Raw genomic sequence first — 57,224 nt, forward strand, 5'->3', positions numbered from 1 at the left:
CTCGAGGTGCTGGCATAGGTCAGGTGCCCGACACGGCTGCCGCGGCAGGCCTCGAGCATGTTGGTATAGGCGATAATGTTGCTCTCGACATAGGCGCGCGGGTTTTCCAGGCTGTAGCGCACGCCGGCCTGGGCGGCGAGATGGATCACCCGGTCGAAGGCATGGTCGGCAAAGCAGCCGTCGACCACGCCCCTGTCGGCGAGATCGCCGTGGATGAAATGATAGCCGGCATTGGTCTTGCGGCTCGCCTCGTCCAGGAGCCGCAGCCGCGCCCGCTTGATTTGCGGGTCGTAGTAATCGTTGATGCTGTCGATGCCGACAACCTCGTCACCGCGCTCCAGGAGCCGCCTGGCGACATGATAGCCTATGAAGCCGGCAGCGCCGGTGACCAATACCTTCATCAGAAACGCCCGTCCGTGACATGACTGGGGAACAGGCCCGAGTTCATCGCAGGCCAAGCTCCGGCCCCGGAGTGATCCGGGTCGGATGCTCTCAAAATCAGGAGCGCTTAAGCAGCGACCAGACGGCCGGCACGACGCTGGCCGCGAGCGAAACCTTGATGAGGTCGCCGACGATGAATGGCACCACGCCGAACTGCCAAGATTTTTCGGGACCAATGAGCAGCGCCAGCCAGGCGAAACCCATCGCCATCATCACCACTTCGGCAACCAGCATCGCGTTGAAAAGCTTGATCGGATGACGGTCCCAGCCACGATCGGCGGCCCAGCCGACAATCGCCGCCATGACCACGAAGCCGGCGAGATAGCCGCCGGTCGAGCCGAGCATGTAGGCAATGCCGATGCCTTTTTCAGGCGTGCCCTGGAAGACCGGGAACCCCATGGTGCCTTCTGCAATGTAGAGCAGCAGGGTGGCGAGGCCGAGCCGCATGCCGAAGGCGGCGGCGATCAGCAGGACGGCAAGCGTCTGCATCGAGATGTCGACAGGCCCGAGCATCACCTTGGTCTTGGCCGAAAGAGTTAGGAGCAGCGTCCCGGCGAGCGCCAGCAAAAACTGCGTTGCCAAGCGCGCGGCACCTTCCTGCGGCAAGGCCAGGAAAACAAGCGGGCGCGTCGTCATTGCGGTTGTCATGGTCTACCCCAATCCAATCTTGCCGCGAACCAGAAATCGCGGTCTTGCATTTTCGTATATTGCCTTGCGTGCTATGCGGCAATCGGTTTTGCCGTTCCGGGAACAATGCGCCGACATGGCTCTCAAATTCGATACCAGCTTCGACCCTGCTTACGGCCAAGGTGTAAGCGTGGCGCCCGACGTGCAACGCGTCACGGCCCCTAATCCCAGTCCCTTCACTTTCCATGGCACCAACAGCTACGTCGTGGGCCACGACATGCTGGCGGTGATCGATCCGGGGCCCGATGACGAGACGCATCTTCAGACCTTGCTCTACGTGATCGCGGGCCGGCCGGTGAGCCACATTTTCGTCAGCCACACGCATCGCGACCATTCTCCGCTGGCGGCCCGGTTGAAGGAGCGCACCGGCGCCCAAGTGCTGGCGGAGGGACCGCACCGGCCGGCGAGGCCCTTGCACATTGGCGAAACCAATGCGCTCGACGCCAGCGCCGACACCGCTTTCGTTCCCGACATCGCCTTGCCGGACGGCGAAGTGGTCAGCGGCGACGGCTGGGCGATCCGGACCGTCCTAACGCCCGGCCATACCGCCAACCACGCCGCATTCGCGCTGGAAGGCACCGGCATCCTGTTTTCAGCCGATCACGTCATGGGCTGGGCAACCTCGATCGTCGCGCCGCCGGACGGGGCAATGGCCGACTACATGGCATCGCTGGACAGGCTCATCGCGCGCGATGACAGCCTGCTTCTGCCTGGGCATGGCGGGGCGGTGACCAACCCGCGCGCTGTCATGCGCGGGTTGAAGACGCATCGCAAGATGCGCGAGCGTGCGATATTGGAGCGGGTCAGAGCCGGCGACCGGACCATTCCCGACATGGTCAAGGCAATCTATCGCGACACCGATCCCCGGCTGCATGGCGCCGCCGGACTGTCAGTGCTTGCACATCTCGAGGACCTGGTGGCGCGTGGTCTGGTCAGGACCGATGGTGCCCCGGCCATCAATGGTATCTTCACCCATGCCGCGTAGGACGCTCAGATATCGTCCGAACTTGGTCGATTGTTGTCTCGCCGGTTAATACCGCACCTATTTCTTCCTTTTTCGAAAAGGACGACTCGGGATTGTTCCCTTGCAAAGGCGCTTTTGACCTGGAATCCTTCTTTGCAGCCGTTCTCGAAAATTCACTTCTAGCATCCGCTGCCGTTCTGTTTTGCTCATGCGCGAAACATCCTGCGCGCTCATTTGACGGTGGACCGGTACCGGTAATGCAACAATGAACGCGATATCGTTGGCCGCCGGCACGGTTTCATCGTGATCGGGATTATAGGCCCGCTCATGAAGCGGCGGCCGGTGGTCAAAATGGATCCCGACAAAGATCGCATCAAGCGGTGTTCCGTCCGGGGCCTTCCCTCGTTGATTGACGATCACCTGGAGTTTCACGGCCAATGGGATTGACTTTCGCCAGCCTTTAGGCGGGCGCAAAACTTCATCGCGGGATGCGTTCGGCAGCTTAGTTGCCATTGGCCATCTCCACCGGCTGCTTCGATGCCGCTGTCTCGATGGCCTCGAACTGGCGTTTGAGATCCAGCCCAGCATTCTTGTCGTGGACAAAAAATTGCCGAAACGCGATGCGCTGCTGGTCCCGCCATGTGAGCAATTCGCCCAGTTTCTTGTCGTTGTAGGATCGAATAAATTCACTAACCCGGTCGTGGAAGGCGCTGATGGGAACAGCGGATAGACCGTAGCCGTCACACATATCGATCAGGATGGTGCCGCGCGGTTGCATGCGTTCCAGCAAACGCGACTTTTTGGCTTCGTCCGCGACCTCCGAAGGAGTCAAATCTGAAACCCTGGCGCGATCCAATTCGTCTTCGGAGTAGACGTTTGCCAGATCATCGGGCCAACCTGCCCTGAGAGCTGCTGCTTCCGCGCATTTGATGATCTGCCCGCGCGGGCGAGCCGGCCAAGGTGTGCGGGTATCAAGGTAAGTCTCGCCGTCATCGCGATGGCGGATAGGTGCGATTTCATCCCACCAAACCTGGCCCATAATGCGATGCCATCGCCCCTTCGCAAACCGAAACGGCGTGACGATACAATCCACAATCCCGTGCGGGTTGGAGCGAGGGTTCTTTGCTTCCTCGCTGAACGTCATTCGCGCCGCTCTCGAATCCGGTCGATATGTCCCGGTCCTATCAGCGATGGCTCGCAACCCGGCAATCGTCGTGACGATGACAAACTGACGCTTTTTCGAGCTCTGCTCATTCAGGACAAAGGCACAAATCTGCCGCCTGAAGGGATTGAGACCCAATGCCCGGCTTGTTTCGATGAACTGATCGAACTCACGCCGGCTCAACTTGCGATTCATGTCCCAGACAAGATCCAGCTGCGCAGGGGTAAGATCGTATTTTTGAAAGGTTGAAGTTGTTGGCGGAAACAGATCCGGCCGAGAAGGCATGTTCATTGTTCATGCCCCTCGAATTCGAACCGAAACTTCAGCATTCCCCAGCGAAGCGCCAGCGATGTCGGGAAACTCGCGATCGATCGCTTTTCGTTGTGCCCGCCTTTCGTCCTCCGAGCCGCATTCCTTCAGCAGATCAATGAGCGTCTTTCGTTCAAGGAGATGTTTTCGTATCGCCGCTTCATTGAGCTTTGGATCCTGAGGGACCCAGTACGCCGATGGAATGGCGCTTTCATCCGTGACGATGACCCGAGGATCAACGTCAAATGCGCGGACATGCGCCAGGGGGTGTCGATAGACCCTCCCCGGCAGTTCGGTAACAACGCTAGCCAACAGCGTTCGCAGTCGAGATACCCTGTCCTCCAGGCGTTTTCTTCGATCTGCCAGTTTCCTTTGGTAACTTTTTAGCCCCTCGCAGTCCGCCTGGTCGATCTGGATGATTTCAACCATCTTGCCGATAAAGCGATCGACATCCGTTTCTCCCTCGATCATTCCCTCAAGAAGATCACCGTCATCCTCTCCACAAATTTCCTTCAGGTGAGAAATTTGCGCGCGGAACTCCGATGCCATTACGACACTAATACGCTCGTTCATCGATACACCTCGCGCCTATCAGAAGTTATTTTTGACTTATTTGTTTTTACTTATCGATTAACGCTCGACGCGGATCAGCAGTCAACCAAACATAGCTATGCTCTTTGAGATATACGTTATGACATGCTTAATTTTTTTCCGGATGTTACTGCGAGGTATTCTCGCGATGGCAGTATCGTTGGACACATGGAGACGCAGGCGCTTATCGATGCGCCTCAGAACCGACCATCGAAACACGAACGAACTCGGGAACATGCAGGTAAATGGGAGGCAAAGGCGGTTGTTGAGACGCGTGTGTCCAGCTTCCCCAACCGCTGCTTCCGACAATCCGGCGGAGGTTCCCCGAGCTTGCGCAAACCAACAGCACCCGCCTCTGAGCGAGGTGGTCTTCCTTGTTGGCGGAACGCGCCGTGCATATGGCACATTGTCGATATGGCTTACGTCAACACGCAACGGATTTGGCGCTGCGATCCGCACCTACCGTCGACGCGCATAATTTGAATACAGACCAACCCGTGATCGCGCAGATCATTCAAGACGCACGTGACAGATCGATGTGTCTCGCAATTAAGCCAGTGCCGGCATAGTTAAATGATGAAATATTTCGGGTATTTCCTTTCGGGAAATCGAAATTTTTCTGGCATTGGTATTAGATGTGATTTTGACAGAGCGGCCTGATACTCTATTCCGTAGTCTTCATCTTCTTCGCTTTGCTCCGGCATCGCCCTCGACATTTTCGGACCATCGTAGGCGACTCCGAATATCCTGTGAACAATGCAATCTACATATCTTATTATGATTAGTCCGCATATTTCTTGGTATGGTTTTGATCCTGGTCCCGAACCTCGCACCTCCCAAAAAAAATCGCATTCAGATTCACGCTCGGTGAAATAGGCTCCGCCTTGAAGGTACTGCCCGCAAAATTGAAAGCTGCCGATCTGGCGCAACGTATCCAGAAGCTGCTGCCAGCTTTCTCGTTCCGGATGTAGCGCTTGGAACTTCGCCCGGCGGATGACCTTTCCGTTCGAGAGCTTCCATGTCTCATCCTCGCGAGCAATGGCCGAGAGGACCAGCTGCTTAAAGTCCGGCTGATTGGCGAGAATGTGCGCGGTCAAGTCTTTCGGGTGGACGCGCTGCATGATGACCAATATCGCGCCACCTTTGCTGTTCAGGCGGGTAGCGACATCAGAGTTATAGAATTTATTGACGGAAGCGCGGCGTTTTTCATTCTTGGCGTGGCTGGGCGACAGCGGGTCATCGACGATGATGAGATCGGCGCCGCGGCCGCTAAATTGATGCCCGATGGTGGCAAAGCGAATAGCACCGCCTTGTGGCAGCACAATGCCCGAGGCGGTCTGATCGAAGCGAACATGCGGGAATATGCCTCGATAGCGCGACGATGACATAAGTCGTCGCAACTTTGCGAGGAGCTCAATCCCAAGGCCTGGGTTACCCACTACGATGAGAATTTGCTTTTTCGGATCGTTGCCTAACAGGAATGCCGGCAACGCAATCGAACCGCAAAACGACTTCAGCGAACGTGGTGGTGCATTGAGAATGAGGCGCCCATGCTCACCTTTAGCAATGCCGGCAAGTTCGTCAGCCATGACGTCGATGTGCCAATTGGCCAGCCATTGGTCATTGTGGAGCTCGCGATACACGAACCCTGTGAACGATGGAAAGTGCGAACGATAAAGTTCCTTAATCAGCTCGGTCATGTCCATCGCCATCGCCTTCGTCCCTGTGTTGGAGTTCTGGTTCCAAGGATTCTGGTTCTATCGGTTTGGCGAATTGTCCTATGAAGGCTTGGAATGCGGCGTCGTCCTCGGCTGTCCTTACAAACGGATCTACTGGCGTCGATACATCAATGATTTTCACTAGCAGTGCACGAGCCTGATTTTTTCCTGCGATCGCATCGTTCACCAAACTGATGACAAGAGCTTCACGTTTCGTGATCTTGGTTTCTCGACCGTTTTCACGAACGATTATGAGCTTATCCAGCTCCATGGCCAGCAAGGTGCTCGCGTTCTTGACCTTCGGAGGCCGTCCCCTTGCATTGCCGGACTGGCCTTTCCTGAATCTGTACTTGACCGGTGGATTCTTGAACCCGACTTTCTTATCCATACTCAGACCTGCTTGTGTTTTTCGCGCTGTTTGCGAATCTGTGAAAGCGGCGTCATCTCGGGCAAGAGCTTTGGTTCAACACCAGTTCGGTCCTGGAACCTACGCATGGTCACATCGACAAATTTTGGTTCGATCTCAATCAGGCATGCACGACGGCCAATAAGCTCGGCCGCTATGAGCGTCGTGCCAGAGCCACCGAACGGATCGAGAACCAAACCGCCAGGATTTGTCGCATCTCGGATCGCATCGGCGATCATCATGAGAGGCTTTACCGTAGGGTGATCGGCAAGATCGCGTTTGCGCGTCTTGGAAAAGCTCGAAGCGCCCGCGTATTGCCAAACGTTCGATCGGTAGCGTCCCATGCGGCCAAGCTGCACGTTGTTGATATGAGCGGCGTCGCCATTCTTGAAAACCGCGATCAGCTCATGTTGGCTTCTGTAGTGCGAGCCAAGCCCAGCATTGGGCTTTATCCAGGCGATTATGTTGAGAAGCTTGGAATACACCTCCTCACCAATGCCGGTCAGCAGGCCGATCATCCGCCAGTCGCTAAACACGTAATGCAGCGAGCCGTTGCGAGAGTTCTGCCGCGCCAGCGACAGCCCGGTTGAAAGAAACTCTCGAAACTCGTTTCGGGACATCTCGCCCGAGGCCATCTCAAAGTCGGCGTGCTTGACTGATCCCTTGCCGCTTACGTTACCAGCGATGGGAACATTGAAAGGCGGATCGGCGACGACAGCATCGGCGAGCTCGGCACCCAGAACCGCGTGATAGCTGCCCACCTCACGAGCATCGCCGCAGACAATTCGGTGGATGCCCAGCGCCCAGATGTCTCCACCTTGCGTAACCGGATCACTGGGCGGAGCGGGCACCTCGTCGTCCTGGTCAGCGACGCTTAAAGAGGGCGTGACCAGGTTATCAATCTCAATGGCATCGAACCCGGTCAGAGAAAGATCGAAGTCTGTTGTAATCAGGCCTTTAAGCTCTTCGGCGAGCAACTCAACCGACCAAGCCGAATCCAGCGCCAGCTTATTATCGGCCAACCGGAGCGCGCGTTTCTGAACGTCGGACAGTCCCATTAGGCGGATCACGGGAATTCCCTGTAGGCGCAGCTGCTTGGCCGCAGCCACGCGACCGTGCCCGGCGATGATTTCGCCGTCCTCGTCAATCAGCGGCGGGTTGGTGAAGCCATACTCGGCGATGCTGGCAGCAATCCTGGCAACCTGCTTTTTGGAATGGATTCTCGCGTTGCGCGCATAGGGGCGCAGCGCGGTCACGTCCATCATTTCCATCTTGGTTACGCTGCCCGACATTGCCGCCTGCTCCACCACCACCACCAGAAATTCTATCCTAGATATCGGAACTTCATAAAAAAAATCCCGCATGTCAAGCATAATTCTCGCGACTTTTTTTAATTTTGAGAAGATTTTTGGCTATTATTAGATATAGGTTGACTAATAGCAGATTGCGATCCCAGTTATCGGCATCTTATACCGGTGGTAGATCTCACTGTAATTTCTGCATGGTCATTAAGTTTATTTTATCTTTGAAATTATTCCGAGAACATCGCCATTTGTCACTACGAGTTAGCGCGCATTGTTTCCGGTCAGTTTCCGCGAAATCGCGAAGGCAAATAGCCGCGGTGAATTATCGCGAATTGAACCCGGCCAGTTTGTGGCGAATAGCCATAGGTCAGGCGGGAACAAAAACGTTTGCGGAGATCTCGAGATTACGCGTGGCGCCGCGAAACAAAGTTCGGGCCGCGAGCTTCAAACCCCTGCCCTGCGCAGTCAAAAGCAACCTCGAAGTTTGAACCTCGTCTGCTGACAGGCGTTGAGCAGCCGTTAAAGTTTGAGCAATCGCGTTAGCAGCGGGAAAGCGGCCTGTTGTATTTTAGCAGAATGCAGCGACATAAAATGCAAGCCCGTTTCAAGACCTCCAGCCTGGCAGGGAGCCTGCCTCCGCGAACCGATGGCCTTGCCGATTATTCTCTTATTGGGCGGAGCTGCGGGTACCGGCGATTTGCCAACGAATTCTCCGCTAACGCCTATACGGCGGCTGAGCCGGGAGCCGCTTGCAAGGTCAATGGTAACATCTCGATCCAGGGCGGGGAGCGCATCTATCATGTGCCCGGTCAAAAAAACTATTCGCAAACTATCATCCGACCGGAATTCGGAGAGCGCTGGTTCAGAGGCGCAAGCACGACGGGCGGGTTGGCGAAGATCGAAGCGATGAGTCGAGCTAACAGCGATGAGGCCTACGTGTTGGTCATCTGCGATGAGGTTTTCGGAGCAATATCCGAAAAGTAAAGACGCTTCGAGTTCCTACGCGGTGATCCCGGCAAGAACGGCGTTCGCCGCAAGCTTCCGGTTGACGCATACTATTCGGGTCTGGGCATCGCCATCGAGTATCGGGAGCAACGGCACGCGAAAGCCGTGGCTCACTTCGACAAGCCAAATCGTCTGACGCTTAGCGGCTCCATCGCGGTGAGCAGAGACGTCTCTACGATCAACGCCGCCGTGACGTACTGCCGGCAAATGGAATCCGGCTGATCGAAATCGATTGTACCGATCTCACCTACAACAACAGAAACCGCCTTGTGCGTGACCGGGTTCGGGACCGCCAAGTGATCGAAGGGATGCTGTGACCACTCGAATTGCCGGTCGTTACGTGCCGCTTCCCCCAGCCCCAACATCTCGCCAGTGATCTGCATATCGGCGCCAAGGCTGTGCAGCCAGAGCTAATCGAAGCAAGCCAAAACTAGCCGAGCACAAGAGCTCGCAACCGTCACACCCAGCATCTGGCGCTCGTGGATTGGTTACCCTGCGCATCACTGTTATGCCGATTTCTATCCCTGATGGCTCAAAGAAAAGTCCCTGTTGAATTGAGCAGGGAATTTTTCTGATATCTTTCTCATGTTATTGGATAATTCCAAGCGGACACCGTCCAAAACAAGCGTTTCCTGGCCAAGATCCCTGTATATTGCGCTCAAACAGGGATAACGCCCACCGCGCTCTGACACCTGCCGCGTGAGCCTTACTCGGCTGGAGCCGCGCCAACCTGACCGGCGACTTCCTGGTCGAGTTCGGCAAGGAAGTCGATGATGCGTGCGGCATTGTCGCCAAGGTCGTGGCGGCCGTAACGCGAGGCGGAGCGCATGTCGACGATGACCGTGTCGCCGTCATCCGTGACGCGAATGGCGACGTCCGCGGGAAGGTCAATAACGAAACTCGAGGCGACGGCGGTGATGGTCACCTCCGTCTGTCCGGCGAGTTCGGGATAAGGCTCCGAAAGATCCCAGCCGCGCCGGTCGAGGACGGTTTCAACGGCATTGACGACGGTCTCGAACGGCAGGTCGTAGCTGCGTGCGGTAACCAATGGATAGCTGTCCGTCTGCAACGTCTGCTCACCTGGCGTTGATGGGGACATTGCGTTCATGTCCTTGGTCCGGTCGCTGACATCGAGCGCGGGCGGTTCATCGAAATCCGTCGAAATGTCCCGCAGCGGCGGATAGATCGTCGCCCAGTAGGCGGCAACGCCGTAGGGGGTGAGCACCAGCAGCGCCAGCAAGGCGCCGACGGTGAGATCACGGCCGCCAAGGTCACCAAAATTCCACAGCCTCGCAAAGGCCAGGCCAGCAAACAGCAGCGCCAGCGCCGCCAGCAAGGCAGCAATGCCCAGCACCCACAGGAAGACCGGCGTTTGGACGAGGCCGAAGCGATGGCCGACAAAGTTCGTCAGCAAAAGCACCGCCGAAAAGGCGCCCGTGCGCCGCGACCAGCCGGCAGCCTTCGACGTTTGCCGTTCGGGAATGCTAACCATTATTCTCTGCGCTGCCCCAACCCGGATGGAGGTTTAGTGCCTTTTTGCGGAAACACGCAACATCCTGTCAATCCGTCGGCAAGCGATAGTCCCTGAACTGCTGACGCAAGGTGATCTTCTGGATCTTGCCTGTGGCGGTATGCGGTATCTCGCCGACGAAAGCGACGTCGTCAGGCATCCACCATTTGGCCACCTTGCCATCCAAGAAATCGAGAATCCCGGCCTTGGTCGGTTCCTTGCCCGGCTTGGCAACGACGACCAGCAGGGGCCGCTCGCCCCATTTCGAATGCTTGACGCCGATGGCCGCCGCTTCAGCAACATCGGGGTGGCCGACGGCCAGATTCTCCAGGTCGATGGTCGAAATCCATTCGCCGCCGGACTTGATGACGTCCTTGGCACGGTCGGTGATCTGCATGTAGCCGCCGGCATCGATATGGGCGACGTCTCCAGTGTCGAACCAGCCGTCCACGTCGAACTGCTCCGCGCCCGCACCGCCATAATAGGCGCGGGCGACGGCCGGGCCGCGCACCTTCAGCCGGCCGAACGTTTTGCCGTCCCAAGGCTGCGGATTGTTCTCGTCGTCGGTCACCTTCATTTCGACGCCGAAGGGCGGGTAACCCTGCTTGCTCTGGACGTCGAGCCGAGCCTCGCCCTCGAGGCCGGCATAGTCCGGCTTCAAGGTGCACAGCGTGCCGAGCGGCGACATTTCGGTCATGCCCCAGGCATGGATGACCTGGACACCGTAATCGCCCTGGAATTTCGTCATGATCGCGCGCGGGCACGACGAGCCGCCGATCACGACCTTGCCCAGATGGGGAAGCGTCTTGCCTGTCTCCTCCAGATACTGCAGCAGCATCATCCACACGGTCGGCACGGCGGCGCTGAAGGTCACCTTTTCCTGATCGAGCAATTCATAGATCGAGGCGCCGTCCATCCTGCAGCCGGGCATGACCAGCTTGGCGCCGATCATCGGGCCGCTCTGGCCAAGACCCCAGGCATTGGCGTGGAACATCGGCACCACCGGCAGAATCGTGTCGCGCGACGACAGCCCCATCGCGTCGGGCATGGCCGCGATCATGGCGTGCAGCACGTTCGAGCGATGACTGTAGACGACGCCCTTGGGATCGCCTGTCGTGCCCGATGTGTAACACATGCCGGCGGCGGTGCCTTCGTCGAAGGTCTTCCAGGCGAAATCGCCATCGACCTCATCAAGCCAGTCCTCATAGGCGACGGCATTGGGCAAGGTCGTCTGCGGCATGTGTGCCTTGTCAGTCAGCAAGATCACCTTTTTCAGCGATTTGAGGGCACCGGCGATTTTTTCCAGCAAAGGTATAAAGGTCAGGTCGACGAAGACGGCCTTGTCTTCGGCGTGGTTCATGATCCAGACGATCTGTTCGGGAAACAGGCGCGGATTGAGCGTGTGATAGATCGCGCCGATGCCCAAGATGCCGTACCAGGCCTCGATATGGCGCGCGGTGTTCCAGGCCAGCGTGGCGATGCGGTCGCCCAACCCATAGCCGTCTCGCTCCAGCCGCTGGGCGACCTTGAGAGAACGGCGGTGGATGTCGGCATAGGTCGTGCGTACGATCGGCCCCTCGATCGAGCGCGACACGATCTCGCGCACGCCATGTTGCCGTTCAGCGTTGTCGATCAGCTTGTGGCACAGCAGCGGCCATTCCTGCATCAGTCCCAGCATGCCGGGTTCCTCCCTCACGCTTTTGGCGGTGCGCTTTTGATCGCATTGTGAAGCGAACCGGGGAATTGTCCAGCGTCCACAAGCGCAGCGGACGAAAGTCGGAGTTCGACATCCGCACGGCTTTTTTATTTCGTTTGGCGGCCCTGGGCGCCGGTCGAATGGCAGGAGCTTAAAATAGATTCCATCGGCGCAAACTCCTCGTGGTCGGACCAACCGCAGAAAGTGCCATAATCCGGCCATCGTCGGTGTTAAGCTTCGTTAACGGGCAAAGGGGTGCGATTGGCGACTGAAAGAGGTCCGCATGGACGCGCTCGACGATAAGGTTCTCGAGAGTACGCTTGCCGAAAGCCTGGCCGATCTGGTGCCGGACGAAAAGACTGTTTCCGAAGACGAGTTCGTCGAAGTTGTCGGGGGCGCCCTCGAAGCGGTCGGCGGCACACTGCTGTTCAAGATGTGCGTCCAGAACGAAGGCGAAGGCCAGCACGTCGCGGCGGCATCCGTCGGCGATGGCGGCAATCGCCAGTTCCTGCTGCTCACCTTGCCAACCGTCGGAGGGGCGCTGAAAGTCGAGACCATCTCAAGAAGCAGCAACCCGGTGGCGGGCATCGCGGCCGCCTATGCCGGGCTGATGGACGCCTTCAAAACCGCTGCCTGATTTTCCGCTGCCACGCGAAGGTCAGTCTTGCGCCACGCACGGGCGCTTGGCGTCTGTTTGTTTGTTACCGGGGGCCTTGTTCTATCCGGCCGCCCACCACACCTAAGGTCGGGGCAAGGAGAACCAGCATGGACAAGATCGCCAACCCGGCACCCGGATTCCAGCGCAATCCCGACAAGATCATCACGATAGAGCCCTATTCCGGGACCGTCACAATCCGCGCCGGCAGTACGGTCATTGCTTCTTCCGCCAAGGCGAAGGTGCTGACGGAGGCCCCCTACCCAGCCGCCTTCTATATTCCGTTCGCCGACATCGATTTCGACAAGCTCAGCCGAACGGATCACGCGACGCACTGCCCCTACAAGGGTGATGCCAGCTATTGGAGCGTGCTGCCGGCGGGCGAAGCGGGCAAGGACGCGATGTGGGCCTATCGGCAGCCCTTCGACGAGATGACCGCCATCCGCGACCACGGCGCGTTCTACGCCAGCAAGGTCAGCATCGAGGCCAAGCCGGACTGAACGCTTCGGCTTGAAGACACTCAGGGGGCATCGATATTCAGGTGATGCCGGCCCCTAGTCGGTGGTGCCGTGGTTGCCAGTTCCGTCGGCATCGTCGAGGCGCACGAAGGTCATGCCCTTGTCCTTGAGCGCCAGCAGGCCTTGAACCACGCCCTCGCCGGCGGCATGGGTCGGCTGATTGATGTGGGAGATGATGACATCACCGTCCTTGGCGGCGGCAATGCGCCTGGCCGTCTCCTTGGCGCCGAGCAGCGAGCCGCCGTCGCCATTGATCGAGAAGCCGGCAATCTTGAAGCCGAGCTTGCGGATCATCGCAATCGCCGAGGGACTGTATTCGGCTGTTGCGCCACGGAACCATTTCGGCGCCGGTTCGCCGGTCGTGGCCAGAGCCGCGGCCCCCGACTCGACTTCGGCAAGGACTGCTTCCGGGCTGCCGGCACTGCGTATGCCATAAATCTTCCGGGGCGTGTCGACAGCCGGAATATGACGGCCACCGTGATTTTCCAGTTCGAACAGGTCGGGATGAGCCCGCATGATCGCCACGGCCTCGGCGTTGCGCTTCAGCCAGACGCCGGTGACGAAAATGGTGGCCGGTATCTTGTTGTCCACCAACGCCGAGAGAATGCGCGTGTCGGTCTTGCCGCCGCAGGCATCGAGCGTGAGTGCAACGCGACCGGTTCCGCTTTCAGCCGGCTTGATGTGCAGCGTGGGTTCGACCAGCGGCGCGCCATGAGCGCTGGATATCAGCGCCACCGACATGGCAATCACGCAGAGATGTTTTTGCGGCAAATGCATCGAACCAAGTTCCCGACCGGCGGTTTCAAGCCGATATCCCAAGACCCGCATGAAGGCGGAAATCGGACGGGGGATAGCAGAAAAACGCCTGGCGCGGCAATTTGACCTCCCACTTGGTCGACGAGCCGTTCAGCGAAAGTCTTGCCGTTCCATCGCCCTCAGCCAGAGCGTTCATTTTTCAGCTCAGTGCGCGCGAGAATTTCGCGCGCCGCTTCGACAACCGGCTTCACCTCCAGGCGCCAAACGCAGCACGCCTTGCTGGGATCGGTTCGGCGACACAAATCCTTGGCCACGCAGTCACATGGCATTGACGGCCGAAGCGCGATGCTGGGCACGCCGACAGGTCCCCAGCGCGACGGATGCGTCAGGCCGAAAAGGCCGACAACCGGGGTGCCGGCGGCAGCGGCCATATGCATCGGCCCGCTTTCATTGCCCAGAAACAGCCGAGCCTGTTCCAGAACGGCCAGCAGCGTCTCGAGCGACAGCGCTCCGACCAGGTCGACCACCGGCGTCGCCGTCTCGGCAACGATCCGCGCGGCGGTTTCACCTTCGCCCGGCCCTCCCACCAGGACGATGCCCAGTCCGGTTTCGGCCGCAATCTGGTCAATGGCCTCGGCAAACCGTTCCGGCTGCCACTGCCGGCCCTTGAAACTCGCGCCTGCGTGGACAGCGACGAAGGCGTTCGGACGGATGTGGTGCGTGCCCAGAAGCGCCAAGGCTTTCGCGGCCTCGATTGGCGGCGGCTGGAGGCTCGGTACCGTCACCCGCAGATCGATGCCGAGCGCTTCAAGAGGGGAGAGATAGCGATAAACAAAATGCTGGCCGCCAAACCCGAATGGTTTGGCGAACACATTGGCGGGCTGCCGCTCCAGCAGCTTCAGCGGCCTTTCCGGGGGATTGTAGCCGACTCGCGTCTTTGCGTTGACCAAGCCGCTGAGAAGCCGAGAGGTCTTTGAATCGGTCAAGTCGATCGTCAAATCGAAGCGGAAGCCGCGCAGTGCCTTCACCGTTGCGTAGAGCTCTTTTCCGCGCTCCAGCGGGGTGCCCCGCGCGCGAGCCCGCCTGAATGGAACCACCTCGGAAGCGAGGCCATGCGCAACCACGAAGCTCTCCAAGTGCGCTTCGCAGAGGAACACAATGCTGGCACCGGGGAATTCGAGCCGAAGGTTCCTAGCGAGCGTCGAGGCGAGGACGATATCGCCTATAAACTTCGTTTGAATGATCAGGATCGAGCGGAACGGAGCGGGTGAAATCTGCAACATATGTTTCCGGAGACGTTTGGCGATCATCACGAAATTGGTCAGAAACAATGGCGAGATTGCGCGATACCTCTAGCACGTTCGCGTGAGTTTTCATACAAAACCGTAAGCTCGGACCGGTCTATCCACGAGCCGTCGTCGTTGTCTGCACCGCGGCCTGCGCCGCTGCCAGCCTGGCGATCGGCACGCGGTAAGGCGAGCAGGAGACGTAGTCGAGCCCGACCTCCTCGCAGAAGCGGATCGACGAGGGATCGCCGCCATGTTCGCCGCAGATGCCAAGCTTGATGTCGGGTCGCGTCGCCCTGCCCTTCTGCGCCGCCATGCGCACCAGTTCGCCGACGCCCTCAATGTCGAGCGAGACGAACGGATCCTGCTCGATAATGCCCTTCTGGCGATACGTCTCCAGGAAGGAGGCGGCATCGTCGCGCGAGATGCCGAAGGTGGTCTGGGTGAGATCGTTGGTGCCGAAGGAGAAGAATTCGGCCGACTCGGCAATGACATGGGCGCGGATCGCCGCGCGGGGGAGCTCAATCATGGTCCCAGTCAAGTAATCGATGTTGACGCCGCTCTCGTCCATGACGCTCTTGGCGACGGCGTCGATGCGCGCCTTCACAAAATCGAGTTCCTTCGCCAGACCGACCAGCGGGACCATGATCTCGGGGACGACCAGCGCGCCGGCTTTCTTGCCCGCCTCGACCGCCGCCTCGAAAATGGCGCGCGCCTGCATCTCGGCGATTTCGGGGTAGGAGACGGCGAGCCGGCAGCCGCGATGGCCTAGCATCGGGTTGAATTCGTGCAAGGCCTCGGTGCGCTGCCTGAGCTTGTCTGCCGACACGTTCATGGCGGCCGCGACTTCGGCGACTTCCGCTTCGGTCTTGGGCAGGAATTCGTGCAGCGGCGGATCGAGCAGGCGGATCGTCACCGGCAGGCCGGCCATGATCTCGAACAATTCCAGGAAATCCGAGCGCTGCATGGGCAGAAGCTTGGCCAGCGCCGCGCGGCGGTCCTTCTCGCTGTCGGCCAGGATCATCTCGCGCATCGCGACGATGCGGGCGCCGTCGAAGAACATGTGCTCGGTGCGGCATAGCCCAATGCCCTCGGCGCCGAAGGAGCGCGCCATGCGGGCATCGAGCGGCGTTTCGGCATTGGTGCGCACCTTCATGCGGCGCACCGCGTCCGCCCATTCCATGATGGCGGCGAAATCGCCGGACAATTCCGGCTGCAGCATCGCCACGGCGCCCTTGAGCACCTGGCCGTTGCCGCCGTCGATGGTGATGATGTCACCTTTGCGGAAGGTCTGCCCCATCGAGATCAGTGTGCCTGCCTTGTAGTCGACGCGAAGCGAGCCGGCTCCGGACACGCAAGGCTTGCCCATGCCGCGCGCGACGACCGCGGCGTGGCTGGTCATGCCGCCGCGCGTGGTCAGGATGCCTTCGGCCGCATGCATGCCATGAATATCTTCCGGACTGGTCTCGATACGCACCAGGATCGCCTTGCGCCCCTGTGTCTTCAGATCCTCGGCATCGCCGGAGGAAAAGACGATCTCGCCGGTGGCAGCCCCCGGAGACGCCGGCAGCCCGACGCCGATGACGTCTCGCGCGGCCTTCGGGTCGATGGTCGGGTGGAGCAATTGGTCAAGAGATGCCGGATCGATGCGTGCGACGGCTTCTTGCTTCGTGATCAGGCTGTCCCTTGCCATTTCAACCGCGATCCTGAGCGCCGCCTTGGCGGTCCGCTTGCCGGACCGGGTCTGCAGCATCCACAACTTGCCGCGCTCGATGGTGAATTCGAGATCCTGCATGTCGCGGTAGTGCTTTTCCAGGCTGTCGGAGATGGTGACGAAGGACTGGAAGGCATCCGGCATCAGCTTCTGCAGCGACGGCTTGTCGGAACCGGCCGCGATGCGCGCAGCCTCGGTGATGTTCTGCGGCGTGCGGATGCCGGCGACGACATCCTCGCCCTGCGCATTCACCAGGAACTCGCCATAAAGCATTTTTTCACCGGTCGAGGGGTTGCGGGTGAAGGCAACGCCGGTGGCCGAGGTCTCGCCCATATTGCCAAACACCATGGCCTGGACATTGACCGCCGTGCCCCAGCTTTCTGGGATATCGTGCAGACGCCGGTAGGTGATGGCCCGGTTGTTCATCCAGCTTGAAAACACCGCGCCGATCGCTCCCCAGAGTTGCTCGTGAGGATCCTGCGGGAACGGCTTGCCGAGTTCCTCCTCGACCTTGGCCTTGTAGAGCGCGATGACGCCTTGCCATTCGGTCGCCGTCAGTTCGGTGTCGAGCTCGTGGCCGAGGCCGGCTTTCTGGTCTTCCAGGATTTCCTCGAACACCTCGTGATCGAGGCCCATGACGACGTCGGAATACATCTGGATGAAACGGCGGTAGCTGTCATAGGCAAAGCGCGCATCGCCGGAATCGGCGGCCAGCGCCTCGACTGTCTCGTCGTTCAATCCGAGATTGAGCACGGTATCCATCATGCCGGGCATCGACGCCCGGGCGCCGGAACGCACCGAAACCAGGAGCAGCTTCGACGGGTCGCCGAACCGGCGACCGGTCAGCCGGCCGATATGGTCGAGGGCGACCGCGACATCAGCCTCCAATCCCGCCGGGTGGGTGCGACCGTTGGCATAATAGGCATTGCAGACCTCGGTGGTGATCGTAAAGCCCGGCGGCACTGGCAGCCCCAGGCTGCACATCTCGGCCAGGTTGGCGCCCTTCCCGCCCAGCAGATTCTTGTCGCTGGCACGGCCTTCCGCCGCACCATCGCCAAAGGTGAAAACCCATTTGGTCATGCTTGCTCTCCGGTTGCAGGAGATTGGAAAGATTGGCGAAACGCAAAGTTCCATCGTGCCCGACTTTGGAGCGATATGATGCTGCAGTGCGAAAGGCAAGGCGTCGGCAAGCCGTTCGGCCGCTACAATCGATTAAGAAAAAACTCCCCCTGGGCCTGTGGCAAAAAGACTTGCCACCTCACGGCGCGACGTCTAGAACATAAAGGGAACAAGAGGTGCGCCATGAAACAGCCTGGAAAACTCGACTATCTGGAGATGCCGGCGACCGCCGGCACACTGGATCGGTTGAAGGCCTTCTACAGCGCCGCCTTCGCCTGGTCCTTCACGGATTATGGGCCGACCTATTCGGCCTTCGCCGAGGGCCTGGATGGCGGTTTTCAGGCCGATGCCGCGGAAGCACCGGCCAAGCCGTTGCCCGTGCTTTACAGCGACAATCTGGAGGAAACCCTTCGCGCCGTCGAAAGTGCCGGCGGAACGATCGTCAGGCCGATATTCTCATTCCCTGGCGGCCGACGCTTCCACTTCGTCGATCCAGCCGGCAACGAGCTGGCTGTGTGGTCCCACTAGTCCGTTTGTGGATCACCTGGCGCCGATTGCATCTTGTGGATCACCTGGCGCCGATTGCATCGCTGGTCAGCCGAGCGTCTTCGCAGTCATTCATAGCATTGTGCTTTTCGGCTGCTCTGCTAATAACGCGCCGCACAGCGACTCTGACGGCTATTGGGGCGTCGCCAAGTGGTAAGGCATCGGTTTTTGGTACCGACATTCCCAGGTTCGAATCCTGGCGCCCCAGCCAAACGCAGACTCCATTCGAGACCGAAGCACGCGCCGAACAGGCCCTGCTCCCAATACCCTGAGCCCAGACTTGACCAAGAAGTGTCACGCTCGGCCGTGCCTCGGCGATGCACCAACCACACCGGGTGAAAGCGCGACCAGAACATGTTGTCAATCTGGGTGGAGCCGGACCAAATCCTCCTGCACCCGAACTGTTGAAGGCGCCTTGTTGCGTCCGCAAGAGCAACATTGTTTGCGGACATGCGTACTCGTCGGCATATGCGAGAACAAGCTTGCTGTTGTCCATCTTCCATATCTTGTCTCGGGCTTCAGCTACCATATCGGCACTTGGTCCCGCCAGCGTCTCAAATGTGTGCTATTTTTGCTACATTTTTTGGCCGTCTGCTTAGATTCTATGATTAAGTCACAGCTTAATAATGAAACGCGGACATTAATTTGCAAGATAGTGGCAAGGCCAGGCGCCAAGCCCGGCTGGGGCGCTCTTAAAAAGCGCGGGGAAACGTGGGTGGGAAAATGAAGACGACAGGTCTGTCGACCAAGGTCATGGGCGTTGGTCTCTTGATGACGGCTACCATGCTGAGCTGCTGGGGGGCGCATGCACTGACACTCAAGGAAGCCATGGCGGTCGCGGTGGAATCCAACCCGGAAATCGGCCAAGCCATCGAAAACCGCGAGGCCATCGAGTTCGAACTGCGGCAAGCAAAAGGGCTCTATCTTCCAAGCGTCGACCTGGAGGCATCCGCTGGTGCTCGCCGTCTGGACAACTCCTCCCGCCGCGCGCTCTCCATCGAGCACGATGCGCTTTATCCCGCGGAGACCGATCTGACGGTTTCGCAAACGCTTTATGATAGTGGCGCAAGGCGAGCCGAACTCAACCGTCAAGCCTCGCGAGTCGATGGCGCCTCATTCCGCGTGCTGGAGCGATCCGAGTTCATCGGGCTGTCTGTCGTCCAGGATTACCTGGAATACATGCTTCAGGCCTCGATCGTGACCGAGGCAAAGAAGAATCTGGGCTTCCACCAAGCGATTCTCCACGACATCAGGGAAGGCATAGCAGGCGGCGGGTTGAACGAAGCAGACCGGCAACAGGCCGAGGAGCGCTTGTTTGCGGCCAAGGCCCGCATGCAGGAGGCTTCCGAGGAACTCGAGGCCTCGAGGATACGCTTCTTCAAGACCGTCGGGAAACCTCTGACCAATGCATCGCGGCCAGGCGATGTTTCCTCTGCGCTGCCAAGGTCCCTGGACGACGCGCTGGGCATTGCGCGGGAGAACAACCCGCGCGTCCACATGGCCAATAGCGATATCGCCGCCGCGGGCTCGCAGGTTGACGCCGCTCGGGCGAAATACGGCCCGTCGGTCGTCGCCGAAGGCGTTGCCCGCGCCGGATACGACATTGACGGCGACAATGGAGACACGTCCGATCTGCAAGCACGGGTGGTGCTGCGTTGGAACCTGTATCGGGGCGGCATCGACAAAGCGAATGAACAGGAGCAGATCCGCCGCGCCAGCGAACAGCGGCTTGGGCTGCATCAGGTTCTGCGGGAGATCGAAGAAGCCGTTCGCACGTCTTGGGATCGCCGCTTCCGGCAAGCCGACCTGGCAAAGACCCTGAAGCTGCAAGCCGCTTCCAACGAGAAGCTGGTTGCCTCTTATCGCGAGCAGTTCAAGGTCGGACAGCGCTCGCTGCTCGATGTGCTGGATGCGCAGAATACGCGGTTCAACACAGCAACGCTGGCGGACACCGCGTCCTACGCATCCCTCTTTGCCCAATACCGGCTTCTGGCGGCAACCGGGCAGTTGCTGAAAACGATGGACATCCAGCCGCCGAAGCAGGCCGCGGCCTATGCCAAGGAGGAATTCGCGGTTCCGGAGATCCCGGACACCGAAACCTATGCACGGACCCCGTCGGAACAGAAGAACGATCTGCCCTTCGACATCCTCGCCCCTGTCAGGAAGAAGTGAGCCGTAAGGGGTGTTAGGGGTTCTGGCGGGCGGGTCGTGAATCAGCAGCCACATATTCTGTCGCCCAAGGAGGCGTTCAAGGCCTGCTTTTCGGCGGTGGCCGCCTATCTCGGCAGGCCGAGCGCCGAGACCGTGCTGTTTGCCGGAGTGCCGATTTCGGACACGCGCATCGAGGTCACCGAGATCCGACATCTTGCCGAGCGTATCGGCCTCGAGACCCAGGAATTCAACCATCGCGACTTCCTGCGCGGTCGCGTGGATCTCCCGGCAATTCTCTTCCGCGTCAGTCAGTTGCCGATCGCCCTGCTGGCGGAAACCGACGGCGACGGGTATCTCACGGCCCCGCAGGAAGACGGGCGCACGACTGTCGGCAAATCCGAGCTGGCCGCAAGTTACATCAGTGGCGGTGTATCCTTCTCCATCACCTATGCCAACGCCACCGAGGGCATGAAGGTCGGCTCGGCGCAGCAGATCGAGCGGCGCCATTGGCTGACGGGGACAATGGGCGCTTTCTGGCGCACCTATTCCAAGGTCGTGCTGTCGGCGATCTTCATCAACCTTTTGGCCATCGCCTCGCCGATCTTCACCATGAATGTCTATGACCGCATATTGCCGAACAAGGCGATATCGACGCTTTGGGTGCTGGCGATCGGCATCGGCGCCGTCATTCTCTTCGATCTGCTTTTGAAAACGGCCCGAGCTTCGCTCATCGACTATGCCGGGCGCAAGGCGGATTTGCGGATATCGTATCTGCTGTTCGAGAAGGTGCTGAATTCATCCCTATCCGCGCGCCCGGGCTCGACAGGCGAATATGCCAACCGCATCACCCAATATGAGTTCGTCAGGGAATTTTTCACCTCCAACACGATCAGCGTGTTCATCGATACGGCTTTCGTCTTCATCTTCCTGCTCGTCATCTACGCGATCGGCGGCTGGCTGGTCGTCATCCCGGCCCTCGCATTCGTGGCGTCGGTAGTCGTTGGCCTGGTCACGCAACGCCGCATCGGCAAACGGGTCGCAGCCTCCATGAATGAAGCCTCCCAGCGCCAGGCTCTGCTGGTCGAGTCAATCTCCACGCTGGAAACGATCAAGTCGCTGCGCGCCGAAGCCTATTTGCTGAGGAAGTGGGGCGAGCATTCGAAGAATGCGGCCAACACCTCCGAGAAGATCAAGCAGCTCTCGGCGGCGGCCGGCAACATCACCCAGGCCATCCAGCAGCTTGTGACGGTCGCCCTGGTCGTGGCTGGAGCCTACGCCTTTTCGGAAGGGCATGTTTCGACAGGAGCCATCATCGGAACGGTGATGCTGGCGAGCCGGGCCGTGGCTCCGCTCGGCCAGATCGCGATCACCCTGTCGAGATTTCGCCAGGCCATGCTCTCCTTGAGAATGGTGAATTCCATCATGGCCCAGCCGGAGGACCGGCCGGATACGGTGGGCTTCGTCAATCGCCCGATTCGCAATGGAGCGATGACGTTCAAGAATGTCGGCTTCGTCTACCCCGGATCGGAAAACGAGGTTCTGTCTGGCCTGAACTTTTCGGTGAAGCCGGGAGAGCGCATCGGCATCATCGGCCGCATCGGGTCAGGCAAGACGACGATGGGACGCCTGATCGGCAGGCTTTTTCTGCCAAGCTCCGGCGAATTGCTGGTGGATGGCATCGACATCCGCCAGTATCACCCGTCAGAGGTGCGCGCCGCCGTCGGCATCGTCGCGCAAGCCGGCGATCTGTTTTCGGGCACCATCAAGGAGAACCTGCTGATGGCGTCTCCGGAGGCGACCGACGAGCAAATCATCGAAGCCGCGAAAGCCGCCGGCGTCGATGAGTTCGTGTCTCGCCACCCGCGTGGCTACGACATGAATGTCGGTGAGCGGGGCACCAATCTTTCCGGTGGGCAGAGACAGACGGTGGCGATCGCCCGGCTGCTTTTGACCAAGCCGAAGATCGTCTTTCTGGATGAACCGTCCGGCTCGATGGATCTGGCGTCGGAACGACAACTGATAAAGCAACTCAAGACCGCTTTCGACCACAACACGACGCTGATCGTCTCGACGCATCGCTTCAGCATGCTCGAATTGGCTGATCGCCTTATTGTTGTCGAACAAGGAAAGATTGTTGCTGACGGGCCAAAAGAACAAGTCATTCAGGCGCTGCAGAGAACGAATTCCTGAATGAACAAATTATATCGGGCTGAAACCGATATAATAACGGGACGTGGGAAATGCTTGCCAGGGAAGACCGCCCGCCGCTTTTTGCGACGGCGTCCATATTCATCATAGGGGCGCTCTTCGTCGCCTTTGTCGCTTGGTCGTCCTTCGCCGAGGTCGACGAGATCGCGCGTGGCGACGGCAAGGTCATACCGGCCTCCAAGACCCAGGTCATTCAAGCCAGCGAGCCGGGCGTCGTTCAGGAAATCGCCGTGAAGGTGGGGCAGGTCGTCAGGAAGAACGACCTCATTATCCGTCTCGACAATACCTTGAACACGTCCAGCCTCGGCGAACAGCAAGCCAAGGCGCGGGCCCTGCAAACACGCATTGCCAGGCTCAAATACGAACAGAGCGGCAGCATCACCGGATCGTTTCCCTGTCCGCAGGACATCCAATCCGTGGCGCCGGAAATCTGTGACAACGAGCAAAATCTCCTCGTTGCCCGGCGCGAAAACTTCGACAACAAGCTGTCGGTGCTCAAGTCGCGACTCGACCAGCGCGAAAAGGAACTGGACGAGGCGGACGCCAATCTCGACCGCCTGACAAAAAACCTGGCGGTGAGCGACCAGCAAGCGAAGCTGGTCGAGGGGATGGTCAAGAAAGGTCTGATGGCAAGGACCGAGCAGCTTAAGGTCGAGCAGGAACAGACCGAACTCAACGGCCAATTGAACCTGGCCGGCGAGACGATAAAGAAGGGCAAGTCGGCGATCACCGAGGCGCAGCTCCAGGTCGAGGAACTCGGGCTGCAGTTGAAGCAGGAAGCGCTCGATGACCTGACGCAGGCCCTGGCCGATCTTTCAGTGGTGGACGAAACCATTCGCGGCGCGACCGACAAGGTCGCGCGAACGGATATCCGCTCGCCGGTGGACGGTATCGTCAACACGATGGAACTGAACACCGTCGGCGCCTTCGTCCAGCCGGGTACTGTCGTGGCCGGCATCGTGCCCACTTCCGAGACATTGCTGGTCGAAGCGCGTGTTTCGCCCCGCGATGTCGCCTTTATCCGCCCAGACCAGGATGCCTTGATCAAAGTCACGGCTTACGATTTCTCGATCTTTGGCGGCATCGAAGGCAAGGTTTCAAACATAACCGCCGACAGCCTGGTCGATCAGAAGACGGGCGAGCCCTACTATCAGGTGCGTGTTTCAACCGATAGATCGACACTGGAGCGAGACGGAAAGGCATATTCGATCATCCCCGGCATGATCTGTTCCGTGGATATCAAGACCGGTCGCAAGACGATCCTGAGCTACCTGCTGAAGCCGATCAACAAAGCCCGCCAGGAGGCAATGAGTGAGCGCTAGCGCCACCTCTCCCGTGACCGGTAGCGACCTCTTGCTTCTGCCCCTCCCGACAGAAGATTTCGAACTCGAGTTCCGCGTCGTGGCGCGCGGCGGTATCAGGCGCGGCATTCGGCTGGAACGGGCTTTCTGGGCTTCGCTGAAACAGATGGCTGAGAGCCGCAAATGCACGATCGGCATGCTGGTCGACGAGATCGCCGAAGGTCACGCGGAGAAAGGAAACCTGACCTCGGCAATCCGCGTGGCCTGCATCCGCGAGTTGGGGCGCGAGAATCTGAATTTGCGCAGGCTTGCATCTATCAGGACGATAAACGCCATTCTACTTGCCTGCCCGTCGCCGGCCTTCGCCTTGGCCTCGACGAAGAAGATCGTGACGTTCAATGCGCCGTTCCAGCAATTGGTCAAACGACAATTGCCGGCGGCATTCGACGAAGACACGCGCCAGGACCTGAAGCTGGCGCTGGATCTCAACGTGGCCGATATATTCGCCCGCCTCGACACCAATGGCGACGTTGCCGTTGCGAGCGGATTTGTGATCGGAGCCGGCGAACGCCGTTATCGGGGCCAGCTGAACGTGGTGCGTGCGCCGGTGCTGGATCTCGAATTGCTGATGGCCTTTGTCTTCAACGGCTAGCGCCATTCATCGGTTCGCGCAAACGCCGAACGGCCCTATGTGCTTGACGCAATTCCGCCGGAAAACCACCAAGGGACCTTTCCCGCAATTCTTCCGCCATTCAACCAGCACAAGAAAGCCGGTGAGCGGGCCCCTTACTTGACTTCCGTCTGGACGCCTTCCCCAGGGGCGACGGTTGCGAAACCGCCCTTGACATCGGCCATCTGGGCGTCCCCCGACTTGGAGCCGTGAATCCAGGCCCGGTCGGTGCTGAACGAGTACAGTGGCTGATAATTCGGAAGGGCGCTGTCCTTGAGCACCGTATCGTTGAGACTGTCGAGAATGTAAGCGCCGCTTGCGGTGCTGACCGAAAGCACGGCGTGGAAGAAGCCTCGCTTGCGGTCCTGCAGAACGACGAGCGACATGCTGCGTGCCGGAATGCCGGCCCTCAGCAACGCCGTCATCTTGAGGATGGCGAAGTCCTCGCAGTCGCCGGCACGATTGGCGAGGATCTCCGAAGGCTTCGCCCAGTAGTCGAGCTTGCCGTAAACGACGCTGTCCTTCTTATAGGCGATCAGGTGGTTGATGCCGCTGTCGATGAACGATAGTTTTTCGACGAACCCCTTGCCTTGGGCGGCCGAGACCATGGCCGTGAAAGCTGGGCTCTCGTGGTCACAGGGGCTGCCCGCGGTGCAAGCGGTTATGGCTCGGTAGACCGGTGCCCAACGCGCCGAAACGGGAAAATTGCGCATGGACAGCGCAACCGACCCGAAAACGCCCGGAATGATCGACGCAGTCTTAATCGGGTCGATACCCCCGCCTTCGTGAGCCATCGAGGTGCTGGACCCGTCTTGCGCGAAAACGGGACTGTAGCCATTGAGGACAAGGCTGATCCGGTGGGGGGTGGCCGGCTGCCAGGGCTGGTATCTTTGCAGCGAAATGCCGCCGAGGCCAAGCGGCGCCTGGACCACTCCAAGCAGTGCTGTTTCGGGCATGAAATTCCTGATGACGGGCCCGGCAAGGGCTGGCTGCGCCGAGCCGGCTATCCCCACCGCCAGCAGAAGCAGCTTGAGCTTGCTCTTCCCCGGAGCATTCTTTTGTTTTTTCATGACGCCCACCTTTGACTGTGGACGCTACCAATTTTGTCTCAAATTACTGGAAAGGAAGATGGATAAGTTTCCCACGAATTCACGTTGCTTATTTTAGTAAAATTTTACGTGCATTTATACTTCTATTTACCAAGTTTTCTGCGCCGCCGGTGGCGAAGCGTTATGCTTACCAGATAACATATAACTGATTATATGTTCACAGTTTACCAAGCGTAAAAAAAGTCATCGAAGGCATATCCAAATATATAGAATGGATTGGCGGACCGTTGCAAATTCACGCCGCCGCCTGTCTCTATCCGGGAAATGCCGGAGGGGTTTAAGCTATGACGAACAGTATTGAATTGGACAACCTTTCGAACTCGTGGGACGAGCATTCCGTCTCCAACGATCATCACGACCTGACAGCGCTGACCCAGGTGGTGGCGCAAGCCGCGCCCGCCGAGCAAGCGGCGGCACCGGCTCAAACAGCGCCGGCCGCGGCCGAGCCTGTGCCGGTCGATGTCGGTGGCGGCGCGCCAGCGGCAGCTCCGCCAGCGGCAAACGCCCCGCACGAATATGTCGCGGACGCAAGCAACGTCGTCAAACTTCCCGCCAATGTCTCGATCGACAACATCAAGGTCGACGGCCACAACCTCGTGCTCGAGCAGGCGGACGGCTCGGTCATCGTCATCAAGGACGGTGCCCTGCATGTGCCGACCTTCATCATAGGCGAAGTCGAAGTGCCGCGCGTGGCCCTGATCGCAGCGCTGGAAGCGAGCCATGTCGATGTCGCCTTCGGCGCGGACGGCTCGATATCGGCCGGCGGCAGCACGACCTCGAGCGCCGGCGGGAATTTCTCGGTTCCCCCCGGCGGTATTGGTGACGGGTTCGGCCTGTCGGCACTGTTGCCGCCGACGGCTCTCCAATTTGGGCTTCTGGACCGGCGCGAACTTTTCCCGTCTGTCGTCGACCGGCCGGTTTCAGTGGTGGCCACGTCCTTGCTTGCCCCGGACGAGGCGGCCAGCGAAACCGGTCTTAACGGTGGTCCGTCACAATCGCCGGGTAGCGACGCGCCGAGTAACGCGGAAACCTCCGGCAAAGGAACGATCACCGTCGACGCGCCGGATGGTATCGGGTCGATCGTTATCAACGGCGTCACCGTTACCGGCGTCGGCCAGCAGATTCCGGGCGATTTCGGCTACCTGACGATCGTCTCCTACAATCCGAGCACGGGTGCTATCGAATATAATTACACAGTGACTGAATCGGTCACTCATCCCCTACAGGGGGACGGTTTCAATCCCAACGACACGGTTCCGGACAATTTCAGCATCACCGTCACGGACGTCGACGGCGATACGGCCAGCACCAACTTTGCCGTCGCCATCGTCGACGACGTGCCGACGGCGGTTGCCGACACCGACAGCGTCGCCTCAGGCCAGTTTGGCCCGGCGACGGGCAATGTCCTTGTCGGCGGTACGGACGCTGTCGACGCGAACACCACGGACGGTGTTGCCGACACCAAGGGCGCCGACGGCGCGACAGTGGTTGGCGTCCAGGCTGGTAACACCAATGCCGCTGTCGACAATGCAGCCACGCTCGGCGTCGAAATTCAGGGCGCCTACGGAAAGCTGACGCTGGCCGCCGACGGCACCTACAGCTACGTTCGCGATGCCGGCACGCCCGGCGGCGTCAACGACGTCTTCACCTACACCATTAAGGACGGCGACGGCGACACCTCGCAGACCACTCTGACCATCGGCATCGGCGATTCCGCCCCGCACATCGATACGGTCCCCGCAACCGGTGACGCCGACACGACGGTCTACGAGGCGGGCCTTACGGCACGCCCCGGCGAGCCGGCGGGCTCGCATGCGGGCGAAGCGCCATATCCCACAACGGTTTCGGGCGCCATTGACATCAGCTCGCCGGACGGAGTGTCGGCGGTCTCCCTGCAGGGCGTTACGATTACGGGCACCAGTGCAGCCACCGCAACGACGGTCATCTCCAACTCCACGGGGACGCTCACGGCGTGGTACGAGGCCACGACTCCGACTGCGGGACACATCCACTACACTTACGCGCTGCTGGACGATACCGGCGACACCAGCAACACCACGATCCCTGTCTCGATCGGCGTGACGGACACCGACCCCAGCAACCCCGAATCCGCTACAGGCACGCTGACCATCACCGTGGTCGACGACGTGCCAACGGCGCACGCTGATACGGATGCGGCGCAGTCGGGCCAGACGGTGGCCGGCAACGTGATTACGGATGCTGAAGCCAACGGCGACAATGGCGCGGACACTGCGGGTGCCGACGGTATTGCCTCGATCGCCTGGGCGGGTGCGGCGGGCAGCACGGTGACGGGCACGTATGGCGTGCTAACGGTCGGCACGGACGGCGCCTATAGCTATCATGCCAATCCGAACGTGTCGGGCATCGACGTATTCAACTACACGGTCACCGACGGCGATGGCGACACCTCGCCCTCGACGCTGACGATCACAGTGGCGAGCGGCGAGCCGCAACCGGTAGCGGCAACGCAGACGGTCAACGAGGCGGCGCTGGACACCAGCACGACCGGCGACGACATCAACCACGGCACGGTGACAGGCTCGAGTCCGTCGAGCACGGCCGAGACAGTGACGGGGGCGCTGACGCTCGGCGATCCCGATAGCCCGCATGTGACCAACGTCACCGGCGCCACCTCATCGGCGGTCGACGGCAGCCCGGTGACCGTGCAGGGCACCTATGGCGTGCTGCAGATCGACCAAGACGGCCACTATACCTACACGCTGACGACGCCCTTCACGACGACGCCGGCCACCGACAACGGCGCCGAGACGGAATTCGGCAAGGACGTGTTCACCTACACAGTGACCGACAGCTTCGGCAACAGCTCGACCTCAACCATCACTATTGACATCGTTGACGATGTGCCGACGATCTCGGCGCCGGGCGCCAGCGCCTCGCTGACGGTCGACGAGACCATCCTGGCCACGAATGCGACGGCGAGCTTCGCCAGTNGGCGCCGATGGCGCCGGCACCATCACCTACGCGCTGGGCTTCACTGCCGGCGCAACGGGGCTGGTCGACACGGCAAGCGGCCAGGCGGTGGTGCTGAGCCTCGAGGCTGGCCAGGTGGTCGGCCGTGCGGGCATCGGCGGTGTGATCGTGTTCACGGTCACCACCGACGCGGCGGGCAATGTGACGCTCGACCAGGTGCGGGCGGTCGTCCATCCGACGACGGACCCGAACGAGCCGGTCAGCCTGTCGGCGGACAATCTCGTGACGCTGACGGCAACCATCACCGACAAGGACGGCGACAGCTCCTCGGCCCTACTCAACATCGGCCAGAACCTGACCTTCCTCGATGACGGTCCGACGATCTCGGCGCCGGGCGCCAGCGCCTCGCTGACNTCCCTACACGACGCTCTTCCGATCTCCGACAAGGACGGCGACAGCTCCTCGGCCCTACTCAACATCGGCCAGAACCTGACCTTCCTCGATGACGGTCCGACGGCGATAGTCCCGGCCTCCGCGGTTGTGGCAAACGGAGCAGGAGCGCCTGTCTCGTTCGACCTCGATATCGACGGGATACTTACCAACAACTACGGCGCTGATGGCGGAACAGTCATCTTCCCGACGTCGCTCGAGGGCACGGCAAGCGGACTGACCTCCAACGGCATTTCGATTGTGTATGACGTCTCAGCAGACGGCCACACACTCACGGGTCTGGCCGGCGCCACATCCGTGTTTGTCATTACGCTCAACCCGGCGACCGCTTCCTACTCCGTCGATATGAACGGAACTGTGGACAGCATAACCACTGTCGATTTCAACGGAGGTGGCTATGATTTCGTTGGCGGCAACGGGGCCTGGGCAGGCTTCAATACGGCGGCCAACGACGACAGCAAGGATCTGCTGCTTACGCCGATAGAAAGCGGTGTCAGCTCCGGAACTTTGAACACTAATGCGAATGAGGGCGGTGTCAGCGGCGGCAATTCGGTTGGGTCAGGTGAGAAAATGCGCCTTGACTTCGTCGTAGACTTGACCGGCAACCCTCCGAACGGCAGCTACTCGTCGCCCTCGACCCATCTCTTCGAAGGACATTATACTACGAACGGCGCGTCGGCGAAGTTCACCGGTATCTCATCTCAGTCCGCGGCTCGCTTCGCCGCCTTCGACGATCCGGATGGTGTCGGGAACGTAACGGTTGGCGACGGCGTCCAGGATTCCGTTACCGCGGTTGCATTGAGCTACAACGGCGAGACCAAGCTGGTGACGTTCGCCGACATCAGCACCACGACGACGAACGTCACGGTTGGCGGTCACGTATTTACCGTGCATTTCGTCGACGGTGCCGCTCCTGGACTTCAATACGAGGCAGTCGTCGGATCAATCCTGCAGAACACCTCAATAGCTACGTACACGGCAAATGGGTACAACAGTCTCCAGATTGGCTACGAGTCGGGTGACACGTTCAAACTCGGAGATTTTGGCGCAGCAGCGTCGACAAACAGTCCGGTGAGCTTCGCTCTTCCGGTTAGTGTTGTCGATGGCGATAACGACACAGCTGCGGGCACCATCGGCATCACGTTGAGCCCGACGGGACAAACCATCCAGAATCACTCATCAGATCTGGCCGGTGACTCTCACTTGTATACTTCGACGCTGGCGGCGCCTCATATCATCGGGTCGGATTTCAACGACACGCTGAACGGCGACGGCGCCAACAACGTGCTCTATGGCGGCGCCGGCAACGATTCGATCAACGGCAATGCCGGCAACGACCTTCTGATCGGCGGCGCCGGCCAGGACACCATGACCGGCGGCACGGGCGCCGACACATTCAAGCTCGACGGGTTGGACATCAAGGACCTGATCGCGGACTACAGTGGTGCGCAAGGCGACAAGATCGACCTGTCATCCCTGTTTGAAACAGGACCAGGGGCAAATATCGGGGACTTCGTGAAATACGATTCGGCATCACACACGCTCAGCGTCGACGCCAATGGTACAACCGGCGGCGCCAATTTCGTCGACGTCGCCGTCTTGCAGAACGCACCTGTCGCCGGCACCATCAATCTGATTTACGACGACACGGCCCACACACAGCACACGGCAACGATTTAGCACTTATACGTGGCCGTTCTCTCGTGCTACATATTAGCGAAACATAAAACGGTAATTTGGAGAGGGGCTTACATGAAGATTGGTTCAAGATTGCTGATTTCGGCCACGGCGCTGCTGTTGGCTGGATCGACCGGCTTTGCCGCCGACATCATCGAGGGACCCGTGGCCGACTATTGTCGCACCGTTGGAACCTCCAACCTCGTGCTGACCGACAACACGGTCGACCTCACGAGACAGGTCGTCAAGCTGATGGACGAGTCGGTCGCCGTCGCCAACAGCCCGGAATGGATCCATTCATCCCGGCCGGTCTTCGTCTGGGCATCGGAAGCCAAGGTCGCCTGTGGCATGGCTTACGGCTACCTGAAGACGAACTACAAGGACGAAGACACGCTCAACAAGTGCGAGTGTTTTCACGACCGTATGGTCGAGTACATGAACTGACCGCAGGAGCGAAAGCGCGCAGGCAGAAAATGGAATCTGACCGACAGGTTCGCCGCCCGCGGACATGGGTGGTCGCTTCCGCACTGGCGCTATCGTTGCTCGGCTGCCAATCCAAAGGCTCGGTGTCGGACGCGCTCGACCCCGCTGCCATCCAGGTCGCCGACCAGCCGGCTGCTGTTGTTGCCGTGGCAAACGCAAGCCAGGCGACGCAGTCCCTCGGCACTGGACCCACGAAAGTCGCCATGCTGCTGCCGCTGTCCGCTTCCGGATCCGCGGGCGAAAACGGCAGAAAGATGCTCGACGCCGCCAAGCTCGCCATGACGGACCTCGGTAACCCGCTGCTGACGCTTACCGTCGAGGACACAAGGGGAGACGCGGCTTACTCCCAGCAACTGGCGGTAAAGGCCATAACTTCGGGAGCGAAAGTGGTCATCGGTCCGACCGAACTGCCAGCGGCGCAGCATGTCGCGAAACTGTCGGGCTCAAACCGGCCGGTGGTTCTGGCTCTCGCGGACAATTTTGCCGGCGGCCCCGGCGTCTATGCGGTATGCCTTGGCGAGGCGGACAGCGCCGCGGCAGGCGCCGGCGCAATCGCGGCCAAGGGCGGCAAGAAATTCGTCCTGCTGGTGCCGGCGGGCGCGGGTGCCGATATCGTCGAAAAACGGGTCGCCAACAGCCTCAGCGTGTACGGCGCCGCACTTGCGATCACCATCCCCTATACCAGCGCCGACGGCGCGGCAAAGGCGGTCGCGGACATGGGCTCGCTCGTGGACGCCCCCGACACCGTGATCGTCGCCAGTGGCGACAGCAATCCATCGCCAATCCTGATCGCCCTGAAGGCAAAGGGCATTCCTGGAAAATCAACCTCCGTGGTTGGCACGAACCGCTGGCTGGAGCACCCGACCAGTCCGCTTTTCGAAGGCGCCTATATCGCGACGATCGACCAACATGAAACAGGCCCCATTTCGGAACGTTTCAAGGCAAGCTTCAACTACCAGGCCGACGTCAATGTCGCTTATGCCTATGATATGGTCGCGCTGACCGCGGGCATCGCAAGCGCTGCCGGACCCAACGGTTTCAACAGGCAGGTCTTCGAGAACCCGAATGGCTTTCGCGGATCGACCGGCTTGTTCAGGTTCCGCGCGGATGGATCCAGCGAACGCTCGATGCCGTTTTACCGGATTGAAAAAGGTGCGCTCAAACTGGTTGCCAAATCGACGTCCAGCTTCTAGCGCATTGGGCGCGGGCGGCCCGATGGGTCATCGGGGGCGCGTCCGCATGATGATCGGGCTCGCTGGCCTCGAACTTCTCGTCGGCATCCTGCTGCTGGTCAAGGCAGCGACCCTGTTCCCCGTCGACCGAAGCCTCACCGACCCAGCCCCTGATGTCGGCGATGACGTCGCGCGACGTCCGGCTCGAACGATCGTCAACTCAGCCCGCAAGATTGCCGAGGATCTCATCGCACCTCCGCAGATCGAGGGATCTGAGATGGAGCGGGTGGAACCTCGTTTGCCGCTTGGCGATCTCGGCCTCGCAACGCGCCCCAAGTCATCGATGCCCAGGGACTGGCGGGAAACACTGCTGTACCATCCAGTGGCTACGTCGTCGGCTGGTTTCGACTCCATGGGGCGTAAACTGTTCATCAGCGGAACCCGGGGCGTCCAGACCGACAGGGTCTGCCTGTTTCACGAGAGCGCGTGGCCTTGCGGACAGCGGGCCTACGCGGCTTTCAGCAACTGGATGCGCGGGCGAGCGCTGAACTGTTTCGTGCCTCCGGTGGTCGACCGCTTCCCTGTCGCGGCGACATGCAAGCTGGGCAAACAGGATGTCGGCGCCTGGCTGGTATCGAATGGCTGGGCGTTGGCCTTGCCGAACGGCATCTATGGCAAGGCCGAAGCAACAGCGAGGGCGGCGGAGATGGGAATCTTCGGCCCACCATAGGCGACAGCACCGGATTCGCCGCAAGGGGCCGCATCCTCCGTTCAGAACCTTGGCTATCTACCCGACGTGTCAAATTGTATTGTTCTTCGAAACCGAAATCGTAACTTGCCGGTCTTATGCTTGGCGCTCGAACGGAGATCGACGATGAGCAATGCAGCAGCTGATGTCCCGGCCCATCACGAATGGAAGACCATTGCCTGGCTGGCAATTCTTGGAACCGTCGGCAGCCTGTGCGTGTCCCTGATCCTGAACTATCTGCTGTTGTTCAGCGAGACGCTGACGCCTTTCGGGCGCGGCATGATCACCGCAACGCTTTTGCCTGTGGTGATCTGCCTGCCGCTGTTTGTGTTCATAGGCCTGAAACTGGCCGAGATCCGTCGTTATCGGCGGGAACTCAACCGGGCCGCGACCTTCGACACGCTGACCGGTTGCCTGAATGGGAGGGTCTTCACGTCGCTGATCGAGAGACGGGCGATCAGGTCTTCCCCACAAGGCGAGAGATCGGGCGCCTTCCTGGTCATTCATCCTGAACACCTGAACGCCATCAACTTGCGCTTCGGCCTGAACTGGGGCGACGAGGCCTTGCGTCTGATCGCTTCAACCATCCGGTCTTGCGTGCGCTCGCAAGACGTCGTCGGCCGCATAGGCGCCTCCATGTTCGGTGTGTTCCTTCCCGGAACGGATGAGGCCGACGCCAGGACGGTGGGCGAGCGTATCCGTGCCACTGTCTCGCAGGTTTATTTCGCCCCTCAGGGAGCCGAGGAGGTTCTGGCCGTGTCCGTCGGGGGCGTGGTTTTCGAGCAGGACCTGGACTTCGAGGATATGTTCCGGCCGGCCGAAGAGAGCTTGTCGGGCAAAGGCGGTTTTGGACTGTCGCGTATCCAACGCGCTTCAATGTGACGACCCCGCACCATTCCATCCCAATTGGCGGAAAGGGCGTGCCCTGCCCGGCAAACGGGCGGGCACGCCTTGGGATCCTTCGTGATCGCGAGACGGGCTCGTTGCTTTTCAAAGCCGGCTTATGCAATCGTGGCCGTGGACGCCAGCCTGCCACTGACACCAGACATTGGCACCTGACCAATATCTCCGGACCCGACCTCGATGGCTGTGTATCGACGGAATACTGTTGGAGCAGAATGAAATTTTACTCGGCCGCCGAGCGCATTGCCTTTATCGCCACGCTCATTGCGGTCTTGGTGCTCGCGTTGCTGCCGATATCTCGCCTCGACGAATTCGGCATCGACATCGGCTTCCACTACGACAAGGCCAACCACGCGAGCGCCTTCGCGATCCTGGCATTTCTGGGAAGTCTGGGCTGGCCCGGCCGCAAGACGAGGCTGATCATCTTCCTCGCCCTGGTTGGAGCCGCGATCGAAATCCTCCAGGGCACGTCGCTGATAGAGCGTGATTTCGACGTGTTCGACTGGATCGCCGACTGCGTCGGCGTGGCTTGCGGACTGCTGGCGGCAATCTGCGCGAACTGGATTACGCGACGCATGTATTAGCAAATCAACAAGTTGGCGCTGAAGGTGAAGGTCTAGCGCGAACTGCATGATGGCGAGCGGGATCGTCGCGTGCCTGTGCTGAAGATGAGTCTGCTCTATTTCGTCTGGGCCTCGGCCAAACACCATTCCCACAGACGCGATCAGAAAACTAAGCGGTCCGCCGATGACGGCCGGAAGCTTCAACTCGCGATAGCGGTCGGACGCGTCAACTCGCCTCGCGCATCGCCTCTGCCGCCTGCAAATCGACAGAGACAAGCTGGCTGACGCCCTGCTCGGCCATGGTTACGCCGAACAGCCGGTCCATGCGGGCCATGGTGATGGGATTGTGGGTGATGATGACGAAACGCGTCTCGGTGGTCTTGGCCATCTCGTCCATGAGGTTGCAGAAGCGCTCGACATTGTGATCATCGAGCGGCGCATCGACTTCGTCGAGCACGCAGATCGGTGCCGGGTTGGTCAGGAAGACGGCGAAGATCAGCGACATCGCCGTCAGCGCCTGCTCTCCGCCCGACAGCAGCGTCATGGTCTGCGGCTTCTTGNCTGAAGCGCTCGACATTGTGATCGTCGAGTGGGGCGTCGACTTCGTCGAGCACGCAGATCGGCGCCGGATTTGTCAGGAACACGGCGAAGATCAGCGACATCGCCGTCAGCGCCTGCTCTCCGCCCGACAGCAGCGTCATGGTCTGCGGCTTCTTGCCGGGCGGTCGGGCAAGAATCTCCAGGCCCGCCTCCAGCGGATCCTCGGATTCGATCAGCTGCAATTCCGCCGTGCCGCCACCGAACAGATGCGAGAACAGTCGCTGAAAGTGGCCGTTGACGACATCGAAGGCGGCCAGCAGCCGTTCGCGGCCCTCACGATTGAGGCTCTGGATCGCTTGCCTGAGCTTGCGGATCGCTTCGATAATGTCCTCGCGCTCGGAAACGATCGCCTCCAGGCGCTCGGAAAGCTCCCTCTGCTCTTCCTCGGCGCGCAGATTGACGGCGCCGAGCCGCTCGCGCTCGACCTTCAGCCGATCCAACTGGCGCTCGATCTCGGGCATTTCGGGCATCGGATCGTCGGCTTCCAGGCCGGTGTGGCGGATGACCAGATGCGGCGGCGTGTTCAACGTTTCCTGGATGCGCGCCTCGATCTCCAGCCGGCGTTCGTCGGCCGCCGTCAGCCGTTCCTCGGCGCGGGCGCGGGTTTCGCGCGCTTCGGCCAGCGACTGGATGGCTGATGTGGCCGCCTTGTCCAGTTCGGCCTGCCTGTTCTCCGCCTCCTGCAACCGGTCCGCTGCCGCCTTGCGCAAGGTTTCGGCCTCGGTGAGCTGCGACAGCAGCGCACGCCGCTTGGCGTCGATCTCGTCAGGCGCATCGGCCAGCCGTTCGCGCTCGGCCTCGGCCTCTGCCTTACGTTCGGTGAGCGATGCGATCTGCGTCGAGGCGTTTTCGGCGCGCACCAGCCAGTTGCTGCGTTCGGCACCTATGGCATCAAGCCGGCGTGTGCGTGCCTCGGCTTCTCGCCGCAAGCCCTCATGGACGGCGCGCGCATCGGCAAGCGCGGCGCGATCGCGCGAGACATTGGCCGAGGACTGTTCGAGCTGGAATTGCAGGTCGCCGAGATCGGGCGCGTCCTGCAGCAGCATCTTAGCCTCGACGAAAGCCGCTGACGTCTCCTCATGGCTGTCGACGATGCGGGCGCGCGCCTCGTCCAGCGCGGCACGCCGACTCGATAGTTCACCGCCGGCCCTTTCGGCGTCGGCCAGCACATTGCGAGCGGCGTCCAGCCGGTGCTGGGCCTCACGTCCCGCCTGGCGCGTATTGCGTTCGGCTTCGCTTGCCTGGCGGAGCGCCTGCTCGGCTTGCGCTAGCGCTTCCTCGGCCTGGCGCAGCACAAGCGTCGCCTGCACCGCTTCGGCATCGAGTTCGGCAAGCCGGTTCTTCTGTGCCAGCCTTTGTGCCGCGGCGGTCGGTGCATCGGCGCTGGCGGTCAGTCCGTCCCAGCGCCACAGCGCACCCTGGCGGCTGACCAGGCGCTGGCCTGGAGCCAGAAGCCCCTGCAACCGGCGACCGTCAGTGGCCTCGACGATGCCAATCTGCGCAAGACGTCGGGCTAGTTGCGCCGGCGCGCTAACCACGCTGGCAAGGCTCTTGATCCCTTCCGGAAGCGCGGCATCGTCGGGCTGGATTTCGCTTTCGCCCCAATGCGCCGGTGCGCTGCGGTCGAGCGGCACGTCAAGGTCTTCACCAAGGGCGGCCCCCAGCGCCGTCTCGAAGCCACGCTCGACGCTGATCTGCTCCAGCACCGAAGGGAAGAGGTCGCCACTGGCCGCGTTCAGGATCTTGGCCAGCGTGCGCGCTTCGGTCTCGATCCGCGCCAGCTCGGCCTTGGCGTCCTGAAGCGGCGGGCGGGCAGCGCTTTCAGCGCCACGGCCGTCGGTGACCGACTGTTCAGCCTGCTCCACCGCTGCCTCGGACTCCTCCAGCAACGCCATCGCCTGCTCGACCAGAACCTGCTTCTCGGCCGGATCCGGTAAGCCGGCGACCTTGGAGAGGATGTCCGATAATTCGCGGTCGACGTCACCGAGTTGGCGGGAGAACCGGTCACGCCGCTCCGCGGTTTCGCGCAAAGTCCGTTCGATCTGGTGGCGCGAGGCGGCGGCCTCGGCGCGCTCGGCGGTCAGCGCGGCAAGTTTGGCCTCGCTTTGAGCAAGCGTCGAGGCGGCCTGTTCGAACACCGCGCGGGTGGTGGCCTCGCGCTCGGCGGCGCCGGCGTTTTCGGAATTCAGCGCGGCCTCTTCCGCACGCAGGCGCTCGAGAACGTCGGCATTGTCGCGCACCATCCGTTCTTCGCGGGCAATGTCGCCGTCGAGCTGCTGCAGCCGGCGTTCGAGTTCGGCCTGCCGGTTGCGGATACGGCCAGCTTCTTCCTCGATCTGCGACCTGGCGATCGACAGGCGCTGGAAAGCCGCGGCAGCCGCGGCTTCCGCGTCGCGCAGGTCAGGCAAGCGATGGGCGGAGATGCCTTGCTCCTTGGCCGCGTTCATCTGCGTGGCGGCGCGCTCGCCGACGAGCGCCGTGGCCGTAGCCAGCGCCGAACGCGCCTCGCCTTCCTGTGTCTTGGCCAGCGTCCAGCGCAGGTGCAAGAGCGTTGCTTCCGCCTTGCGGATGTCGGCCGACAGGTTCTTGAAGCGCGACGCCTGGCGCGCCTGGCGCTTGAGGCTTTCGATCTGGCTTTCCAGCTCGCCTACGACATCGTCCAGCCGTTCGAGGTTCTGCTCGGCCGCCTTAAGCCGCAGTTCCGCCTCGTGGCGACGGGTGTGCAGGCCGGAAATACCGGCGGCTTCTTCGAGCAAGGCGCGACGGGCCTGCGGCTTGGCCTGGATCAGCTCGCCGATACGGCCTTGCCCGACCATCGAGGGCGAGCGCGCGCCGGTCGACTGGTCGGCGAACAGAAGCTGCACGTCCTTGGCGCGCGCTTCCTTGCCGTTGATGCGGTAGAGCGAGCCCGCCTCGCGCTCGATGCGGCGCGACACCTGCAGTTCGTCGGCATCGTTGAAGGCGGATGGAGCCGAGCGGTCGCTGTTGTCAAGGAAAAGCGTGACTTCGGCGGTGTTGCGGGCGGGACGGGTTCCCGAGCCGGAAAAGATGACGTCGTCCATGCCGGACGCGCGCATGTTCTTGTAGGAGCTTTCGCCCATCACCCAGCGTAGCGCCTCGACCAGGTTCGACTTGCCGCAGCCGTTCGGCCCGACAATGCCGGTCAGGCCGCGTTCGATGACGAACTCGCCGGGTTCGACGAAGGACTTGAAACCAAGGAGGCGGAGGCGCGAAAACTTCATTCGCGCGCCTCATACACCGGTTCGGCAAGAGTGTACCGAGGTTTTGCGACAGGGCGTGGAGCGTGCGAACGGATAAAGAGGCAAGCAGCGCCGGAGCGCTGCCGCTTCAGCACTGAGCCGATGTCAGAGCAGAGGGTCGATGATGGCCGACATTTCCTCAATCGACATCGCCCCTTTGTAGGTCTTACCGTTGATGAAAAAGGTCGGCGTCGAGTCGACCTTGAATTCATTGGCGCCACGCTTCTGGACCGATCTCACATCGTCCAGAAGTTTCTGGTCCGTCAAGCAGGCCTCGAAGGACTCCTGTGTAAAACCGGCAAGCTTGGAAATTTGCAGCAGCGCTTCCTTGGTGTTCGACACGCCGACCCAGTTTGCCTGCTGCCTGAACAGCACGTCGACCATCGGGAAATAGTTATCCTTGGCGCAACGCGCCAGCATGAAACCGGCTTCGGCGCTCGGATCGAATGGGAATTCGCGCAGGATGTAGCGCGCCTTGCCGGTATCGATGTACTTGGTCTTCAAATCCGGAAAGGTGGTCTCGGCGAAATGCGCGCAGTGTGGGCAGGTCATCGAGGCGTATTCGACGATGGTGACCTTGGCATCATCCTTGCCGAGCTGCTTGTCGGGCAGCGCGCCCGGCTTCATCAGTTCGGTCATGTCGACGTTGCCCTGCGCTTCCGGCACCTGGACCGCGGCGGGCGTGGCCGGCTTTGCGGGCGTTGCGGGGTTCGCGGGTTTGACGTCCGCAGCCTTCGCCTCTTCGCCGGAATCACTGCAGGCGGCGAGCAGGGCCACCGCCGGGATCGCGGCCAGCGACGTCAGGACGTTTCTGCGAGAGAAGCTTTGGCCAAACGGGGGACGGCTCATACGAATCACCTGATTAAGGTTGGATTTTGCAATGCAAAGGCACGAAAAGGCGAGAGTTGGCGCGAATTAAGGCATACCTGTCCCCAATCCAATCGCGAAACCTGACAAGGGCGATCACGAATGCGCGAGATTAACGACAAACCTATGACCGTTTCCAGTTAGAACCAAGGGTTGTCTCCATTTGGGCCGACCGGGGCGGCTGTAACCGTTCCACTTCGACCTTGGCCAGACGGCCCCGGGATCGTCCCCAGTGTCATTGCAGCCGTCTAGGCTTTCCTTGCGCCCAGAATGGTCGCGCCCAGCCGTTCCAACGAGGCGCGCAGCCCGTCATCCTCGATCAGCCCGACAGTATCGGACAATTTCGCCTTTTCGGCCGCGCTTAACGCCCTGAGGGCGGGTTTGGGCCGGGCTCTTCCCGAGCTTATCGGCTTCTGCACGATACTGATGCGACCTATCGCCCTGAAACCCAGGAAGGCGTTCACCCGGTTTATGATCTCGCCGGTCTCGTGCTGCAGATGAAGCGCGGCCATGCCTTCGCAGGCGATGACCAGTACGGCCGGCTCGAACGGATCATCCTCGTGCAGGCGGCGCGGCCACTGGATTTTTTCGGGCCGCGAGTGGATGGCCAGGCGCGGTCCGGCAATCTCTTCCCATGACTGGACCAGACCGATCGAGATGCCTGCCCGCTTGCGCAGCACCGGGTCGAGGATGTCGGTGGCGAGATCGCTCACCGGAACGGGATTGCCGAAGCGCCTTTTCCCTGCCATGTGCGTTCTCCAGCACGACCCAGCAGATACCGGCCAGGCCAACGCAAAGATCAATGGCACCAGCAGACCAGACCCGCAAGGCCCATACCAGCAAGGCCCAGACCAGCAAGGCCATCTCGGATGATACGGCGTTGTGCCTGCTCGCCTGGTATGACGCGCATCATCGCGACTTGCCGTGGCGCGTGACACCGCGCGAGCATGCGCGCGGTGTGCGGCCCGACCCCTACCGTATCTGGTTGTCCGAGGTGATGCTGCAGCAGACCACCGTCGAGGCGGTGAAATCGTATTTCCTCGCCTTTATCGAGAAATGGCCCGATGTCGAAGCGCTGGCCGCGGCGCCGACGGAGGATGTAATGAAAGCCTGGGCGGGGCTCGGCTACTACTCCCGCGCCCGCAACCTCAAGGCCTGCGCCGATCTGGTGGCGGCGCGCGGCGGCCGGTTTCCAGACACCGAAACCGGACTTCGAGAATTGCCGGGGATCGGCGCCTATACATCGGCGGCAATAACGGCCATCGCCTTCGACCGCCACGCCGCCGTTGTCGACGGCAATGTCGAACGCGTAATCTCACGGCTGTTTTCGATCACGACGCCGCTCAGCGAAGCCAAGGCCGAGATACGGGTTCATGTCGAGCGCATGGTGCCGGCGACAAGGCCCGGCGACTTCGCCCAGGCCATGATGGATCTCGGCGCCACGATCTGCACGCCGCGCCGGCCGCGCTGCATGCTGTGCCCGTTGCGCGAGGACTGCAGCGCCGTTGTTTCAGGAGATCCCGAGAATTTCCCTGTGCGGCCGCCAAAGGCCGAAAAGCCGTTGCGGCGCGGCGCTGCTTTCGTTGCCATGGGTGACGACGGTGCCATTCTTTTGCGCAAGCGGCCTGAGAAAGGGCTGCTCGGCGGCATGACGGAAGTGCCGACCACCGCCTGGACAGCTCGGGTGGACGGAGCGACCACAGAGGCGGCAGCGCCCTTTCCCGGGGACTGGCGGCGCGCCGGGACAGTCGCGCATGTGTTCACCCATTTCACGCTCGAACTCGAAGTCTTTCGCGCTCACATCGAAGGTGATGCCCCGGCAGGACATTTCTGGTCGCCCGCCCATGAGATTTCAGGCGAGGCGCTGCCCACCGTCATGAAAAAGGCAATCGAGGCTGCGATACCCGGCGCGACGAAAAAACCGTCGCCATTGAGTGCGAAGAGGCCCCATGACTGAAATCCGCCACATCGTGTTCGACATCGGCAAGGTGCTGATCCATTACGATCCGAACATTCCGTTCAGCCGCCTCATTCCCGACGACGAAGAGAGAAAGTGGTTCTTCGACAATATCTGCACGCATGACTGGAACATAGAGCAGGATCGCGGCCGGACGTGGGAAGAGGCCGAAGCGCTGTTGATCGCTGCGCACCCCGAGCACGCCGAAAACATCCGCAATTTCCGCCGCCACTGGCACGAGATGGTTCCGCATGCCTATGACGACAGTGTCGCCATCATGCTCGGCCTGATCGACAGCGGCCACGATGTGACGATGCTGACCAACTTTGCTTCCGACACGCTGGCCGAAGCGCGCGAACGTTTCGATTTTCTCGGCCGTCCGCGCGGCGTCACCATCTCGGGCGAGATCGGCAAGATCAAACCGGATCGTGGCATCTACGATCACCACGTGGCCGCGTTCGGCCTCGACCCGTCGGCGACGCTGTTCATCGACGACAGCCAGAAAAATGTCGACGGCGCCAAGGCCGCGGGCTGGCAAGCGGTGCTGTTCACCGATGCCAGCACGCTTAAAGCAGACCTTGAGCGATTGGGGATCAGGGCGTGATCTCCATCGCTTGCGGCGACCCGTTGAGACTTTGAATCAAAAAATATGAGGCAGGTTGCAGGGCTCAGCCACCTGCCCGTTCCATGCCGAGCCGGGCGATGCGGCGCAGTTCGTCGATGGGGGTAAGCCCGCCGCTGCGCTCATAATGCCAGAAGGTCCATCCGTTGCAGGCGTCCAATCCCTGCACCTCGGCGCCGATCTTGTGGATCGAGCCGGCGCTGTCGCCGATCGCGACGGTCCCATCGGCGCGAACCCTGGCGGCCCAGCGCTTCTTGGCGTCATAGAGCGTGGCGCCGGGCGTCATCAGCCCGGTGTCGATCAGGCTGACGAAGGCGACGCGCGGCTCGGCGCGCTTGCCGGTAAGCACGGTGAGATCCGCTTCGTCGAGTGGCCGCACGGCATCGATGCGCTCATTGGCGGCGTCGATATAGGCCTGCTCGCGCTCGATGCCGACGAAGTGACGACCGAGGCGCTTGGCAACCGCGCCTGTCGTGCCGGAGCCGAAGAACGGGTCGAGCACGACGTCCCCCGGCTTGGTCGAGGCCATCATGATGCGGGCAAGCAGCGCCTCGGGCTTTTGGGTCGGATGCAGCTTGTCGCCATTCTCGTTCTTCAGGCGCTCGCCGCCGGTGCAGATCGGGAACAGCCAGTCGGAGCGCATCTGGATGTCATCGTTCGACGCCTTCAGCGCTTCGTAGTTGAAGGTATAGCCCTTGCCCTTCTGGTCACGCGAAGCCCAGATCATCGTCTCATGCGCGTTCTGGAAGCGGCGGCCACGAAAATTCGGCATCGGATTGGTCTTGCGCCAGACCACGTCGTTGAGAATCCAGAAGCCGAGATCCTGCATCTTGGCGCCGACGCGGAAGATGTTGTGATAGGAGCCAATGACCCAGATGGTGCCGTGGGGCTTCAGCACGCGGCGTGCCGCCAGCAGCCAGGCGCGGGTGAAGGCGTCATAGGCTTCGAAGCTCTCGAACTGGTCCCAGTCGTCGTCGACCGCATCGACCTTGGACTGGTCGGGACGGTGCAGGTCGCCGTCGAGCTGCAGATTGTAGGGCGGATCGGCGAAGATAGTGTCGATCGACTTTTCCGGCAGGCGGTCGAGCGCCGCGACGCAGTCGCCTTTCAGGATCGTGTCCAGCCATTCGGATTGCTGGGGAGCGTGGGAGAGCTCGTCGAGAAGACGCACGGCTGACATTTTGTACACCCAAGGCACGCGTTACTGTTTACTGCCCGTTATGGTTACCGATCAGCGTAAATATTCGGTGAAGCTTTATCGATGCCGTGGAGGAGTTTGCGAAGCCGTGTCCATTGGTGTATGCCGCGCCGCTTGGGCCCTGAGCGGCCATTCCTCCACCCTCCCTCGTCCGGATCACCATGCCCCAGCCAGACCTTGTCATCTTCGATTGCGACGGCGTGCTCGTCGATTCCGAAATCATCGCCGCGCGGGTCGAAGCGGAACTGATAACCCTGGCCGGATACGAAATCTCGGCGGAGGAGATTGCCGAGACCTATGCCGGCCTGACCTTCAAGGACATACTGATACGAATCGAGGAGAAGTCCAAAATCCCGTTCCAGGTGTCGCTGATCGATCGCGCCGAGGAACTGGTCGACCGCAAACTGCGCAGCGACGTGCGCGCCATCGAAGGCGTTCGCGAAGCGGTCGCCTCGGTCACGTCGCAACGCTGCATCTGCTCCAACTCACGTTCGGAGCGGATCGAGTTCATGCTAGAGAAAGTGCATCTGTTGCCGTTCTTCGCCGGCCGCATCTTCTCGGCGATGGAAACGCCGACCGGAAAGACCAAGCCGTCTCCAGACGTGTTCCTACATGCCGCCGAAAAGCTCGACGCCAACCCAGCGAACACCTTCGTCATCGAGGATTCCGTGCACGGCGTCACCGGCGCCAAGGCCGCCGGCATGCGCGTGATCGGTTTTACGGGCGCCAGCCACAGCTATCCCGGCCATGCCGATGCCTTGACAGAGGCCGGCGCCGAGACGGTGATCCGCCGCTGGGCGGAACTGAAGAGCGTCATTGCCGCTCTATCGGAGTGGTCGGCGGATGCCTGAGATGCATGCGTCCGACCGGACGCACGCTAGGTCGACAGCCGCCTAGTTCGTCGCGACCGTCTTCTTCCTGTGGGTCTTCTTCCTCGGCTTGTCGGTCGTGGCCTTCGGCGCGGTTTCGTCGTAACCGGCATAGGCCTGGTAGTCGGCCGCCGTCGGCGCCGGGACGACGACGTTGGTATCGGTGAAGACAAACTGGGTCGCGACCGAGGGATCGGTTACCTGAACCTGATACTGGTGGATCTGCGAATAAAGCACGTCGGTGCCGTGCATGACCGCGGTGCGGATCGGCATGGTGATGGTGCCGGGCGTGAACTTCGGTCCTGGGACGATCTTGCCGGCCACCGCGATCTTCATCGTCAGTTGTCCGTCGGCACGGCTGCAATCGCGGGTCACGTCGCTGATCGACGCCTGATAAATGATCCTCGCCGAATCGTCGGGCGGCGTAGCAGCAGCAGCTTCGGCGGCGGCCTGAGCCGCGGCATCCGCAGCGGCATCGCCGGTCTTCTTAAGCTTCGGCTTGGGCTTCTTGACCTCGTTGACATAGGTATTGAAGAAGGCCGTGCCGTCGCGCACCGTCACCCTTGGGCAATAGGCGTTCAGCTGGCTGGCCAACACCTTGGGGTCCTGGGGCGGCGGTGGCGCCGTCGGATCCTTCTTGCCGAAACCGAGGTTCAGGATGCCATTGTCGCCTGATTGGCAGCCCGCGGCGGCAAGCATAAAGCCCGTGAGCGCAAGACCCGCCAAAAAGCGACCACTTGATATACGAAACGCCATGAAACCGCACTTCCCTCTCGCAAAGCTGGTGACGTATATCAACCGCGCGGCAAAAATGCGACTAGAGCCGGTGCAGAAATTAACCACCTTGTGGTGAACGGAAAAACAGGCGGCAAACGGATCTGTGACATGCATTATGTGAGTACCCGCGGCGAAGCGCCCGCGCTTGGATTTTCCGACGCCGTCCTGGCCGGCCTGGCGCGCGATGGCGGGCTCTATGTACCGCGCGAATGGCCGCATTTCTCTCCATCCGAGATTCGAGCCATGCGCGGCCTAGCGTATCCAGACCTCGCAATGCGCGTGCTGACGCCGTTCCTCGGCGGCGAGATCGCCGCGCCGGTCTTCGAGCGCCTGGTCCGCGAAGCCTATGCCACCTTCCGCCATGAGGCCGTCTGCCCGCTGGTGCAGACCGGTGCCAACACTTTTGTCCTCGAACTCTTTCACGGACCGACATTGGCGTTCAAGGACGTGGCGATGCAGTTGCTTGCCCGGCTGATGGACCATGTGCTTGCCGAACGCGACCAGCACGCCACCATCGTCGGCGCCACCTCGGGCGATACCGGTGGCGCGGCCATAGACGCCTTTGCCGGGCGCAGCCGCACCGACATCTTCATCCTTTTTCCGCATGGCCGCGTCTCGCCGGTGCAGCAGCGGCAGATGACGACGTCGAAGGCTGAAAATGTCCATGCGCTGGCGATCGAAGGCAATTTCGACGACTGTCAGGGCCTGCTGAAGGACATGTTCAACGATCACGGCTTCCGCGACCAGGTGTCGCTATCGGGGGTCAATTCGATCAACTGGGCGCGCATCATGGCCCAGATCGTCTATTATTTCTCCTCGGCATTGTCGCTCGGCGCACCGGACAGGCCGGTGTCCTTCACCGTGCCGACCGGCAATTTCGGCGATATCTTCGCCGGCTACGCCGCCAAGAAGATGGGCCTGCCGATCGACCGGCTGGTCATCGCCACCAACGATAACGACATATTGGCACGCACCTTCGCGACCGGCGAATACCGGACCAAAGGGGTCTTTGCGACCACCTCGCCGTCGATGGACATCCAGGTTTCGTCGAACTTCGAACGCCTGCTTTTCGAGGCGTCAAACCGCGACGCCGCAACGGTGCGGCGCTACATGGCCGGCCTCAAACAATCGGGCGCCTTCACCATCGAAGCCGCGGAAATCGCCGGTATGCGAACCGAATTCGACGCCGGCCGCGCCGATACGGACGAGGTCGCCGCCACCATCCGCTCGACGCTGGCAAACAGCAACTACCTGCTCGATCCACATACGGCGGCAGCCATGCATGTGGCGACGGCCAGGGCTGCCGGCGCCGTGCCGATGGTGGTGCTCGGCACCGCCCATCCGGCGAAATTCCCGGCCGCCGTGGAAGCCGCCAGCGGTGTCTCGCCCGCCCTGCCCGCATGGTTAGGGGGATTGATGACATTCGAGGAAAAATACACGGTACTTCCATCCGACCTCAAAATGGTGGAAGATTACGTCAGTCGCCGCGCGCGGGCGGCGCGTTAGGGAGTACGAGCCATATGGGTGTTGAGGTAAGCCGTCTGTCGAACGGCCTGACAGTCGCCACCGAAACCCTTCCAAGTATCGAATCGGTTGCCTTGGGTGCCTGGGTCAAATCGGGTGCCCGCAATGAACGCGAAGACGAGCACGGCATGGCCCATCTGCTCGAGCACATGGCGTTCAAGGGGACGAAGCGGCGAAGCGCCTTCGAGATCGCCTCGGAAATCGAGGACGTCGGCGGCGAGATCAATGCGGCCACCAGCGTCGAGACCACATCCTACTACGCCAGGGTGCTCTCCGACGATATGCCGCTGGCCGTCGATATCCTGTCCGACATCCTGCAGGAGTCCGAATTCGACCCGCAGGAACTTGAGCGCGAGCAGCACGTCATCTTGCAGGAGATCGGCGCCGCGCACGACACGCCCGACGACATCGTCTTCGACCGTTTCACCGAGACGGCCTTTCGCCACCAGACCATCGGCCGCTCGATCCTGGGTACGCCCGAAACGGTAAAATCCTTCACCTCCAAGCAGTTGCACGATTTCATCGAACGCCAGTATGGCGCCGAACGGATGGTGATCGTGGCCGCAGGCGACATCAAGCACGACAAGTTCGTGCGCGAGGTCGAAAACCGGCTCGGCGGTTTCCGCAGCAAGGCCGACAGCACCATTCCACAATACGCGCAATATGTCGGCGGCGACTTCCGCGAGGACCGCGACCTGATGGATGCGCAGATCGTGCTGGGCTTCGAGGGCCGCGCCTACCATGTGCGCGATTTCTACGCCTCGCAGGTGCTGTCTATGATCCTCGGCGGCGGCATGTCATCGCGTCTGTTCCAGGAGGTCCGCGAAAAACGCGGCCTCTGCTACTCGGTTTATGCCTTCCACTGGGGCTTTTCCGATACGGGCATATTCGGCGTTCATGCCGCGACGGGCCAAAGCGATATCGCCAAGCTGGTGCCTGTCATCATCGACGAGTTGCAGAAGGCCGGCGAGAGCATCCTGCAGGAAGAACTCGACCGCGCGCGCGCACAATATCGCGCCGGGCTGATCATGTCGGCCGAGAGCCCGGCCAGCCGCGCCTCGCAGATCGCGCGGCAGCTACTCCTTTTCGGCAGGCCGATCGCGAAGGAAGAGCTGATGGAGCGCCTGGCGGCGCTGACGATCGAGCGCCTGACCGACCTGTCGTCGCGGATGTTCTCGACCAAGCCGACGCTTACCGCTGTCGGGCCCGTGGGTACGCTGGCACCATATGAGGCGATCCTCGATTCGCTTCCGGGCACGCAGACCACGGCCCGCAGGCTCGCCGTCTAAGTCCCAAGCGCCGTGTTCGCGCTCCCTTTCTTTCGCCGTGACCTGCCGGCACTGAAGGGCAACCTCGTCACGCTGCGCGTGCCGCTCACCAATGACTACCGCGAGTGGTCGGCGGTGCGCGGCGAAAGCCGGGCGTTCCTGGAACCGTGGGAGCCGCGCTGGACCCCCGACGAACTCGACCGCACGGCATGGCGCCTGCGCGTCAGCCGCTATCGCGAGGACTACGCACAGGGAAGCGCGATCGCCTTCTTCATCTTCGAGAAATCGAGCGGCAAGCTCGCGGGCGGCATCACGCTCGGCAACATACGCCACGGCGTCTCGCAAAGCGGCCATGTCGGCTACTGGATCGGCGAGCGCTTCGGCGGCCGCGGCCTGATGACAGACGCGGTCAAGGTGGTGGCCCGCTTCGCCTTCGATACACTGAGGTTGCACCGGATCGAAGCCGCCTGTATTCCCGACAATATCAGGTCGATCCGCGTGCTTGAAAAAGCCGGATTCCGGCGCGAAGGACTTCTGCGATCCTATCTCAGGATCAACGGCATCTGGCAGGACCACTACCTCTACGCCCGGATCGCCGACGATCCGCCGGGCGCTGGAACGAAGGACTGATTTTTGACGAATTCCCTGCGAAACGGGCCGCTGTTCGCCTTTCTGCTGGCGACGATGCTGACGCTGTGCGCGGCTTCGTCGGCCTTTGCCGTGGAACCCATCAAGATCGCCCGCGACGATGTCGCGCTCGATCTTTCGCGCGCCGTCGAAATCTACCGCAACCAGGGTGAGAACTTCCAGGTGTCGACCGCGCCCGGGCCGGACGGCATCGTGCGGCGGATCGAGGTCGAAGCCAACGATGCCCGCTCGACCGGCGACTGGGCTGTCTTCGCGCTCGCCAACACCACCGACCAGCAACTCGATCGGCTGATCGTGGCGCCGCACTTCCGGCTGGTCAATTCCGGCATCTTCTGGCCGGATCTGGGTTCTACGCGCATCGCCGCCATCACGCCCAGCGAAGGCTTCGCGCTCGACCGCCAGACCAGCCCCGACGCCGACGTGTTCCGGGTGACGCTGAACCCCGGCACGGTGATCACCTTCATTGCCGAACTCGCCTCGCCGAAGCTGCCGCAGGTCTACCTCTGGGATCCTGAATCCTACAAGGATTCGGTCAATTCCTACACGCTGTTTCGCGGCATCGTCATCGGTATCGCCGGCCTTTTGGCGCTGTTCCTGACCATCCTGTTCGTGGTCAAGGGGACGTCGATGTTCCCGGCGACGGCGGCCCTCGCCTGGGCGGTGCTTGCCTATATCTGTGTCGATTTCGGCTTCCTCAACAAGGTCATCGAGATCTCGCCCGGCAACGAGCAGATGTGGAGAGCCGGCACCGAGGTGGCGCTGGCGGCGACTTTCGTGGTGTTCCTGTTTGCCTATCTCAACCTCAACCGATGGCACGGCCATTTCAGCTATGGCGCCCTGGTCTGGATTCTGGGGCTGCTCTTGATCGCCGGTGTCGCCATCGTCGATCCGGCGGTCGCCGCCGGCATCGCCCGCATCTCGTTCGCCGCGACCGCACTGACCGGGCTGGGCTTGATCATCTTCCTCGGTATTCGTGGTTATGACCGAGCGATCATGCTGGTGCCCAGCTGGGTCATGGTGCTGTTATGGCTATGCGGATCGTGGATGGCGATCACCGGCATGCTCGACAACGACATCGCCCAGCCGGCACTTGGCGGCGGCTTGATCCTGATCATCCTGTTGATCGGCTTCACCGTCATGCAGCACGCCTTTGCTGGCGGTGCGCTGCATCAGGGGCTGTTCTCCGACCTCGAGCGGCAGGCGCTGGCCGTCGCGGGATCGGGCGATACGGTGTGGGACTGGGACGTGCTGCGCGACCGCGTTGTGACCAAACCCGACGTCAGCATCCAGCTCGGCCTCGCCCCCAACAGCCTGGGCGGTGCCGCGCGCAACTGGCTGCCGGTGTTGCATGCCGACGACCGCGACACATTCCGCACGACGCTCGACGTGGTTCTCGAACACCGTCGTGGCCGGGTAGCACAGAATTTCCGCCTGCGCGGCGCCGACGGGCACTATCACTGGTTTGCCCTGCGCGCGCGACCCGTCATCGGTTCGGACGGCGAGGTGATCCGCTGCGTTGGCACCATGGTCGATGTCACCGAACAGAAGAAATCCGAGGAACGGCTGCTGCACGACGCCGTGCACGACAATCTGACCGGCCTGCCGAACCGCGAATTGTTCATGAACCGGCTGGAGGCGATCATTTCGATCGCTCGCACCGAAGAGAAGGTGCGGCCGACCGTCTTCGTCATCGATATCGACCGCTTCAAGCAGGTCAATGACGGGCTCGGCATTTCAGCCGGCGACACCATCCTGCTCACTATAGCGCGCCGCCTGCATCGGCTGTTGAAGCCGAAGGATTCGCTGTCGCGCTTCGCCGGCGACCAGTTTGCCCTGATGCTGCTGTCCGAGCAGGACCCTGCCCGCATCGCCGGGGTGGCCGATGCGATCAAGCATGCGATCAACAATCCGATCACCTTTGCCAAGCGCGAAATCGTGCTGACCGCCTCGATCGGCCTGATTACCTGGACCTCCGCGCAAACCTCGGCCGAGGACATGGTCAAGGACGCCGAGCTCGCCATGCACCAGGCCAAGCGCTTCGGCGGCGACAGGATCGAGCCGTTCCGCCCGGCGTTCCGCACCGTCGGCACCGATCGCCTTCAGTTCGAATCCGATCTGCGGCGCGCCATTGAGCGGCGCGAATTCACCCTGGCCTACCAGCCGATCGTGCGGCTCGAGGATGGCAGCGTCGCCGGCTTCGAGGCCCTGCTGCGCTGGGACCATCCGCGCCGCGGCATGATCCCGCCGGCCGATTTCATCCCGGTCGCGGAAAGCTGCGGGCTGATCGTGCAGCTTGGGCTGTTTGCCATGCAGCAGGCGGCCGAGGATCTGGCAGGATGGCAAAAGCAGATCGGCGACGCGCCGCTGTCGGTGTCGGTCAACCTGTCAAGCCGCCAGCTCATCCGCCGCGACCTGGTCAGCGACGTGCGTTCCGTGATCGCGCGCGCCAATCTGAAGCCCCGCTGCTTCCGGCTCGAACTGACCGAGTCGCTGGTCATGGACAATCCCGAGCAGACGGCCCATGTGCTGACCAAGCTCAAGCAGCTCGGCATCGGCCTGTCGCTGGACGATTTCGGCACCGGCTATTCATCGCTCGCCTATCTGACGCGGTTCCCGTTCGATACCATCAAGATCGACAAGAGCTTCGTCGACGACAGCACGCCAAAACGCACGGTGCTGCTCAAATCCATGGTCAACATGGCGCATGAGCTCGGCCTTTCGGTAGTCGCCGAGGGCATATCAGACGAGCGCGATGCGCTGGAGCTGCGCCAGATGGGATGCGAATATGTCCAGAGCTTCATGTTCGGCGCGCCGATGCCGGGCGACCAGGTGCTGAAGACGCTGAAGGAGCAGTATCCGCTCACGCAGGCCTAATGCATGTCGCCCGGACGTGTCCTCGGTTCCGGACCAACGACATGTGTAAACCAGAAGGTTGCAGCAGGTCGGGCCAATCCTATTGGCCGCGACATGCCGTAGATGCCCATCGCGTCGTGCCGCCGGCCGCTTCCACGCAAGCGACGGAGGGTCTCGACACCTAACGCGTCGCGCACGGACTATTGTTGCGAGAGTCGCAGCGCATTGACCAATGCTGACAGCGCCGCTGGCTGAAGCCGACGACTGGGATAATACAGGAAAAAGCCTGNCGCAGCGCATTGACCAATGCTGACAGCGCCGCTGGCTGAAGCCGACGACTGGGATAATACAGGAAAAAGCCTGGGATTGACGGCGTCCATTCCTCCAGGACACGGACAAGCCGTCGCTCCGCGATATACTCCGCGACTTGCTCATCATAGGCGAGACCGAGACCAACGCGGCCAGCGCCGCCTCAATCACCAGGTGAGTATCGTCGATTATGAGCGAGCCGCTGGCGTTGATCGTGACCGACTTTCTCGCACGCTCGAACTCCCACCGAGATGGACCGCCTGGAAGACGCAGGGCTATGCACTGGTGATCCTTGAGATCCCTCGATCAACGGATCGCACGTGCGACACGCCGGAAGATTTTCCGCGACGCGGCCGAGGCTGGAACATGGATCGCTGGAGCGCACCTTGGCTGGCCGGGCGTCGGCCGCGTGATGCATGAGGACAAAGCGTACGGCCATGAGCCGGCATAGCGGATAACAAGCGGACAGGCGGTTTCGCCTGTTTGCGCAATTCCAAGCCTGAACAGTTCTCGCGCACCGCCATGGGATGAGATTGCGCTAACGCCGCAGCGTTCCGGCTGCGCCTAACCTAGCGAAGGAGTCCTGGCCGGCAAAGACGAGGCTCAAGCATGTCCGGCGGCGAGGCTGAGATGAGCGAGATCGATGCCGATCGAGGCGAGAATCCGGTCGTATTTGCGTTCGATGTCGGCGTCGAACAGCAATTCCGGCGTCGCCGGGCAGGTCAGCCAGCCATTCTCGGCGATCTCGGTTTCCAACTGACCGGCGCCCCAGCCGGAATAACCGAGCGCCATGAGCGCGCGCCGCGGCCCACGCCCTGACGATATCGCCCGCAGTATGTCGACGGTCGCGGTGAGGCAGATGTCGTCGGAAACGGTGAGCGAGGAATCCACACGGTAGTCGCCCGAATGCAGGACGAAGCCCCGGCTGCGGTCGACAGGCCCGCCATTGCGCACGACGAAATCGCGCGCCTGTGCCGGCAGGCGGATCGCCTCCTGCTCGTTCATGATGCCAAGTTGTACCAGAAGGTCCGGGAACAGCATCTGCTGCGTCTGGTTGATGATCAGGCCCATCGCGCCTTCATCGCTATGGGCGCAGATGTAGATGACCGAGCGCGTGAAACGGTCGTCCTTCATACCAGGCATGGCAATCAGGAACTGATCGTCGAGAAAGCCGCGGCCGGCGGCTGTCTTTTTGTGGCGCAACAAATCCATGCCAGGGAAGGTAACGCGTTTCCCCGGCGCCGAAAAGATGCGCCGTAGCGGATTCGACCAAAGCTCATATTGCGGGTCCGGCCTTGGCTTGCCCGCAAAGGTCACGCAAATATGATATCAGCACGGCCATGAAATCATTGCGCGGCCACGAAGGGACGATCAAATCACCGTCATGCAAAGCTTGAAAATCCTGTTGCTCGGCGCCGCCATTGGATTGGCGGCCGCCCTCCCTGCCAGCGCCTCCTCATCCGCCTGGTACAACAGCGAAGGCGGCAAGGTGCGGCTGGTGACATCAGGCAAGCCGGACGACGCCGGCCGCATCCAGGGTGTTCTCGATATCGCGCTCAAACCCGGCTGGAAGACTTATTGGCGCGACCCGGGCGACGCAGGTGTGCCGCCGCAGCTCGACGTTTCGGCCAGCACCAATATAGCCGATGCGACGCTGTCTTTTCCAGCGCCGCAGCGTCATGACGATGGCTATGGCAAATGGGCCGGTTACAATTATCCGGTTTCCCTGCCGGTGACTTTCACGCTGGCGACGCCGAACCAGCCGGCCGTCATCGATGCCGACATCTTTCTCGGCATTTGTGAATCCATCTGCATTCCCGTGCAGACACGGCTGAGCGTCGACCCCGCTTCCGATCCCGATAATGCCGACGACGCGGCGTTGGTGAAGGCTGGTTTCACCGCACTACCGGCGGCTGCAAAGCCTGACTTCGGCATCAAGGTGCTGTCCGGCGATCACGAGACGCTGGTTGTCGAGGCGAGTTTTCCTGGCGATCCGCAGGCAGCGGATTTCTTCGTTGCCGGCGAGCGCGACTATATGTTCGGAACACCTTCCCGCTCGGAAAAGGACGGCAAGCTGATCTTCACTGTGCCGATCCTCGATCGCCCCTCGACGACGCCGACCGACGGCGGGCTTCACTACACGTTGACGAGTTCGGCGGGTGCGGTCGAAGGGTTGCTGCCTTTCCCTTGAAGCGCGTCGTATTGAAAAAACGAATCCCATACGATGCGCTGCAAGGTCATCTTCTTGTACGTGTCGTTATCCCAAAACCGCGGCATGTACTGATGCCGCTGCCGCGATAGTTGCAGGAAGCCGCCGAGTTCGCTACGCAAGCACGCGTCTTCCCCCATCCCGAGCGAGGAACTCATGACCATCTCCGTTGGCGACAAGCTGCCCGAGGCGACCTTCAAGACAATGACCGCCGACGGCGCCAAGCCGATCACGTCGGCCGAGATTTTTCCGGGCAAGAAAGTGGTGCTGTTCGGCGTTCCCGGCGCCTTCACGCCGACCTGCAGCAACAACCATCTGCCCGGCTATCTCGAGAACCACAACGCGATCCTGGCGCGCGGCGTCGACACCATCGCCGTCGTTTCGGTCAACGACGTCCACGTCATGGGCGCCTGGGCCCGCTTCACCGGCGGCGAAGGCAAGATCCTGTTCCTCGCCGACGGCAATGGCGATTTCGCCAAGGCGGTCGGTCTTGACGCGGACTACTCCGGTGGCGGCATGGGCCTGCGTTCGAAGCGGTTTTCGATGATCATCGACGACGGCAAGGTCACCGCCCTCAATGTCGAGACCAAACCCGGCGTCGACGAGTCCGGCGCGGCTCATATTCTCGGTCAGCTCTGAACTTCGACGACCAATCACGCGAGGCCGCAATGGCCTCGCCTGACAAATGGCGGCGCTCCAGAATTGCCGGCTTTCGGGGGGATTCTACGATGTCTGACTCTGGCGCGCTATCGCGATCGGCGTCGGTGCGACCGTCCTGATGGATGTGTGGGCCTTTTTCCTGCACAAGGCATTCGGCCAGCCACGCCCGAACTGGGGCCCGGTCGGGCGCTGGGTCTGGCACCTCCGCGACCAGGTGTTTCACGACAATATCGGCGATGCGGCGCCCTACGCGTATGAACAGGCGCTGGGCTGGGCTTTCCATTACTTCGTCGGTATCGTCTACGGCATCATCCTGGTCGTGCTGGCGGGTGCGGGCTGGCTGGTCGCGCCGACCTTCCTGCCGGCCTTCATCCTCGGCATCGTCACGGTCGGCGCCGGCTGGTTCCTGCTGGCGCCGGGCATGGGCGCCGGCTGGGCCGCCTCGAAGCGGCCCAATCCGATGCGGGTCCGGGCGCTCAATCTGGTCTCGCACACGGTGTTCGCGCTCGGGCTTTGGGGCACGGCGCTGCTGATCCGTTAGACAGCTAGCACAGACGGTTCAGATCCCGCCGCCCATCGACCACACGGACGGTTTCAACCCACTCCACCGGGCCATCGTCCGTGTCTGGAATCGTTTCGTGGAGCATTACAAACGGCGCCTCCACCAGCATTCGTGCAGAAGGCCTGCTATCGGGTCGACTGACTCCCATGCGCGGCTGGTCTGCCAGCTGCATGGCCCGCGCTTCTAATCGATCGTAGTAATGATCGGCCCGCCGTATGTTTTCGCCGCCAAATTAGGCGTGGATGGCGGCCGATCGACAGGCTGTCTTGATCGGCGTACCGCAGCCGTACTCATAGCGATCGAAGGCGAAATAGTTGCCGCCGCCGCCCGCCAGCTGATCGGCTTCGCGGCTGATCTGCCTGCCGCTGAGCGACAGCAGAAGGAGCGTGCCGACACCGCCATGGCCGACAAGGGCGATGTTGCAGGCGCCGCCGGCACCGAGCACGGCCTCGACCTCACTCATGATGCGCTGCTGTGCGTCGATGGCCCGCTCCCAGCCACGAATGCTTTCGTGCGGATTGGCGAAGAACCGGTCGGCGACCGCCTCGAACGCCGGAGGCGGCAGGAAACCCGTCGCCGACCGGTCGTTCTCATGCATCCGTTCGCTCACCTGCACCGCAAGGTCGAGGTGCCGCCCGAGCACCTCGGCGGTTTCAACTGCCTTGCGTTCGCCCGACGACACCACGCGCCCGATCGATCCAATCCACGGCTGGTTCAGCATTGCATGCGCCCTGGCACGACCGATGTCGGACAGACCCCAATCCGGCACGGGCACGCTGGCGTCGATCTGAACCTGAGGATGGGTGATGTAATAGGCGATCGGCACAACAGAAATTCTCCTGTCGGCCCGCCGGGAATGCCAGAAGCTCAATAGCTCTGGGTCGAACGACGCGCCTTCGAGGCCAGCGGCTGCTTGGCCTGGACATCCGGCTTTGGCGCCGACACCACCGGCCTGAAAGGCCCTTTCTTGAACGGGGCCATGCCTTTCCTTGCCAGTTCGTCGGCGCGCTCGTTCTCGACGTGGCCGGCGTGGCCCTTGACCCAGTTCCAGGTGACCTTGTGGCGCCGGTTGGCCTCGTCCAGCGCCTGCCAGAGTTCACCGTTCTTTACCGGCTTCTTGTCGGCGGTCTTCCAGCCATTCTTCTTCCAGCCATGGATCCATTTGGAAATTCCGTCCATGACGTATTTGCTGTCGGTATGAAGCACGACCGTGCAAGGCTCCTTCAACGCATTCAGCGCCGAAATGGCCGCCAGCAATTCCATGCGGTTGTTGGTGGTTTCGGCCTCGCCGCCGAAGAGTTCCTTGGTGGTGCCGTTGAAGCGCAGGATGGCGCCCCAGCCGCCGGGGCCGGGATTGCCCGAACAGGCGCCATCGGTAAAGATTTCAACCTGCTTGCTCATGACACCCCGTTTTCGGCCAGTCCATATTCCGAAGGAAATCTGATCGCCCGGTGGAACCGCATCCTTCGGATGTATTCGGTCGGGTCGCGTTTCATCACCAGTCCGCCATCTGGGACGGTCAGCCAGTCGTAAAGTCGGGTCAGCATGAAGCGTAGCGCCGAACCGCGCGCCAGCATCGGCAGCGCCGCCTTCTCGTCATGGCTCAGGGGGCGCACGCTTTGATAACCGGCAAGCAGTGCCTTGCCCTTGGTAAGGTTGAAGGAAAAATCCTTCTCGAAACACCAGGCGTTGAGGCAGGTGGCGACATCATAGGCATAGAGATCGTCACAGGCAAAATAGAAATCGATCAGCCCCGAAAGCTTCTCGCCTAGGAAAAAGACATTGTCCGGGAAAAGGTCGGCATGGATGATGCCCTTGGGGAGGCCTTTGGGCCAGTTCTGCTCGAAATCGGCAAAGTCGGCATCGACCTCGGCCGCAAGGCCCGGCTCGACCTCGTCGGCGCGGCCGCGAGATGCATCCCAAAGCTTGCGCCAGCCGTCGAGGGCGAGCGCGTTCGGACGCGTCATCGAAAAATCGGCGCCGGCCAGGTGCAGCGCCGCCAGCGCCTTGCCGACCTCGGCGCAATGCGTTGCGGCCGGTCGCCGCAGCGAAAGTCCTTCGAGGAAGGTGATGATGACGGCCGGCCGGCCGGCCAGCGTGCCGATGACGCTGCCGTCATGCGCGGTCACCGGCAGCGGGCAGGACACGCCCTTGCTGGCGAGATGGCCCATCAGCCCGAGGAAGAACGGCAAATCCGCCTTCTCGACTCGCTTTTCATAGAGCGTCAGGATGTAGGAGCCGCTCGATGTGTGCAGCAGGAAGTTCGA

At 61.3% G+C, this 57,224-nt stretch carries 51 protein-coding genes, 1 tRNA gene and 1 pseudogene (1 of these 53 running past the window's edge); 26 read left to right on the plus strand and 27 right to left on the minus strand.

Annotated features, from left to right (window positions below):
* Both X739_RS154140 and X739_RS154135 read right to left on the minus strand, forming a co-directional pair.
* The coding region (locus tag X739_RS154140; protein WP_023794561.1) for a GDP-mannose 4,6-dehydratase at nucleotides 1–401 on the minus strand (401 nt) is incomplete at its 3' end.
* Nucleotides 402–498: 97 nt separating this feature from the next.
* Entirely contained in the window at nucleotides 499–1,089 is a 591-nt protein-coding gene (locus tag X739_RS154135; RefSeq protein ID WP_023794562.1) for a biotin transporter BioY, read from the minus strand.
* 115 nt (nucleotides 1,090–1,204) lie between these two features.
* On the opposite strand from X739_RS154135, the gene X739_RS154130 reads away from it, so the two are divergent.
* A complete protein-coding gene (locus X739_RS154130) occupies nucleotides 1,205–2,113 on the plus strand; it encodes an MBL fold metallo-hydrolase (protein ID WP_023794563.1) in 909 nt (302 codons plus the stop codon).
* A 57-nt stretch (nucleotides 2,114–2,170) separates the two neighbouring features.
* Here the strand turns inward: X739_RS154130 and X739_RS1000000169270 are convergent, their stop codons facing one another.
* From X739_RS1000000169270 to X739_RS154115, 6 genes are all read right to left on the minus strand, one after another.
* Nucleotides 2,171–2,605, minus strand: a complete 435-nt coding sequence (locus tag X739_RS1000000169270; RefSeq protein ID WP_156939851.1) for a hypothetical protein — start codon at nucleotides 2,603–2,605, stop codon at nucleotides 2,171–2,173.
* Nucleotides 2,595–3,545, minus strand: a complete 951-nt coding sequence (gene bet / locus X739_RS154125; protein ID WP_031252020.1) for a phage recombination protein Bet — start codon at nucleotides 3,543–3,545, stop codon at nucleotides 2,595–2,597. Before bet ends, X739_RS1000000169270 begins: the two co-directional genes overlap by 11 nt.
* Before the next feature lie 3 nt (nucleotides 3,546–3,548).
* Nucleotides 3,549–4,136, minus strand: a complete 588-nt coding sequence (locus X739_RS154120; RefSeq protein WP_023794565.1) for a siphovirus Gp157 family protein — start codon at nucleotides 4,134–4,136, stop codon at nucleotides 3,549–3,551.
* Nucleotides 4,137–4,723: 587 nt separating this feature from the next.
* Nucleotides 4,724–5,854, minus strand: a complete 1,131-nt coding sequence (locus X739_RS1000000167095; RefSeq protein WP_156939853.1) for a hypothetical protein — start codon at nucleotides 5,852–5,854, stop codon at nucleotides 4,724–4,726.
* A complete protein-coding gene (locus X739_RS1000000167100) occupies nucleotides 5,838–6,260 on the minus strand; it encodes a DUF5681 domain-containing protein (RefSeq protein ID WP_023794567.1) in 423 nt (140 codons plus the stop codon). The genes X739_RS1000000167095 and X739_RS1000000167100 overlap by 17 nt, the downstream gene beginning before the upstream one ends.
* 2 nt (nucleotides 6,261–6,262) lie before the next feature.
* Nucleotides 6,263–7,651 carry a DNA methyltransferase gene (locus X739_RS154115; protein ID WP_051410582.1) on the minus strand — a complete coding sequence of 463 codons (1,389 nt, stop codon included), beginning with the start codon at nucleotides 7,649–7,651 and terminating at the stop codon, nucleotides 6,263–6,265.
* A gap of 522 nt (nucleotides 7,652–8,173) precedes the next feature.
* Between X739_RS154115 and X739_RS1000000171355 the strand changes: the two genes are divergently transcribed.
* Complete coding sequence (locus tag X739_RS1000000171355) at nucleotides 8,174–8,566, plus strand: hypothetical protein (protein WP_051410583.1); 393 nt, start codon at nucleotides 8,174–8,176, stop codon at nucleotides 8,564–8,566.
* Nucleotides 8,567–8,697: 131 nt separating this feature from the next.
* Here the strand turns inward: X739_RS1000000171355 and X739_RS154110 are convergent, their stop codons facing one another.
* From X739_RS154110 to X739_RS154100, 3 genes are all read right to left on the minus strand, one after another.
* Nucleotides 8,698–8,970: a hypothetical protein gene (locus X739_RS154110; RefSeq protein ID WP_023794569.1), complete on the minus strand. Its 273-nt coding sequence runs from the start codon at nucleotides 8,968–8,970 to the stop codon at nucleotides 8,698–8,700.
* Nucleotides 8,971–9,293: 323 nt separating this feature from the next.
* Nucleotides 9,294–10,079, minus strand: coding sequence for a DUF1499 domain-containing protein (locus tag X739_RS154105; protein WP_023794570.1), 786 nt, complete (start codon nucleotides 10,077–10,079; stop codon nucleotides 9,294–9,296).
* Nucleotides 10,080–10,146: 67 nt separating this feature from the next.
* Nucleotides 10,147–11,775: a fatty-acid--CoA ligase gene (locus X739_RS154100; protein ID WP_023794571.1), complete on the minus strand. Its 1,629-nt coding sequence runs from the start codon at nucleotides 11,773–11,775 to the stop codon at nucleotides 10,147–10,149.
* A gap of 301 nt (nucleotides 11,776–12,076) precedes the next feature.
* Between X739_RS154100 and X739_RS154095 the strand changes: the two genes are divergently transcribed.
* Together X739_RS154095 and X739_RS154090 are read left to right on the plus strand one after the other, a co-directional pair.
* The gene (locus tag X739_RS154095) at nucleotides 12,077–12,430 is read left to right on the plus strand and encodes a hypothetical protein (protein WP_015318748.1); all 354 of its coding nucleotides are present in this window, start codon (nucleotides 12,077–12,079) and stop codon (nucleotides 12,428–12,430) included.
* Between the two features lie 128 nt (nucleotides 12,431–12,558).
* On the plus strand, nucleotides 12,559–12,948 hold the full coding sequence (locus tag X739_RS154090; RefSeq protein ID WP_023783523.1) for a DUF427 domain-containing protein: 390 nt from the start codon (nucleotides 12,559–12,561) through the stop codon (nucleotides 12,946–12,948).
* Nucleotides 12,949–13,002: 54 nt separating this feature from the next.
* Here X739_RS154090 and X739_RS154085 read toward each other — a convergent pair whose 3' ends face one another.
* From X739_RS154085 to ppdK, 3 genes are all read right to left on the minus strand, one after another.
* Entirely contained in the window at nucleotides 13,003–13,743 is a 741-nt protein-coding gene (locus X739_RS154085; RefSeq protein WP_023772883.1) for a polysaccharide deacetylase family protein, read from the minus strand.
* Between the two features lie 158 nt (nucleotides 13,744–13,901).
* The gene (locus X739_RS154080) at nucleotides 13,902–15,005 is read right to left on the minus strand and encodes a glycosyltransferase family 9 protein (RefSeq protein ID WP_023772884.1); all 1,104 of its coding nucleotides are present in this window, start codon (nucleotides 15,003–15,005) and stop codon (nucleotides 13,902–13,904) included.
* 118 nt (nucleotides 15,006–15,123) lie between these two features.
* Complete coding sequence (gene ppdK, locus X739_RS154075) at nucleotides 15,124–17,802, minus strand: pyruvate, phosphate dikinase (RefSeq protein WP_023794572.1); 2,679 nt, start codon at nucleotides 17,800–17,802, stop codon at nucleotides 15,124–15,126.
* Between the two features lie 222 nt (nucleotides 17,803–18,024).
* Here ppdK and X739_RS154070 point away from each other — a divergent pair, with 222 nt between their 5' ends.
* The 6 genes from X739_RS154070 to X739_RS154045 all read left to right on the plus strand — a co-directional run bounded on the left by X739_RS154070 (nucleotide 18,025) and on the right by X739_RS154045 (nucleotide 24,699).
* On the plus strand, nucleotides 18,025–18,369 hold the full coding sequence (locus X739_RS154070; RefSeq protein WP_023772886.1) for a VOC family protein: 345 nt from the start codon (nucleotides 18,025–18,027) through the stop codon (nucleotides 18,367–18,369).
* A 154-nt stretch (nucleotides 18,370–18,523) separates the two neighbouring features.
* Nucleotides 18,524–18,598, plus strand: a tRNA-Gln gene (locus X739_RS154065).
* Nucleotides 18,599–19,110: 512 nt separating this feature from the next.
* On the plus strand, nucleotides 19,111–20,559 hold the full coding sequence (locus tag X739_RS154060; RefSeq protein ID WP_023772887.1) for a TolC family protein: 1,449 nt from the start codon (nucleotides 19,111–19,113) through the stop codon (nucleotides 20,557–20,559).
* 36 nt (nucleotides 20,560–20,595) lie between these two features.
* Complete coding sequence (locus tag X739_RS154055) at nucleotides 20,596–22,728, plus strand: type I secretion system permease/ATPase (protein ID WP_023783522.1); 2,133 nt, start codon at nucleotides 20,596–20,598, stop codon at nucleotides 22,726–22,728.
* 50 nt (nucleotides 22,729–22,778) lie between these two features.
* A complete protein-coding gene (locus X739_RS154050; RefSeq protein ID WP_023772888.1) occupies nucleotides 22,779–24,068 on the plus strand; it encodes an HlyD family type I secretion periplasmic adaptor subunit in 1,290 nt (429 codons plus the stop codon).
* 79 nt (nucleotides 24,069–24,147) lie between these two features.
* Nucleotides 24,148–24,699 (plus strand): ribbon-helix-helix domain-containing protein, encoded by a 552-nt coding sequence (locus X739_RS154045; protein ID WP_280940058.1) that lies wholly within the window; start codon nucleotides 24,148–24,150, stop codon nucleotides 24,697–24,699.
* 134 nt (nucleotides 24,700–24,833) lie between these two features.
* Here X739_RS154045 and X739_RS154040 read toward each other — a convergent pair whose 3' ends face one another.
* Nucleotides 24,834–25,787 (minus strand): transglutaminase-like cysteine peptidase, encoded by a 954-nt coding sequence (locus X739_RS154040; protein ID WP_023794574.1) that lies wholly within the window; start codon nucleotides 25,785–25,787, stop codon nucleotides 24,834–24,836.
* A 323-nt stretch (nucleotides 25,788–26,110) separates the two neighbouring features.
* On the opposite strand from X739_RS154040, the pseudogene X739_RS154035 reads away from it, so the two are divergent.
* From X739_RS154035 to X739_RS154010, 6 genes and pseudogenes are all read left to right on the plus strand, one after another.
* Nucleotides 26,111–28,669, plus strand: a pseudogene (locus tag X739_RS154035) (Ig-like domain-containing protein); the annotation flags it as partial.
* 2,311 nt (nucleotides 28,670–30,980) lie between these two features.
* Complete coding sequence (locus X739_RS154030) at nucleotides 30,981–31,349, plus strand: hypothetical protein (RefSeq protein ID WP_023783518.1); 369 nt, start codon at nucleotides 30,981–30,983, stop codon at nucleotides 31,347–31,349.
* 29 nt (nucleotides 31,350–31,378) lie between these two features.
* A complete protein-coding gene (locus tag X739_RS154025; protein ID WP_023794577.1) occupies nucleotides 31,379–32,581 on the plus strand; it encodes an ABC transporter substrate-binding protein in 1,203 nt (400 codons plus the stop codon).
* A 46-nt stretch (nucleotides 32,582–32,627) separates the two neighbouring features.
* Nucleotides 32,628–33,290, plus strand: coding sequence for a thermonuclease family protein (locus X739_RS154020; protein WP_084056239.1), 663 nt, complete (start codon nucleotides 32,628–32,630; stop codon nucleotides 33,288–33,290).
* 144 nt (nucleotides 33,291–33,434) lie between these two features.
* Complete coding sequence (locus tag X739_RS154015) at nucleotides 33,435–34,190, plus strand: GGDEF domain-containing protein (RefSeq protein ID WP_023772896.1); 756 nt, start codon at nucleotides 33,435–33,437, stop codon at nucleotides 34,188–34,190.
* A gap of 236 nt (nucleotides 34,191–34,426) precedes the next feature.
* On the plus strand, nucleotides 34,427–34,795 hold the full coding sequence (locus X739_RS154010; RefSeq protein WP_023772897.1) for a VanZ family protein: 369 nt from the start codon (nucleotides 34,427–34,429) through the stop codon (nucleotides 34,793–34,795).
* Nucleotides 34,796–35,000: 205 nt separating this feature from the next.
* On the opposite strand, the gene X739_RS0134230 is transcribed toward X739_RS154010, so the two are convergent.
* The 4 genes from X739_RS0134230 to X739_RS154000 all read right to left on the minus strand — a co-directional run bounded on the left by X739_RS0134230 (nucleotide 35,001) and on the right by X739_RS154000 (nucleotide 40,250).
* Complete coding sequence (locus X739_RS0134230; RefSeq protein ID WP_198026138.1) at nucleotides 35,001–35,279, minus strand: hypothetical protein; 279 nt, start codon at nucleotides 35,277–35,279, stop codon at nucleotides 35,001–35,003.
* A complete protein-coding gene (gene smc / locus X739_RS0134235) occupies nucleotides 35,200–38,616 on the minus strand; it encodes a chromosome segregation protein SMC (protein ID WP_245273833.1) in 3,417 nt (1,138 codons plus the stop codon). The genes X739_RS0134230 and smc overlap by 80 nt, the downstream gene beginning before the upstream one ends.
* A 123-nt stretch (nucleotides 38,617–38,739) precedes the next feature.
* Complete coding sequence (locus tag X739_RS154005; RefSeq protein WP_023772899.1) at nucleotides 38,740–39,483, minus strand: DsbA family protein; 744 nt, start codon at nucleotides 39,481–39,483, stop codon at nucleotides 38,740–38,742.
* A 266-nt stretch (nucleotides 39,484–39,749) separates the two neighbouring features.
* Nucleotides 39,750–40,250 carry a DUF721 domain-containing protein gene (locus X739_RS154000; RefSeq protein WP_023794579.1) on the minus strand — a complete coding sequence of 167 codons (501 nt, stop codon included), beginning with the start codon at nucleotides 40,248–40,250 and terminating at the stop codon, nucleotides 39,750–39,752.
* Nucleotides 40,251–40,303: 53 nt separating this feature from the next.
* On the opposite strand from X739_RS154000, the gene mutY reads away from it, so the two are divergent.
* Together mutY and X739_RS153990 are read left to right on the plus strand one after the other, a co-directional pair.
* Nucleotides 40,304–41,458 carry an A/G-specific adenine glycosylase gene (gene mutY, locus X739_RS153995; protein WP_051410584.1) on the plus strand — a complete coding sequence of 385 codons (1,155 nt, stop codon included), beginning with the start codon at nucleotides 40,304–40,306 and terminating at the stop codon, nucleotides 41,456–41,458.
* Nucleotides 41,451–42,062 carry an HAD family phosphatase gene (locus tag X739_RS153990; protein ID WP_023772902.1) on the plus strand — a complete coding sequence of 204 codons (612 nt, stop codon included), beginning with the start codon at nucleotides 41,451–41,453 and terminating at the stop codon, nucleotides 42,060–42,062. Before mutY ends, X739_RS153990 begins: the two co-directional genes overlap by 8 nt.
* A 64-nt stretch (nucleotides 42,063–42,126) precedes the next feature.
* On the opposite strand, the gene X739_RS153985 is transcribed toward X739_RS153990, so the two are convergent.
* Entirely contained in the window at nucleotides 42,127–43,260 is a 1,134-nt protein-coding gene (locus X739_RS153985; RefSeq protein WP_023772903.1) for a site-specific DNA-methyltransferase, read from the minus strand.
* A gap of 179 nt (nucleotides 43,261–43,439) precedes the next feature.
* Between X739_RS153985 and X739_RS153980 the strand changes: the two genes are divergently transcribed.
* On the plus strand, nucleotides 43,440–44,129 hold the full coding sequence (locus tag X739_RS153980) for an HAD family phosphatase (RefSeq protein ID WP_023772904.1): 690 nt from the start codon (nucleotides 43,440–43,442) through the stop codon (nucleotides 44,127–44,129).
* A gap of 42 nt (nucleotides 44,130–44,171) precedes the next feature.
* Here the strand turns inward: X739_RS153980 and X739_RS153975 are convergent, their stop codons facing one another.
* The gene (locus X739_RS153975) at nucleotides 44,172–44,903 is read right to left on the minus strand and encodes a hypothetical protein (RefSeq protein ID WP_023794581.1); all 732 of its coding nucleotides are present in this window, start codon (nucleotides 44,901–44,903) and stop codon (nucleotides 44,172–44,174) included.
* A gap of 129 nt (nucleotides 44,904–45,032) precedes the next feature.
* On the opposite strand from X739_RS153975, the gene thrC reads away from it, so the two are divergent.
* From thrC to X739_RS153955, 4 genes are read left to right on the plus strand one after another with little or no spacing between them, the layout of a single operon-like run.
* On the plus strand, nucleotides 45,033–46,430 hold the full coding sequence (thrC, locus tag X739_RS153970) for a threonine synthase (RefSeq protein WP_023772906.1): 1,398 nt from the start codon (nucleotides 45,033–45,035) through the stop codon (nucleotides 46,428–46,430).
* A gap of 14 nt (nucleotides 46,431–46,444) precedes the next feature.
* A complete protein-coding gene (locus X739_RS153965) occupies nucleotides 46,445–47,737 on the plus strand; it encodes a pitrilysin family protein (protein ID WP_023772907.1) in 1,293 nt (430 codons plus the stop codon).
* Nucleotides 47,738–47,749: 12 nt separating this feature from the next.
* Nucleotides 47,750–48,346: a GNAT family protein gene (locus X739_RS153960; RefSeq protein ID WP_023772908.1), complete on the plus strand. Its 597-nt coding sequence runs from the start codon at nucleotides 47,750–47,752 to the stop codon at nucleotides 48,344–48,346.
* Nucleotides 48,347–48,349: 3 nt separating this feature from the next.
* Entirely contained in the window at nucleotides 48,350–51,238 is a 2,889-nt protein-coding gene (locus X739_RS153955) for an EAL domain-containing protein (RefSeq protein WP_023772909.1), read from the plus strand.
* A 160-nt stretch (nucleotides 51,239–51,398) separates the two neighbouring features.
* Here X739_RS153955 and X739_RS1000000170460 read toward each other — a convergent pair whose 3' ends face one another.
* Both X739_RS1000000170460 and X739_RS153950 read right to left on the minus strand, forming a co-directional pair.
* Nucleotides 51,399–51,632, minus strand: a complete 234-nt coding sequence (locus X739_RS1000000170460) for a hypothetical protein (RefSeq protein WP_245273861.1) — start codon at nucleotides 51,630–51,632, stop codon at nucleotides 51,399–51,401.
* Nucleotides 51,633–52,129: 497 nt separating this feature from the next.
* Complete coding sequence (locus X739_RS153950; protein ID WP_015318780.1) at nucleotides 52,130–52,738, minus strand: YqgE/AlgH family protein; 609 nt, start codon at nucleotides 52,736–52,738, stop codon at nucleotides 52,130–52,132.
* 172 nt (nucleotides 52,739–52,910) lie between these two features.
* Between X739_RS153950 and X739_RS153945 the strand changes: the two genes are divergently transcribed.
* On the plus strand, nucleotides 52,911–53,717 hold the full coding sequence (locus X739_RS153945) for a protein-disulfide reductase DsbD domain-containing protein (RefSeq protein ID WP_023772910.1): 807 nt from the start codon (nucleotides 52,911–52,913) through the stop codon (nucleotides 53,715–53,717).
* Here X739_RS153945 and X739_RS1000000169280 read toward each other — a convergent pair.
* A complete protein-coding gene (locus tag X739_RS1000000169280) occupies nucleotides 53,663–53,893 on the minus strand; it encodes a hypothetical protein (protein WP_156939856.1) in 231 nt (76 codons plus the stop codon). The genes X739_RS153945 and X739_RS1000000169280 overlap by 55 nt on opposite strands.
* Here X739_RS1000000169280 and X739_RS153940 point away from each other — a divergent pair.
* Together X739_RS153940 and X739_RS0134240 are read left to right on the plus strand one after the other, a co-directional pair.
* Nucleotides 53,892–54,374, plus strand: coding sequence for a peroxiredoxin (locus tag X739_RS153940; protein WP_023772911.1), 483 nt, complete (start codon nucleotides 53,892–53,894; stop codon nucleotides 54,372–54,374). The two genes, X739_RS1000000169280 and X739_RS153940, sit on opposite strands and share 2 nt — an antisense overlap.
* A gap of 139 nt (nucleotides 54,375–54,513) precedes the next feature.
* Nucleotides 54,514–54,936, plus strand: coding sequence for a DUF2938 domain-containing protein (locus X739_RS0134240; protein ID WP_198019214.1), 423 nt, complete (start codon nucleotides 54,514–54,516; stop codon nucleotides 54,934–54,936).
* A gap of 253 nt (nucleotides 54,937–55,189) precedes the next feature.
* Here X739_RS0134240 and X739_RS153935 read toward each other — a convergent pair whose 3' ends face one another.
* The 3 genes in view from X739_RS153935 to X739_RS153925 are tightly spaced (at most 41 nt apart) and all read right to left on the minus strand, a layout consistent with a single transcriptional unit that may run on beyond the window.
* Nucleotides 55,190–55,783, minus strand: a complete 594-nt coding sequence (locus X739_RS153935; RefSeq protein WP_023794582.1) for a histidine phosphatase family protein — start codon at nucleotides 55,781–55,783, stop codon at nucleotides 55,190–55,192.
* A 41-nt stretch (nucleotides 55,784–55,824) separates the two neighbouring features.
* Nucleotides 55,825–56,358, minus strand: coding sequence for a ribonuclease HI (gene rnhA, locus X739_RS153930; protein WP_023772912.1), 534 nt, complete (start codon nucleotides 56,356–56,358; stop codon nucleotides 55,825–55,827).
* Nucleotides 56,355–57,224 carry the 3' portion of a homoserine kinase gene (locus tag X739_RS153925; RefSeq protein WP_023772913.1) on the minus strand. It continues 108 nt past the right edge of the window, so the window shows 870 of its 978 coding nt (coding positions 109–978); its start codon lies off the right edge, out of view — the gene reads right to left on this strand; the stop codon is at nucleotides 56,355–56,357. The genes rnhA and X739_RS153925 overlap by 4 nt, the downstream gene beginning before the upstream one ends.

Source organism: Mesorhizobium sp. LNHC209A00 (assembly GCF_000502915.1).
Taxonomy (GTDB): Bacteria; Pseudomonadota; Alphaproteobacteria; order Rhizobiales; family Rhizobiaceae; genus Mesorhizobium.

What these genes read in the sequence shown, in the direction of transcription:
- X739_RS154135 (WP_023794562.1), bottom strand. Translation starts at nt 1,089, where the DNA reads ATGACAACCGCAATGACGACGCGCCCGCTTGTTTTCCTGGCCTTGCCG.
- X739_RS154130 (WP_023794563.1), top strand. Translation starts at nt 1,205, where the DNA reads ATGGCTCTCAAATTCGATACCAGCTTCGACCCTGCTTACGGCCAAGGT.
- X739_RS1000000169270 (WP_156939851.1), bottom strand. Translation starts at nt 2,605, where the DNA reads ATGGCAACTAAGCTGCCGAACGCATCCCGCGATGAAGTTTTGCGCCCG.
- bet (WP_031252020.1), bottom strand. Translation starts at nt 3,545, where the DNA reads ATGAACATGCCTTCTCGGCCGGATCTGTTTCCGCCAACAACTTCAACC.
- X739_RS154120 (WP_023794565.1), bottom strand. Translation starts at nt 4,136, where the DNA reads ATGAACGAGCGTATTAGTGTCGTAATGGCATCGGAGTTCCGCGCGCAA.
- X739_RS1000000167095 (WP_156939853.1), bottom strand. Translation starts at nt 5,854, where the DNA reads ATGACCGAGCTGATTAAGGAACTTTATCGTTCGCACTTTCCATCGTTC.
- X739_RS1000000167100 (WP_023794567.1), bottom strand. Translation starts at nt 6,260, where the DNA reads ATGGATAAGAAAGTCGGGTTCAAGAATCCACCGGTCAAGTACAGATTC.
- X739_RS154115 (WP_051410582.1), bottom strand. Translation starts at nt 7,651, where the DNA reads ATGCTTGACATGCGGGATTTTTTTTATGAAGTTCCGATATCTAGGATA.
- X739_RS1000000171355 (WP_051410583.1), top strand. Translation starts at nt 8,174, where the DNA reads ATGCAAGCCCGTTTCAAGACCTCCAGCCTGGCAGGGAGCCTGCCTCCG.
- X739_RS154110 (WP_023794569.1), bottom strand. Translation starts at nt 8,970, where the DNA reads ATGCAGATCACTGGCGAGATGTTGGGGCTGGGGGAAGCGGCACGTAAC.
- X739_RS154105 (WP_023794570.1), bottom strand. Translation starts at nt 10,079, where the DNA reads ATGGTTAGCATTCCCGAACGGCAAACGTCGAAGGCTGCCGGCTGGTCG.
- X739_RS154100 (WP_023794571.1), bottom strand. Translation starts at nt 11,775, where the DNA reads ATGCTGGGACTGATGCAGGAATGGCCGCTGCTGTGCCACAAGCTGATC.
- X739_RS154095 (WP_015318748.1), top strand. Translation starts at nt 12,077, where the DNA reads ATGGACGCGCTCGACGATAAGGTTCTCGAGAGTACGCTTGCCGAAAGC.
- X739_RS154090 (WP_023783523.1), top strand. Translation starts at nt 12,559, where the DNA reads ATGGACAAGATCGCCAACCCGGCACCCGGATTCCAGCGCAATCCCGAC.
- X739_RS154085 (WP_023772883.1), bottom strand. Translation starts at nt 13,743, where the DNA reads ATGCATTTGCCGCAAAAACATCTCTGCGTGATTGCCATGTCGGTGGCG.
- X739_RS154080 (WP_023772884.1), bottom strand. Translation starts at nt 15,005, where the DNA reads ATGTTGCAGATTTCACCCGCTCCGTTCCGCTCGATCCTGATCATTCAA.
- ppdK (WP_023794572.1), bottom strand. Translation starts at nt 17,802, where the DNA reads ATGACCAAATGGGTTTTCACCTTTGGCGATGGTGCGGCGGAAGGCCGT.
- X739_RS154070 (WP_023772886.1), top strand. Translation starts at nt 18,025, where the DNA reads ATGAAACAGCCTGGAAAACTCGACTATCTGGAGATGCCGGCGACCGCC.
- X739_RS154060 (WP_023772887.1), top strand. Translation starts at nt 19,111, where the DNA reads ATGAAGACGACAGGTCTGTCGACCAAGGTCATGGGCGTTGGTCTCTTG.
- X739_RS154050 (WP_023772888.1), top strand. Translation starts at nt 22,779, where the DNA reads ATGCTTGCCAGGGAAGACCGCCCGCCGCTTTTTGCGACGGCGTCCATA.
- X739_RS154040 (WP_023794574.1), bottom strand. Translation starts at nt 25,787, where the DNA reads ATGAAAAAACAAAAGAATGCTCCGGGGAAGAGCAAGCTCAAGCTGCTT.
- X739_RS154030 (WP_023783518.1), top strand. Translation starts at nt 30,981, where the DNA reads ATGAAGATTGGTTCAAGATTGCTGATTTCGGCCACGGCGCTGCTGTTG.
- X739_RS154025 (WP_023794577.1), top strand. Translation starts at nt 31,379, where the DNA reads ATGGAATCTGACCGACAGGTTCGCCGCCCGCGGACATGGGTGGTCGCT.
- X739_RS154020 (WP_084056239.1), top strand. Translation starts at nt 32,628, where the DNA reads ATGATGATCGGGCTCGCTGGCCTCGAACTTCTCGTCGGCATCCTGCTG.
- X739_RS154015 (WP_023772896.1), top strand. Translation starts at nt 33,435, where the DNA reads ATGAGCAATGCAGCAGCTGATGTCCCGGCCCATCACGAATGGAAGACC.
- X739_RS154010 (WP_023772897.1), top strand. Translation starts at nt 34,427, where the DNA reads ATGAAATTTTACTCGGCCGCCGAGCGCATTGCCTTTATCGCCACGCTC.
- X739_RS0134230 (WP_198026138.1), bottom strand. Translation starts at nt 35,279, where the DNA reads ATGTCGCTGATCTTCGCCGTCTTCCTGACCAACCCGGCACCGATCTGC.
- X739_RS154005 (WP_023772899.1), bottom strand. Translation starts at nt 39,483, where the DNA reads ATGAGCCGTCCCCCGTTTGGCCAAAGCTTCTCTCGCAGAAACGTCCTG.
- X739_RS154000 (WP_023794579.1), bottom strand. Translation starts at nt 40,250, where the DNA reads ATGGCAGGGAAAAGGCGCTTCGGCAATCCCGTTCCGGTGAGCGATCTC.
- mutY (WP_051410584.1), top strand. Translation starts at nt 40,304, where the DNA reads ATGGCACCAGCAGACCAGACCCGCAAGGCCCATACCAGCAAGGCCCAG.
- X739_RS153990 (WP_023772902.1), top strand. Translation starts at nt 41,451, where the DNA reads ATGACTGAAATCCGCCACATCGTGTTCGACATCGGCAAGGTGCTGATC.
- X739_RS153985 (WP_023772903.1), bottom strand. Translation starts at nt 43,260, where the DNA reads ATGTCAGCCGTGCGTCTTCTCGACGAGCTCTCCCACGCTCCCCAGCAA.
- X739_RS153980 (WP_023772904.1), top strand. Translation starts at nt 43,440, where the DNA reads ATGCCCCAGCCAGACCTTGTCATCTTCGATTGCGACGGCGTGCTCGTC.
- X739_RS153975 (WP_023794581.1), bottom strand. Translation starts at nt 44,903, where the DNA reads ATGGCGTTTCGTATATCAAGTGGTCGCTTTTTGGCGGGTCTTGCGCTC.
- thrC (WP_023772906.1), top strand. Translation starts at nt 45,033, where the DNA reads ATGCATTATGTGAGTACCCGCGGCGAAGCGCCCGCGCTTGGATTTTCC.
- X739_RS153965 (WP_023772907.1), top strand. Translation starts at nt 46,445, where the DNA reads ATGGGTGTTGAGGTAAGCCGTCTGTCGAACGGCCTGACAGTCGCCACC.
- X739_RS153950 (WP_015318780.1), bottom strand. Translation starts at nt 52,738, where the DNA reads ATGGATTTGTTGCGCCACAAAAAGACAGCCGCCGGCCGCGGCTTTCTC.
- X739_RS153945 (WP_023772910.1), top strand. Translation starts at nt 52,911, where the DNA reads ATGCAAAGCTTGAAAATCCTGTTGCTCGGCGCCGCCATTGGATTGGCG.
- X739_RS153940 (WP_023772911.1), top strand. Translation starts at nt 53,892, where the DNA reads ATGACCATCTCCGTTGGCGACAAGCTGCCCGAGGCGACCTTCAAGACA.
- X739_RS1000000169280 (WP_156939856.1), bottom strand. Translation starts at nt 53,893, where the DNA reads ATGAGTTCCTCGCTCGGGATGGGGGAAGACGCGTGCTTGCGTAGCGAA.
- X739_RS0134240 (WP_198019214.1), top strand. Translation starts at nt 54,514, where the DNA reads ATGGATGTGTGGGCCTTTTTCCTGCACAAGGCATTCGGCCAGCCACGC.
- rnhA (WP_023772912.1), bottom strand. Translation starts at nt 56,358, where the DNA reads ATGAGCAAGCAGGTTGAAATCTTTACCGATGGCGCCTGTTCGGGCAAT.